The organism is Enterobacter sp. KB-280D8 (assembly GCF_041399405.1).
Classification (GTDB): domain Bacteria; phylum Pseudomonadota; class Gammaproteobacteria; order Enterobacterales; family Enterobacteriaceae; genus Enterobacter; species Enterobacter cloacae_N.
Map to the genome: position 1 here is coordinate 394,497 of NZ_JBGKEC010000001.1, position 57,671 is coordinate 452,167.

A 57,671-nucleotide genomic window follows, 5' to 3' on the forward strand; every position below is an offset into this window, starting at 1 on the left:
AGGCGCAGATGGCGGGGCTGGTGTACCGCGGCTTTGTCACCGGGAATGGCTTCGCACGCCTGGGTGACACCCTGCGTTATCTCCAGGCGATTGAAAAACGTCTGGAGAAAATGGCCATCGATCCGCACCGCGATCGCGCGCAGATGCTAAAGGTCGAAAGCGTGCAGCAGGCGTGGCAGCAGTGGCTAAACAAGCTGCCGCCGACGCGCCGCGACGATGAAGATGTGCAGGCGATCCGCTGGATGATCGAGGAGCTGCGCGTCAGCTTCTTTGCCCAGCAGCTCGGTACGCCGTATCCGATTTCGGATAAGCGTATTCTGCAGGCGATGGAGCAGATTTCCGCTTAAGCCCCGGTTTTCTCCCTCTCCCTGTGGGAGAGGGGCGGGGTGAGGGCATCAGGCCGCACAATTTTCACCCGTTCACAATTGCCAGCGTAAACCCATCCCATCCTTTAACCCCCACCGTCTGCAGCGCGGTGGCGGTTACGCGCGGGTTATCCCCAATCATCTCGATAAAACGCCGCACGCCCTGCACGCGCGCGTCGTCGCTTTCCCCGTTAATGACTTCGCCGTCGCGCACCACGTTATCGCCAATGATTATCGTGCCGGGACGGGAATAGTGCAGCGCCCACTCCAGATAGCCGGGATTGTTGGGCTTATCGGCATCGATAAAAATTAAATCGAACGGGGAAACGTCACCGAAATTCTCCAGCGAGTTCAGCGCCGGGCCTTCAATCAGTTCAATGCGATCGTTTAGCCCCGCGAGGTGAATATTCTGGCGGGCAACATTGGCATGCGTCGGGTCAGCCTCAAGCGTAATCAGCTTTCCATCCGGCGGCAGGGCGCGCGCCATCCAGATTGAGCTATAGGCACCCAGCGTACCGATCTCAAGTATCCGCCGCGCCTGCGTCATGCGTACGAACAGCGCCAGCAGCTGCCCCTGATTGGCCGCTACGTCGTGTTCGGGTAGCCCGGCGCGTTTGTTGTTTTCCAGTACCTGATGAAGTACGTCATCGTCAGGGATAAGCGAAGAAATCATGTAATTATCTACTGCAGACCATTGTTGTTGCATAGATTGACTCCTTGGATTTTTCTCCCTCTCCCTGTGGGAGAGGGTCGGGGTGAGGGCATCAGCGCGCAAGGCGGTTCATGCGTTCTGCCAGCCGCCGCCCAGCGCCCTGTACAAATCAATCTGCGCCAGCAGCAGGTTATTTTTCACCTGCACCACGCTGGTCTGGACCGAGTACAGCGTGCGCTGCGCGTCCAGCACGTCCAGATAAGAGGAGTAGCCGTTGCGATAGCGATTCTGGGCAATGCGCAGCGTCTCCTGGGCCACGTCCTGCTGGGCAAGCAGCTCCGTCAGCTGTTCCTGATAGCGCGTAATGGCATCAAGGCTGTTGTTCAACTCGGCAAACGCGTTACGCACGGTTTTTTCATAGGCGTACAGCGCCTGGTTACGCTGGGACTGGGAAATATCCACCTGCGCATTCAGCGCCTGGCGGTTAAGGAGCGGGGCGAGAATGCTGCCGCCTGCGCTCCAGAGCTGAAGCGGATTGTCCAGCAGGCCGGAAAGCGTACGATCCTGAATCGATCCGCTGGCGGTCAGGTTGATCGACGGCAGCAGGCTGGCGCGTGACGCGGCAAGCGAGGCGTCAGCCGCAACCAGCTGTCGCTCGGCCTGAACGATATCCGGCCTGCGATTCAGCAGCGTAGAAGGCAGCTGCGACGGCAGCGTGAGCGGCGTCAGCGCCGCAAAGCTTTCGCTGCGAGCCACCGCGCCGGGATTGCTTCCCAGCAGCAGGCTCAGGGCATTCTCCTGTTGCGCTATCTGATGCCGCAGCACGGGCACCTGCGCCCGCGTTGAGCGAAGCTCGGAATCCGACTGCATCAGCTCCAGGCGAGAGCTGTAGCCCGTCTCAAGCTGGCGTTTGGCGAGCTTAAACGCCTCTTCGCGTGATTTCAGCGTGGATTCGGTCACCCGCAGCTGTTCGTCAAGCGTGAGCAGGGTGACATACCCGGACGCAACGGAAGACGCGACGGTCAAATCCGCGGCGGCGGCGGCCGCTTTTTGCGCCTCCAGCGAGGCTTCGGCGGCATTGGACGTGCTGCGGTTGACGCCCCAGATATCAACATCATAGCTCGCCGTCAGGCTGCCTCTGTACAGCGTGCCGTAGACCGGCAGCCCGGTCGCGGCGGATTGCGACCGGGCGCGCGTCCCCGTTACGCCCGCGTCAAGGGACGGAAACAGGCTGCCGTCGGCAGCAAAGACCCGCGCCTGATACTCGTTAATTCGTTCGCGGGCAATCAGCACGTCGCTGTTGTTCTTAAGCGCCTGATCCACGTAGCGGTTGAGGTTGTTGTCATGAAAATTACGCCACCAGAGCTGCTCCGTCGGGCTGGCAGGACCGGCGTCAGCACGCCACTGGGCAGGAATTTGCAGCGTCGGTTGCGCCGGTTTGACATCGACGGACTGGCATCCGGCCAGCATGACCGCCAGCACCAGACCGGCTATCGGGCGAAGAGTCATTGCTTCGCCTCCCGCGTATCAATCGTCACCTGTACCGACATACCCGGACGCAGCAGTTTGTACGCGTCTTCTTCACCCAGCACCTCAATACGCACCGGAATACGCTGGGCGATTTTGACAAAGTTGCCGGTAGCGTTGTCCGGCGTGATGGCGCTGAATTCAACCCCGGTCGCCGGGGAGATGCTCTCCACGCGGCCCTGATACGCCTTGTTGTTTAAGGCATCGACGGTGAATTTCACTGGCTGGCCGACGCGCAGCTCCGCCAGCTGGGTCTCTTTGATGTTGGCGATCACCCAGTGCTGAGGCGGCACAAGGGTAGTGAGGTGCGTTCCGGCGGTCACATACGCCCCGAGACGCACGGCAATCTGGCCGAGCTGGCCATCGCGCGGGGCGATAATGCGGGTGTTTTGCAGGTCAATCTGCGCCAGCTCCAGCGCCGCTTTGGCGTTTTCAACATCCGCCTCCAGCGCACCGCGGTTCACAATCACCGTCTGCAGATCCTGACGTGACATCTCAAGCGTGGCTTTCGCCTGGTCGATGTCGGCGCTGCCCTGGGCGGCGCTGGCCAGCGCGGCATCACGTTCTCGAATGGAAAGCGACCCGTCTGCCGTCAGATCCTTCACGCGCTTTAGATCCGCCTGGGTTTTCAGGCTCTGGGCGCGGGCATTTTTCAGCGCGGCGTCATTTTTGGCGATGGTCGCTTCGGCGCTTTTACGCTGCTGCAGGTTGTTATTCAGGGCGGCAATTTTCATCGCCAGTTGTGCCTCGGCCTGATGGACGCGCTGACGATAGATCCGGTCGTCGATCTGCAACAGCAGGTCACCTTTTTTGACCTGCACAAAGTCCTGAACCTTCACCTCGGTGATATAGCCGTTAACCTGGGGGCTGATGAACGTCGTCTGACCGCGCACGTAGGCGTTGTCGGTAAACTGCGCGTGGCGGGTAAACGGCGGCAGCTGCCATGCATAAAGGATCACCAGTACGCCGACAATACCGATGGCGGCAGCGGTAAAAACGGACACAATGCGCACATTTTTGCGGGTGTTGGCCTGCTCTTTGGCGGCATCCTGCTGACTCATAAATTCTCCAGAAATAATTCAATTATTTGTTGCCGGTGGCGTTCTTCAGCGCCATACGGGCAGTGATGCGCAGGCGCAGCAAGCGCCATAAGATCCAGACCAGCGTGGCGGCGGCAATGCTCGCCGTCAGAAGATAAGTATCGTTGTAAGCCAGAATGTTTGCCTCAAGGGTGGTCACCGCCTGTAGCTGAGTAATGGCCTGCGTTCCCAGCAGCGAGCTGTCGCCAATCAGGCTTTTATACATCTGGATATATAGCTGTATCCGCTCGTTGACCAGCGGGTTGAGCGTGGTGAGCTGATCCGCCAGCAGGCTGGAGTGGTACTTCTCGCGCCAGGTCTGGAAGGTGCCGAGAATCGCCGACCCCAGCAGGCCGCCGAGGTTCTGGCTCATACCGAACATGACCGAGAAGCTGACCAGGTTACGCGGGTCGGCGATCACCCCGCCAATGGCGGCCAGCATGGCGGGTGCCAGGAAGAAGGCGCTGCCGAAGCCAAGCAGGAACTGGCTGACCATCAGCTGATCCGGGCGGGTCAGGTTGTTGGACTGGCTGTCCAGCAGCGAGGCAACAATCATCAGCGCCAGAGAGGTGATGATCGGCCACGCAAGTTTCGTCGGCTTGATGGTGAGACAGCTGGTGACGATCCCGCAGACGATCCCGGCGAAAATGGACCACGCCAGGTGGGTCATCTGCTCGTTCTGCAACCCCACGTACTGCAGCCAGCCGATGACGCCGGTGTTTTGCTCCGCCAGCACGATGCGGATCAGCAGCATGATCAGCCCCAGACGGACGATGCTGCCGCTCGACAGCCAGCGGGTGTTCAGCAGCGGGTTGCTGCGGTTATGTTCAAACACGATGGCGGAAACAATGAGCACCAGCGATAGCGCCAGCGACCAGCCGATCCACGGCGCCTCGAACCACCATTCAAGGCGGCCTAACGAGAGCACGGCGCAGAGCAGGGCCATACCAGGAGCCAGTAAAAAGAAGGTGATGAAGTCTTTCTTCTCAAAGACCTTGCGCCGATCCCCCGGCGGCAGCTTTAAGGCTATCACGCAGGCAAGGGAGATCAGCGCCAGCCCGAGCTCGAAGAAATAGAGCCCACGCCATTCGTCCAGCTGTAGCAGTTCGGTGGAAAAGAGACGCGCCAGCGGAATAGCGAGCGACGATCCGGTGATGCCGATGGTGAGCGCCTTCAGGCGGTGCTTCGCAGGCCAGGCCTGTATTTGATAATAAATCCCCAGCGAGCTGAGCGCCGCGGCCACCATCCCGTGCGCGGCGCGCACCATCAGCGCCGAGCTGAGATCGTTAACGAACAGGTGGAAAAAGGTGACCAGTACGTACAGCACCAAAAAACCTTCCGTAAAGGCGCGCAGGCCGTACTGCTGGCGGAATTTGACCAGCAGCAGGTTGATGGAGATGTTGGTCATCACATAGACCGCGGGTAGCCAGGCGATTTCGGTCGACCAGGCCCCGAAGGTTCCCTGCAGGTTTTGCAGGTTGGCGGTCACCACCGCATTTCCCAGCGCCCCCGTCAGACATACCAGCAGGCCAACGACGCCGTAGGCGATGCGTTTTGGCGTACTGTGCTCCGGGGTGGAAGGTGAACCCAGCAGGGCGGGTTTCTCATGTGGCTGCCACTCGCGAGGAGCATAAGGGTCGCGTTCGGGCAGGCGCATAACGTCATTACCTTAGAAATAATTGAATAATTAGCGGGCTGGCGATTCTACGTCTGCCGCAAATGATAATTCAAGTGAATATGATTTACGCATGTTAATCAAATGTAGAAGAAAAATTTAAGTAAAAAGAGCGGCCCGGGGGACGGGCCGGGAAAGGTCAGAGACGTTCGGGCTGCGCCTGGATGAGTGTTGCACGCTTGACGCGGCTGGCGCAGAAGATCGCGATTAAGGAGATGACCACCGTGACGGCAAGATACCAGGCCACCGGAACCCAGTCGCCGTCATATTTTGCCAGCAGGCCGGTGGCAATCAGCGGGGCAGTACCGCCAGCCAGCGCGGCACCGAGCTGATAACCGAGCGTAATGCCGGTGTAGCGTACGTTTGCGCTAAAGATTTCAGAGCACAGCGTGCCGAGTACCGCCGTTACCGGTGCCCACAGCACGCCAAAGGCGATGACCGTTGCGAGCACGATGCCCCAGGTTGTACCGGTATTGAGCAACATAAACCACGGCACGATAAACAAACCGAGGATAAAGACGCTTGTGGCATACATACGCTGACGGCCAATTTTATCCGAGAGCAGCCCCATTAACGGAATCATTATCGTAGCCACCAGGGCTCCCAGCGTCACGGCCTCCAGCGCCTGCGATTTTTGATAGGTCAGCGTGCTGGTGGCGTAACTCACCACAAACGTAGAGAAAATATAGAACGGCGCGGTTTCCACGACTTTGAGACCGGCGGCAATCAGCACTTCACGCCAGTGGTGCTTCAGCGTATCGCGCAGGGGAGCCTTAGCCACCTGACCGGACGCTTTGACTTTCTTAAAATCAGGCGTTTCATCGATATCTTTGCGGATCCACAGGCCAAGCAACACCAGAACCGAACTCAGCAGGAACGGGATGCGCCAGCCCCAGGAGAGGAAATCTTCCTCACTGAAAAGCGTCATCAGCGAAACGATAAAGGTCGCCATCAGCATGCCGATGGTCACGCCCGCCTGTGGAATGCTGCCGAAGAAGCCTTTACGTTTTTCGGGCGCGTATTCGTAGGCCAGCAACAGCGCGCCGCCCCATTCACCGCCTATGCCCATCCCCTGAATAATACGCATCAGGATCAGCAGAGCGGGCGCCCACAGGCCAATCATGTCATACGTTGGGAGCAGGCCGATCATGACGGTTGCACCTCCCATCAAAGAGAGGGTAAGTACAAGGGTTTTTTTACGGCCAATGCGGTCGCCGATATGGGCGAAAAGTACCCCGCCAATCGGACGGATAAAAAAGGTTAATGAGAAAGAGAGATACGAGAGAATGAGCCCGATCACCGGATCGACCATCGGGAAAAAGATCTTATTAAAGACCAGCGCGGCCGCCGTACCGTAGAGAAAATAGTCAAACCATTCAATGGCGCTCCCGGTAAGGCTGGCGATTAACACCTTCTTATTTTTTCGTAATACCGTCGTCGTACTTTCATGTTCTGTCATGACCTGAAACCCCGCCACGTTGATGATGTATGAGGTGTCACCTGGCGCGCTTCAGGTGCAACCCGTGATGATGAAAAAGGTTGTCAAATTGTTAAGCAACTTAGGGTCGGATGTTGTATTTGGCAAGCACAGGGGGGTGGAAACTGGTCAGATCACGGTGAAATAAGCAGCGTTGGGTGCTTTTCCATGACGCCTGTACAATACAATGTTTTGTAAGGCTGGAAATCAAAAGCATAATAGGCAGGTGCAACCTGATGATTTTTGGATGTTTCTGGTTATTTCAGAAAAACGATAAATTCGGCGATTCAACAACATGAGGAGTTGACCATGGTTCAGCCCCATTTTCCCATTCTGGCGGATGCCACGCTGGCGGCCATCAATACTGTCGGCGCATGGCTGGCGCAGGACGACCTGAGCGAGACCCGTCAGCCCCCGGCGGTCGATGTGGTGATTCTGGCTGGCAACGCGGTGATCCCGACCATTGACGCGGCCTGCCGTGTTGCCTTTCAGAAAAACGTGCCGCTTCTGATCAGCGGCGGCATCGGCCATTCGACCACGTTTTTATATGAAGCGATCCGCAACCACCCGCGTTATCACACTCTGTCGGTCGCGGGGCGGGCGGAAGCAAGCATTCTTGCCGACGTTGCGCGGGAGTTCTGGCAGATCCCCGATGAGCGCGTGTGGATTGAAGATCGCTCCACCAACTGCGGTGAAAATGCACGTTTTAGCTGGAACATGCTGAAAGAGCGTCAGCGGACAAGCGGGCACATGCTGGTGGTGCAGGACCCGACGATGCAGCGCCGCACGATGGCAACCTTTGCCCGCGTGTGCCGCGATGAGCCCGCGCCACCGCAGTGGATAAGCCATCCCGGATTTACGCCGATGCTGCAAAACGGAAAAGAGGGCGTGGAATTTAGCGAGGACACCGCCGGGCTGTGGCCCGTTGACCGCTATCTTTCACTGGTTATGGGTGAGCTGCCGCGGCTGTATGATGACGTTAACGGCTATGGCCCGGCCGGGCGTGATTATATCGCTCACGTTGAGTTCCCAGAGGTCGTCACCGCCGCATGGAGACGGTTACAACAGGACCCGATCCTGAAGGGCGCACGTAAAATAATCTGAGCACGGAACAATCCCCTCGCCCCTTTGGGGAGAGGGTTAGGATGAGGGGTAGGGTTGGAAATTCACAGCGCCGCAAACTTATCCAGCGTGCGCACCAGCTGGGTCACAAAACCATATTCGTTGTCATACCAGGCCACGGCTTTCACCAGCTGCAGATCTCCCGCTTCTGACACTTCCGTCTGCGTGGCGTCGAAGACCGAACCATAGTGCGAGCCAACCACATCGGACGAGACAATCTCCTCATCCGTATACCCAAACGATTTATTCCCCTGGGTCGCCTTTTTCAGCGCGGCGTTGATCTCCTCGACCGTCACCTTTTTACCCAGGATCGCTACCAGCTCGGTAACGGAGCCGGTTTTCACCGGCACGCGCTGGGCGTGGCCTTTCAGTTTGCCGCTGAGCGCGGGGATCACCAGACCGATGGCTTTCGCCGCACCGGTGGTATGCGGAATAATATTTTCTGCCGCCGCCCGCGAGGCGCGGAGGTCTTTCCCGCGCGGCCCATCCACCAGCGCCTGGGTGCCGGTGTAGGCATGAATGGTGGTCATAGTGCCCACTTTAATTTCAAACGCGTCGTTCAGGGCTTTTGCCAGCGGAGCGAGGCAGTTGGTGGTGCAGGACGCGACGGAAATAATGGTATCGCTGGCGTCAATGGTGTCGTCATTCACGCTGTAGACGATGGTTTTCATCTCACCCGCAGGTGCCGAGATCAGCACTTTCTTCGCTCCGGCGTCCAGGTGCGCCCGCGATTTCTCTTCTGAGGTATAAAAGCCGGTGCACTCCACGACGATATCCACGCCCGCGGCTTTCCACGGAATGTGCTTTGCCTCTTTTTCGGCGTACACCGCGATGGTTTTACCGTCGACGATCAGCGCATCCTCGGTGAAGTCCACGCTCCACGGGAAGCCACCGTAGTTGGAATCATGCCTGAGCAGGTAGGCCAGGACTTTCGGGGAGGTAAGGTCGTTGATGGCGACGACGGTATTGCTGTCCTGGGTTTCAAGAAGGCGGCGCAGCACAAGGCGTCCAATGCGTCCAAATCCGTTAATGCCAATTTTACTCATGATGTTCTCCTGTGAACGTGTCGATACGACAGTTTGAACTCATCCAGGCTTAGACCATCACGGGCAGGGCGGCAATTGAAGATACTTCATACGACGGGATGTATTTGAAAAACCATACAGAAAAGTTAATGAATTTTTAAGGAAAGGAGATTATGTTGGCGCGGTGACTGTTTTTTTTCAGGAAATCCCATGCGCACTAAATATACAAGCCTGCAAATCACGATTCACTGGCTGGTGTTTTTGTTAATCGTCATCGCATACAGCGCGATGGAATTCAGAGGCTTTTTCCCGCGTACTGACCGTCCGCTTATAAACATGATCCACGTTTCCTGCGGGATCTCGGTTCTGGTGCTGATGGTGGCGCGATTGCTGCTCCGCCTCAAGTTTCCCGCACCGCCCATTCAGCCGAAACCCAAAGCGATGATCACCGGTATGTCTCACCTTGGGCATCTGATTGTCTATCTGCTGTTTATTGCGCTGCCGCTGATTGGCATTGTGATGATGTATAACCGCGGAAACGACTGGTTCGCCTTCGGTCTGGCGATGCCGCACGCGGCGGAGGGGAATTTTGACCTGGTGGATGTGCTGAAGGAGTGGCATGAGACGCTGGCAAACCTGGGCTATTTCGTGATTGGTCTGCACGCGGCGGCGGCGCTGATGCATCACTATTTCTGGAAAGATAATACTCTTCTGCGCATGATGCCGAAAAAGCGTCAGTAGTGCTGAAACATTGTCGCCGCCTTTCTTGCCCGGCGGCGCTTCGCTTGCACGGGCCTACAAACGGCTCTGAATCGTAGGCCGGGATCGCTACGCGTCACCCGGCTTGTTTTTTAACCCAGCAGCGCGCGCTCTTCATCAGTTAATGCCAGCGTCTGCGTTGACCCCGTGTCTGACGATATCACCGCCGCTTCCAGAACAGCCATGACCGCTAACGCCTCGACAGGATGGACAGGATTGGTGATTTTCCCGAGTAGTGCATCACGTACGTTGACGTAATACTGGCGCTGATCGCCTTTCGGGGTCGGGATCGCCTGCGGTTCGCCGTCAGCCCCAAAGAACACCAGACTGTCGTCGTCTTCGCCCCAGGCGTCGCTGCCGGGGATCACGCCAGCAAGCAGCTGCGCTTCCTGCTGGTCGATTCTGGCTTTCACCACGCTGCCTTTGTCGCCATGGACGGTAAAGCGCGCCGTACCGCCAGCCACCAGCATGCTGGCGTGCAGAACCACCTTATGTTCCGGGTAATTTAAGACCACGTGCGCCCAGTCGTTAATCTCTGCACCGTCGCGCAGCGTTGCGATATTTCCCTGCACAGACTCTGGCAGGCTAAACAGCTGAAGCGTCTGGTCGATCAGGTGCGGCCCCAGGTCAAACCACAGGCCGCTGCCGGGCACGTTCTGCTCGCGCCAGCGCACGCGCACTTCCGGGCGGAAGCGGTCAATATGCGACTCCAGATGCTTAACCTTGCCGAGCGTACCCTGCTCGATAATTTGCTTAATGCCGAGGAAATCGCTGTCCCAGCGACGGTTGTGGAAAACGGAGAGCAGAAGCTGCTTTTCATCCGCCAGGGCAATCAGGTCCCGGGCTTCCTGCATATCGAGGGTGAAAGGCTTATCCACGACCACGTGTTTACCCGAGTTCAGGGCCAGCGTCGCCAGCGGCGCGTGGGTGGCGTTAGGGGAGGCAATCACCACCAGGTCGATATCGGGATGCTGAATGGCCTCTTCCGGGGTTGCCACCACCTGTACGTCCGGCAGATCGCGTTTAACCTTCTCTTCATCACGGGAAGAGACCACCGCCAGCTTAAGCCCGTCCACGGACTGAATCAGCGGGGCATGGAACGTTTTCCCCACAAATCCATACCCGATCAGCGCAATGTTGATTGTTTGAACTTTACTCATGACCTTCTCCACGTTAATTCACGCACACCGTGACCTGCAATGCGCCTGGGTCCCCAAGTTCAGGCCAGGGACGATCTAAAAAGAGTTGATGAATGTCGGTTAACCCGGAGACCAGATACGGTTCGCAGCGGTTAACCTTCAGGTGATCGGCGACAATCCAGCCTGCCTGGCTGGCGGCGAGCATCGCGCGTTTTACCTCGGCATCCGCTTCTTTACCGGCGCTCAAACCGAGTTCGGCATGAAGGGCGCACGCCCCAAGAATGGCGATATCTGCCCGATAGCGGGACAGCAGGGACAAGGTGGCGCTTCCGGCAAACAGGCGCTGCTTCCGGTCCCAGTTTCCGCCGAGCAGAACAAGCTCTATGTCCTCCCGGTCACTAAAATGCTGGGCGATATCCAGCGAGGTAGTTATCACGGTGTGAGGCCCCTGTAGAAAAGTGGCCACGGCCATCACCGTGCTGCCGGCATCCAGAAACAGGGTGGAACCCGGCGGAACCGCCTGCGCAACCCGTTTCCCGAGGTGCTGCTTGGTTTCCGGCAGCAGGGTATTGCGGCCCTGACGATTCATGGCCGAAAGATTTAGCGCAATTGCCCCGCCGTGATTCTTCTGGGCAAGGCCCTGATTTTCCAGATCGGTTAGATCCCGACGAATAGTATCCGCTGAAACCTGCAGCTTTTCTGCCAGTTCGGTGATGCTGGCCTGACCTTGTTCACTCAGAATATCAAGGACATAGCGTTGACGTGCGGTTTTGTGCATGGCAGTAATCCTGCAAAATGTCGCAATAGTTTGCATAATACAGCATTTTAAAGCAGAGGGAAGGGTGAGAATGGAATCGCAATGACGACGAGAGAAATCGTTCAGATAGGTGATTATTGAAATTATATTAAACAGATATCATTAAGCCGTTCTGAATGTTAACCAGAGTGTTACTGTTTTGTTTTTATTAATGATTTGGATTATGTAACCAGTGTGCAACCCTTAATGGGATTAATGTTCTGATAAAAACAACATTGATAGAATTTAATCTCTTACATTAGTTTTTTAATGGAATTTAATGTCAGCATAAGTGTGTTGGTTACTTAAATTGACACTTCTTTGAAAATCTTTGTGTCTGACCCGCCAAGAAATTAACGCAAAAATGTACGCAGAGGAGATTAAGAATTTTCCTTAAATAACAGAGGGTTTTGATGTTTCATCTGAAAGGCCATTTTCGGAGTTTTGTCCAGAAACCCCATGTTTTTTCTTATTTGTAACACCGCATTAACATTACGGGTGTAGTGGCCTATACCACATTTTGTTATGCTGCAAATCAACTTAAGAAATAAGTAAATTCTTAATTTTAATAAGACGAAGGCGCTTCTCATCTCCAATGGAAATGGGTATGGGACGTTTTACCTGAAATTCAGTGAGGGAGCGAAAAAGATATTTGTCTAATTATCTATACCTCTTTTTGGGTAATTGTTTTGAGTATCACTCAGAGTCAGGGAGATAAAAATGACGATATTTCACAAGCCTGTGTCACGCCAATTTATAGCTGCGCTGGCATTAATTTCACTAGCCATTAATACGGCTTACGCCAATAGTCGCCAGGTGGGTATTGCCCCGGTGGCAACGACAACCTTAAAAGAAAGTATCCTTTTTGCTATCGATCGCGACCCCTCAGTTAGCCAGCAGGCCGCGCAATTAGGTATTGGTCAGGCACAAATAGATGAGGCGCGCAGCGGCTGGATGCCGCAAATAGCCTTAAACGGGAGCACGGGGCACAGCCAGACCACCGATTCCAGCGGTTCGCTGAAGAATTCTGCGGCCTGGGGGCTGAGCCTTACCCAGCTGATATACGATTTTGGCAAGACCAACAACAGCATCAGCCAGTCTTCCGCCCGGCGCGATAGCTACCGCTATCAGCTCATGAGCACACTTTCTGATGTGGCGGAAAAAACGGCGCTCGGCTACGTGGAGGTTAAACGCTATTCCGACCTGTTACAGGCGGCAAAAGATAACGTTCAGGCGCTGAAAAACGTGGAGCAGCTGGCCAAACTGCGCGCCGATGCGGGCGTGAGTTCTACCTCCGATGAGCTCCAGACCCGCACGCGGATTGCCGGCATGCAGGCGACGGTGGCGCAGTATAACGCCGCGTTGAACAGCGCCCGCGCGCGGCTCGCGGTATTAACCGGGATGCAGGCGGATAACTATTCGCCGGTACCCGCAAACCTTGCGGTTGAGCCGGATTCGCTCAACCGCATTGATTATTCGTTGATACCGGCGGTAATGGCTGCGCAAAACATGGAACGTTCTGCCCAGTATGGCGTTGAAACGGCGAAGTCCCAGCACTGGCCAACCCTGAGCCTGAAAGGGGGACGCACGCGTTACGAATCGGACAACCGTTCCTACTGGGACGACCAGATCCAGCTCAATATCGATGCACCGCTTTATCAGGGCGGCGCGGTATCCGCACGCGTGCGGCAGGCTGAAGGCGCACGGGCGATGGCGTCCTCTCAGGTCGATCAGGCGCGTTTCGACGTGCTGCAAAAGGCCTCCGTCGCACAGGCTGACTGGACCGGCGCACGGGGAAGAATGGAGGCCGGGAAGCGGCAGCTGGAAAACGCGCTGCGGGCCCGCGAGGTTTATAAAAATGAATACACCCTGAGCAAGCGGAGCATTAATGATTTGCTCAGCGTTGAGCAGGATGTCTGGCAGGCCACGTCGGCGAAAATAATTGCCGAGTATGATGGCTGGAGTTCGGCAATTAATTATGCTTCCGCGGTTGATAATTTAATGCCGCTTATTGGAATAGAGAAAAACGCTGCCGCAAAATTACCCGATTTGAGTTAACAAAAGCCACGCATAGCTGCGCGAAATAAGTCTGAAAATAATCGGTGTTTTTTCCCAGGGATAGCTACATCCGTCTGGTGGACATATCCACAGGAATCCGTACACCTGCAAGGAGAAGAATATGAGTAACGTAAAGGTTGTTGATGTCATCATTCGTAAAACGGCGGAGAAAACGAAATTAACCGGCGAAGGAAATCTGTCGGTGTCAATTTCATCGCCGAGCGTGATTGAAATTCAGGGCTCTGCTCAGGACGTGGTGCGTTATGTCCGCCAGGGTAAAGACCTTCTCATTTATATGAAGGACGGCAGCGTTATTCGCTGCAATAACTATTTTGTCGAAGATCCTGACACCCAACATCAGTCAGAGCTGGTGTTCAACGACGGGCAGGAGCTGTCTCATATCTCTTTTGCCGATGCCGGTGAAGCGTCAGGCGTTGCCGTCACTGAATTATCCGCGCAGGCCACACCCATTAGCAGCATTGAACCCTTCCTGGAGCAGGGAAGCGTCCTGAGCGATGCGCCGTGGGGCTGGATTGCAGGGGCGGCATTAGGCGGTGGTGCTATTGGCGCCCTGCTGGCCCACGGCGGAGATGGCGAAACAAAAACCAAAGTTATTGATAATACGAAGGAAGTAGAAAGCGCCACGCCGACCTTTTTGCTGTCGGACAAGGTGGGCGACAAGCAGGGAGTACTGAGCGCAAACGCGATCACGGACGACAACGCGCCGACCTTTAGCGGTACCGGTCAGCCGGGCGCGACCATCCAGATTAAAGACGGCAGCGGTAGCACCATCGCCAGCGCGATGGTCAGTAAAGACGGTACCTGGACGGTAAAACTTCCGACCCAGGCCGACGGAGAGCACACCTGGTCGGTGGTGCAGATCGACGGCAGTAAAACCACCTCTGCGGGCAGCATCACCGTCACCGTCTCTACGGCCGAGGCCACGCTTACGCTGGCAACAACGGCGGGGGACAACGTGATTAACGCCAGCGAGCAGTCCGCAGGCTTTACGCTCTCCGGTAGCAGCCAGCATCTGGCTGAGGGAACCGACGTCTCCGTGACGCTGAACGGTAAAACCTACACCGCTCAGGTGGGGGCAGACGGCGCTTGGCGCGTTAACGTCCCTGCGGCAGACGCGCAGGCGCTCGGCGACGGCACCTGGACGGTCAACGTCAGCGGCAAAGACGCGGCGGGGAATACCGTGAGCGGAAGCCAGACGATTGGCGTGGATACTGCCGCGCCAACCCTCTCCGTCGATACACTCGCGCAGGACAACATCATTAATGCCGCCGAGCACAACCAGCCGCTGACGCTGAGTGGCAAAACCAACGCGGAAGCCGGGCAGATTGTGACGGTGACGCTGAACGGCAAAAATTATAACGCCACGGTGGGCAGCGACGGCACCTGGTCCGTCACGCTGGCGGCCAGCGAGGTGCAGGCCCTTAATGAGGGAAACCATACCCTGACGGTGAACGTCAGTGACAAAGCGGGCAACGGCTCGTCCGTGACCGCAGATTTCACGGTGGATACCACCGCGCCGGTTGTCACCATCAATACTGTCGCGGGTGACGACATTCTGAACACCGGCGAGCAGGGCCAGGCGCAGATTATTTCCGGGCAGGCGAGCGGCGCGGCGGCAGGGGATGTCGTCACCGTGACCGTTGGCGGCCAGATCTTCACCGGCGTAGTACAGGCAGACGGCAGCTGGAGCGTGGGCGTTCCTGCCTCCGTCATCGGCGCGCTGGGTGAGGGCAACCACACCATTGCCGTCTCCGTCACTGATGCGGCGGGGAATACCGGTAGCGCCACGCACGGCATTTCGCTGAGCGGCAACCCGCCGGAATTCACGATTGACGCCATCAGCCAGGACAACGTGCTGAATGCCCGGGAGGCGATGCAGCCGCTGAGCCTGACCGGAACCAGCAACCTGCCGGACGGCAGCGCCGTCACCGTGACGCTGAACAACGTCAGCTATCACGCTACCGTCGAAAACGGTATCTGGGCGGTCCAGGTGCCGGTGTCCGACGTCCTCAATCTGGCGAACACCCTTTACACCGTCAGCGTCAGCGGCACCGACAGCGTGGGCAACAGCGGCTCTGCCGGGGCGACGCTGCTGGTGGATACCGTGCTTCCGCAGGTTATTATCAACACCTTTGCGGGCGACAACCTGGTCAATAACGCCGAAGCGGGCGTGGACCAAACCCTCAGCGGTCGCGTTACCGGCGCGGCGGCGGGCGATACGGTGTCTGTTACCGTGGGCGGCAAGAGCTACAGCGCCACGGTGGGCAGCGATCTGACCTGGAGCGTGAAAATCCCGTCAGCGGATCTTCAGGCGTTTGGCGACGGTGATTTAACCTTCACCGCATCGGTGACCAATTCGCACGGTAATACCGGCACCGGCGAGCGCGATATCAATATCAATGCGGAACTGCCGGGGCTGCGCGTAAACACCATTTCCGGCGATGACGTTATCAACGCCATCGAGCAGCAGCAGGACCTGACCGTCACCGGCGCCAGCACCCACCTGGCCGCGGGCACGACGATCGTCGTCACCATTAACAACGTCGAATATAACGCCGTGGTTACTGCCAGCGGCGGCTGGAGCATTGGTGTTCCTGCTGCGGACCTGCAGGCCTGGACGGCGGGAGAGGTGACGGTTAGCGTCAGCGCAAAAGATGCCTGGGGCAATACCGTTGCGGCTGAACACCCGATTGAACTCGATCTCAACGCCGTGGCGGTCACCATTGATACCGTCTCCGGCGATGACCTGCTGAATGCGGCTGAAAAAGGCAGTGATTTAACCCTTTCCGGCCAGACGCAGGGCGTGGAGGCGGGGCAAACCGTGGTGGTGAAATTTGCCGACCAGACCTTTACCGCGCAGGTGCAGCAGGATGGCTCCTGGAGCCTGACCGTGCCCGCCAGCGCCATGGAAACGCTGATTGACGGGCGCGCGCAGGTGAGCGTCAGCGTCACTAACATCAGCGGCAACAGCGCGGACGCCGCGCGCGTGGTCACGGTGGATACGCAGCCTCCGGCGATTACGCTCGATAACCTGACCGACGACAACATTATCAACGCGGCGGAAGCGCAGCAGGATTTAGCGTTAAGCGGCAGCAGCACGGCGGAACCTGGCCAGACGGTCACCGTGACGCTGAACGGCAAAAACTATCAGACCACCGTCCAGGCGGACGGAACCTGGCAACTGAGCGTGCCCGCGGCCGACGTGGGCGCGCTGGCAGACGGCATTGTTACCGTGACGGCAACCGTCAGCGACGTGGCGGGCAACACCAGCAGCGCCGATCGCGTGGGTCTGGTGGACGCAACCGTACCGCAGGTAACCATTAACGACTTTGTCACCGCCACCAACACCGTTAACCAGCTCGCCCATTCACAGGCGCAGATCCTGAGCGGCTCCGTCACCGGCGCGGCAGCGGGCGATCTTGTGACTGTCACCATTAACAGCGTGGATTACACCACCGTGGTGGACGCGGCGGGCAACTGGAGCCTCGGCCTGCCCGCGTCCGTCGTGCAGGGGCTGGCGGACGGCACCTGGACCATTAACGTCTCCGTGACCGACCAGTCCGGAAATACCGGCAGCAGCTCACTGGACGTGGTGGTGAATACCGTGACGCCAGCTATCGGCATTAACACGCTGGCGGCGGACGATGTGATCAATGCGACGGAGAAAGGCGAAGATCTGCAGATCTCCGGCTCCAGCAACCAGCCGGAAGGCACGACCATTACCGTGACCCTGAACGGTATCCACTATACGGCCACCGCTGACGCCAGCGGCAACTGGAGCGTGACCGTGCCTGCGGCCGCGGTCAGCGCGCTGGGCGAAGCGAATTACACCGTGACGGCGAGCGTCACCGATAGCGTGGGCAACAGCGCCTCAACCTCACACGAAGTGCTGGTGGACAGCTCGCTGCCGGTTGTAACGATCGACGCGCTGGCGGGTGACAATGTCGTTAACGCGGCGGAAGTGGCTGCAGGGCAAACCCTGACCGGCAAGGTGACGAATGCGGCGCCAGGTGACACTGTCACGATTACTCTTGGCGGCCAGACATACACTGCAACCGTGCAGGACGATCTCTCCTGGAGCCTGCCGTTAACCCAGAGCCAGCTAACCGCGCTTGGCAACGGCGATTTGACCGTATCCGCCAGCGTTAGCAACGCGCACGGCAATACCGGTTCGTCTTCGCTGGACTTCACCATCGACGCCCAGCTGCCGGGACTGCGTATTGATACCGTCGCAGGTGACGACGTGATCAACGTGATTGAACACGCTCAGAACCTGATTGTGTCCGGCACCAGCACCGATCTGGCGGCGGGCAGCACAGTGACCGTGACCATCAACGGCAATGCCTATTCCGCCACCGTGCTGGCGGACGGCACCTGGAAGGCCGCGGTACCAGCAGCGGACGTGTCCCAGTGGGCGGACGGTTCGCTCACCATCAGCGCCAGCGCAAAGGATGCCTCCGGCAACCCGGTGACCATCGGCACCGTCGTGGACGTCGATCTCGCGCCTGTCGCCATCACCATCAGCAGCGTGACCGACGATAACGTGCTCAACGCGGCGGAAAAAGGCCAGGACCTGGTGCTTTCCGGCTCCACGTCCAACGTTGAAGCGGGTCAGACCGTAACCATCACCTTCGCGGGTAAAACCTATACCACGATGGTGGATGCCAACGGCGACTGGACGTACACCGTTCCGGCAGCCGATCTGAGCGGACTGAAAGACGGCGACGCCAGCGTGCAGGTGAGCGTCACTAACGTCAACGGCAACGCGGCGTCTTCGGCGCAGGAATTCAGCGTCGATACCGCCGCGCCGACGGTCACGATTAACACCATCAGCGGCGATAACATGCTGAACGCGGCAGAGGCGGCGCAGGATCTGACCCTGAGCGGGACCTCTACTGCTGAGGTGGGCCAGACGGTCACCGTGAACTTCAACGGCAAGCAGTACAGCGCGCAGGTTCAGGCGGACGGCAGCTGGACGCTGGACGTTCCGGCAGCCGATCTGGTGGGTATTTCCGACGGCAGCGCCACGGTCACCGCTTCCGTTTCCGATAAAGCCGGCAACCCGGCCAGCGCGGATGCTTCCGTGTTGGTGGATACCACCGTACCGCAGATTAGCTTTAACATCGTTGCGGGCGACGACATCGTGAATATTGCCGAGCACGGCCAGGCGCTGATCGTCTCCGGTAAGGTGACGGGCGCGCAGGCGGGCGACGTGATTACCGTCACCCTGAACGGCAAAGACTACACCGCCATGCTGGACGCGTCCGGAAGCTGGAGCGTGGGCGTTCCGGCGACGGACGTGGGCGCGCTGACAAACGGCGACCAGACGATTTCCGCGACCCTCACCGATAAAGCCGGTAACAGCACCAACGCGACGCACGAGTTTGACGTCTCCCTGACCGCGCCGGTCATTGCCATCAATACCCTGGCGGCTGACGACGTGATTAACGCCGTCGAGAAGGGCCAGGATCTGCAGGTGTCCGGTACCAGCAACCAGCCTGAGGGTACCACCATTACGGTGACCCTGAACGGCATCAATTACACCGCTACTACCGACGCCAGCGGCAGCTGGAGCGTCACCGTTCCGGCGGCAAACGTTGCTGCGCTGGGCGAAGCGAACTATGCCGTGACGGCAGCAGTGACCGACGCGGCGGGCAACAGCGCAAGCGCCAGCCATGACGTGCTGGTCGACAGCGCGCTGCCGCAGGTGTCCATCAACCCTGTTGCCACGGACGATGTCATTAACGCAGCGGAAGTGGCTGCCGGGCAGACTCTTAGCGGCAAAGTGAGCGGTGCGGTGAGCGGTGACACTGTCACTATTTCAATCGGCGGCAATACGTATACTGCCACCGTTCAGGACGATCTGAGCTGGTCGGTCAACGTGCCGTCCACGGTCTTAACCGCCATCGGTAACGGCGATCTGACGGTGTCAGCCAGCGTCACCAACGGCCACGGCAACACCGGCTCCGGCGAGCGCGACATCACCATTGACGCCAACCTGCCGGGCCTGCGCGTAGATACCGTGGCGGGCGACGATGTCATCAACAGCATTGAGCACGCTCAGAACCTGATTATCACCGGCTCCAGCGACGGCCTGGCAGCGGGCGCGGCGTTAACAGTCACCGTCAACGGCAAAACCTACGCCGCAACGGTGCTGGCGGACGGCACCTGGACGGCGGCCATTCCGGCGGCAGACGTCAGCGCGCTCGGCGCAGGCACGGTCACCGTGAAGGTCGAGGGGAATAGCGCGGCGGGCAACCCGGTCTCCATCAACCATGACGTGACGGTGGATCTGGCGGCGGTCGCCATCAGCATTGATGCGATTGCCACCGACGACGTGATTAACGCGGCGGAGAAAGGCGCGGACCTGGTGCTGTCCGGCTCGACCACCAACGTGGAAGAAAACCAGACCGTCACCATCACCTTCGGCGGCAAGTCGTACACCGCGACCGTGGATGCCAGCGGCAACTGGACGGCGACCGTACCGTCTGCCGATTTGGGCAGCCTGAAGGACGGCGATGCCAGCGTGCAGGTGAGCGTCACCAACGTGAACGGCAACAGCGCGTCGGCAGGCCGCGAGTACAGCGTGGACGCCACCGCGCCGACGGTGTCTATCGAGATCGTCAGCGACAACAACATCATCAATGCGGCCGAAGCGCAGCAGGATCTGGTTGTTAACGGCGTGAGCAACGCCGAAGCGGGCCAGACGGTCACCGTGACGCTGAACGGCGTGGACTACACCACCACCGTGCAGGCAAACGGCAGCTGGAGCGTGACCGTGCCGTCCGCGGATCTGAGCGGTATTACCGACGGCAACTACACCATGAGCGCCGCCGTGTCTGATAAGGCGGGCAACCCGGCCTCTGCGGATCGCGACGTGCTGGTCGATACCACCGTCCCGCAACTGACCATTAACACCGTTTCCGACGACGACGTGATCAACAGCGTCGAGCACGCGCAGGCCCTGATTGTCACCGGTTCCGTGACCGGCGCGGCTGCGGGCGACGTGGTCACTGTTACCCTCAATAACAAATCGTACACCGCCACCCTGGACGCCTCCGGCAACTGGAGCGTGGGCGTACCTGCGGCAGACGTTACCGCTCTCACCGCCGGGGATTACACCATCACCGCGGCGCTGACCGATAAGGCGGGCAACAGCAACAGCGCCACGCACGGCGTGGAGGTGAACCTGACCGCGCCGGTGCTGACCATCGACACCGTTTCCGGTGACGATGTGATCAACAATACCGAGAAAACCCAGGAACTGACGATCTCCGGTACGGCCTCCGGCCTGGCGACGGGCGCGGTGGTGACCGTGATGCTGAACGGCAAAGCGTACAGCGCGCAGGTAGACAGCAACGGAAAATGGACCACCACCGTTCCGGCTAGCGAGGTAGGTCAACTGGGCGAGGCGCTTTACACCGTCACCGCATCGGCGACGGACAGCGTTGGCAACAGCACCAGCGCGTCGCACGCCGTGAACGTCGAGTCCGTTCTGCCGGGGGTTATCATCAACACCGTCGCGGGTGATGACGTTATTAACGCGGCGGAGCTGGCAGCCGGCCAGACCATCAGCGGTAAGGTGGTGAACGCTGAGGCGGGCAACACCGTGACTGTGGCGATTGGCGGCAACAGCTACACCGCAACGGTGCAGAGCGATCTCACCTGGTCCGTGAACGTGCCGTCCGACGTGCTGACCGCGCTGGGTAACGGCGATCTGACCGTGTCAGCCAGCGTTACCAACGACGTGGGCAATAGCGGAACGGGCGAGCGCGAAATCGTGATAGACGCTAACCTGCCGGGCCTGCGCGTGGATACCGTGGCGGGTGACGACGTGATCAACAGCATCGAACGTACTCAAAACCTGATTATCACCGGCTCCAGCGACGGCCTTGCAGCGGGCGCGACGCTGACCGTGACTGTAAACAACAAAACCTATCCGGCGACCGTGCTGGCCGACGGCACCTGGAGCGCGGCTATTCCGGCGGCAGACGTCAGCGCGCTGAACGCAGGCACGGTCACCGTGACCGTCACGGGCCAGAGCAGCGCGGGTAACCCGGTTTCCATCAGCCACGATGTGACGGTGGATCTGGCAAGCGTCGCCATCAGCATTGACGCCATCGCCACGGATGATGTGATTAACGCGGCCGAGAAGGGCGCGGATCTGCTGCTCTCCGGCACCACAAGCAATGTGGAAGAAAACCAGACCGTCACCATCATCTTCGGCGGCAAGAGCTATACCGCGACCGTAGGCCCCGATGGCAAGTGGACGACCACGGTGCCATCAGCCGATCTGGCGGGCCAGAAAGACGGCGACGCCAGCGTGCAGGTGAGCGTCACCAACGTCAACGGCAACAGCGCCTCGGCGGGCCGCGAGTACAGCGTGGATGCGACCGCGCCGTCCGTGACCATAAACACCCTGGCGACGGACGACATTCTGAACGCGACGGAGGCGAAAGCCGATCTGACCGTATCCGGTACCAGCACCGCCGAAGCGGGCCAGACGGTCACCGTCTCGCTGAACGGTAAAGACTACACCACAACCGTCAGCGCAGACGGCAACTGGACGCTGAACGTTCCGGCGGCAGATCTGGCTGGGTTAACCGACGGCAGCGTGACCGTCACCGCATCGGTAAGCGATAAAGCGGGTAACCCGGCGTCCGTGGATCACAACCTGGCGGTAGATATCACCGCGCCTGCGGTGACCATCAACACCGTTGCGGGTGATGATGTCATTAACATTACAGAGCACGGCCAGGCGCAAATCATCAGCGGCACCGCCACAGGCGCGGCAGCGGGCGATAAGGTCACCGTCACGATTGGCGGCCAGACCTACACCACCGTGCTGGACGCGGCGGGTAACTGGAGCGTGGGCGTACCGGCGAACGTGATTTCCGGCCTCAGCGACGGCACCGTGACCATCACGGCGTCAGTCACCGACGCGGCGGGCAATACCGGCACCGGCACGCATAACGTGACCGTGGATACCGGGCTGCCATCGGTGGCCTTCAACGCCATCAGCGGCGATAACGTTCTGAACGCGGCAGAAAAAGGTCAGGATCTGAACGTCAGCGGCACCAGCGCCAACCTTGCGGAAGGCACCGTGATGACCGTAACCCTGAACGGTAAAAACTACACGGCGACAACGGCGGCAGACGGCACCTGGAGCCTGACGGTTCCGGCCGCCGATCTGGCCGGCCTCGGCCAGGCTAACTACACCCTGAACGCGACCGCCACCAACGGCGTGGGCAACAGCGTGAGCAACACCGCGAACCTGCTGGTGGACACCGCGCTGCCGACCGTCACCATCAACACCGTGGCGGGCGATAACGTCATTAACGCGGCGGAAGTGGCAGCGGGCCAGACCCTGAGCGGCACCGTGGCGAATGCCGAAGCGGGTAACACCGTGACTGTCACCCTCGGCGGAAACACGTACACCGCAACGGTGCAGGACGATCTGACCTGGTCCGTGAACGTGCCGTCTGACGTGCTGGCCGCCCTGGGCAACGGCAACCTGAGCGTGACGGCGACCGTCACCAACGGCCACGGCAACACCGGTTCCGGCGAGCGCGACATTGCCATTGACGCTAACCTGCCGGGCCTGCGCGTCAATACCGTGGCGGGCGACAATGTCGTCAACAGCATTGAGCACGCGCAGAACCTGATTGTCACCGGTTCCAGCGACGGGCTGGCGGCGGGCACGGCGCTGACGGTGACCGTCAACGGTAAAGACTATGCGGCGACGGTGCTGGCGGACGGCACCTGGAGTGCGGCGATCCCGTCCACCGACGTGAACGCGTGGCCGGAAGGCACCGTCAAAATCAGCGTTACCGGCGACAGCGCGGCGGGCAACCCGATTACCATCAGCCACGACGTGACGGTGGATCTGGCGACCGTTGCCATCAGCATCAATTCCATCGCTACCGACGACGTGATTAACGCGGCGGAGAAGGGCGCGGATCTGGTGCTGTCCGGTGCGACCACCAACGTGGAAGCCGGGCAGACCGTGACTATCAGCCTGAACGGCAAAATCTATACCGCGACAGTAGACGACAGCGGTAACTGGACCTGGACCGTGCCGTCTGCGGATCTGGTACACCTCAAGGATGGCGACGCCAGTGTGCAGGTGAGCGTCACTAACGTGAACGGCAACAGCGCGTCGGCGGGCCGTGAGTACAGCGTGGATGCCACCGCGCCGTCCGTGACCATCAATACCCTGGCATCCGACGATATTCTGAATGCCGCAGAAGCGCAGTCCGATCTGACCATTTCCGGCACCACCACCGCCGAAGCGGGCCAGACCGTGACCGTGACGCTGAACGGCAAAGACTACACCACAACCGCAGGCGCGGACGGCAGCTGGACGCTGAACGTTCCGGCGGCGGATCTGGCATCGCTCGGCGACGGCAGCGTCACCGTGACGGCGAGCGTCAGCGACAAGGCGGGCAATCCGGCGTCGGTTGATCACACTCTGACGGTCGACGTGACCGTGCCTGCGGTGACCATCAACACCGTGGCGGGAGACGATGTGATTAACATCGCTGAGCACGCTCAGGCGCAGATCGTCAGCGGCACCGCCACCGGCGCGGCGGCGGGCGATAAGGTCACCGTCACGATTGGCGGCCAGACGTACACCACCGTGCTGGACGCGGCGGGCAACTGGAGCGTCGGCGTACCGGCCAGCGTCATTTCCGGCCTCAGCGACGGCACCGTAACCGTTACTGCGTCAGTCACCGACGCGGCGGGCAACACCGGCACCGGCACGCATAACGTGACCGTCGATACCGGCCTGCCGTCCGTGGCGTTCAACGCCATCAGCGGCGACAACGTGCTGAACGCGGTGGAGAAAGGCCAGGACCTGAGCGTCAGCGGCACCAGCGCCAACCTGGCGGAAGGCACTGTGGTGACCGTGACCCTGAACGGTAAAAACTACGCGGCCACGACGGCGGCAGACGGCACCTGGAGCCTGACCGTTCCGGCAGCGGATCTGGCGGGGCTGGGCGAAGCGAACTACACCCTGAGCGTCGCCGCCACCAACGGCGTGGGCAACAGCATCAGCAATACGGCGACCCTTCTGGTGGACACCGCGCTGCCAACCGTCACCATCAACACCGTGGCGGGCGATAACGTCATCAACGCGGCGGAAGTGGCGGCAGGCCAGACCATCAGCGGTAAGGTAGCGAACGCGGAAGCGGGCAACACGGTAACCGTGAATATCGGCGGCAACAGCTACACCGCAACGGTGCAGAGCGATCTGACCTGGTCCGTTAACGTGCCGGAATCCGTCCTGACAGCCCTGGGCAACGGCAATTTGACCGTATCGGCGACCGTCACCAACGGCCACGGCAACACTGGCGCGGGCGAGCGCGAAATCGTTATAGACGCCAGCCTGCCGGGTCTGCGCATTGATACCGTGGCGGGCGACGATGTGATCAACAGCATCGAGCACGGACAGAACCTGATTATCACCGGCTCCAGCGACGGGCTCGCGGCGGGCACCACGCTCACCGTGACCGTCAATGGCAAAACCTATGCGGCCTCCGTGCTGGCAGATGGCAGCTGGAGCGCGGCGATCCCGGCGGCAGACGTTGGTGCCCTTGCTGCGGGCACGGTCACCGTGACCGTTGCTGGCCAGAGCGCGGCGGGCAACCCGGTGACCATCAGCCACGATGTCACCGTCGATCTGTCTGTCGTTGCCGTCAGTATCGATGTGATTGCCACCGACGACGTTATTAACGCGGCGGAGAAAGGCGCGGATCTGGTGCTCTCGGGCAGCACCTCGAACGTGGAGGAAAACCAGACCGTTACCGTTACCTTCGGCGGCAAGACGTACACCACGAAAGTGGACGCCGACGGTAACTGGACGGCAACCGTACCGTCTGCGGATCTCGCGGGCCTGAAAGAGGGCGATGCCAGCGTGCAGGTGAACGTCACCAACGCGCACGGCAACAGCGCCTCGGCGGGCCGCGAGTACAGCGTGGATACGACCGTGCCTGCCGTGACCATTGATACGGTGGCCGGTGATAACGTGATTAACGCCAGCGAAGCGGCTGCGGGCGTGACCGTCTCCGGTACCACCACGGCGGAAGCCGGGCAGACGGTCACCGTGACGTTGGGCGGTAAGAGCTATACCGCGCAGGTGCAGCAGGGCGGCATCTGGAGCGTGAACGTGCCGGGTACAGACCTGTCCGCACTGGCGGATAACGGCTACACCGTGCAGGCCAGCGTGAGCGACGCCGCGGGTAACCCGGGCAGCGCGGGCAAGACGATTACGCTTGATACCACGCCGCCGACCGTCAGCTTTAACGCTGTCGCGGGCGATAACGTCATCAACAGCGTGGAGCACGGGCAGGCGCAGATTGTCAGCGGTACGGCAACCGGCGCGAGCGTCGGCGATAAGCTGGTCATCACCATCGGTTCGAACCAGTACACCACCACCGTTGACGCCAGCGGTAACTGGAGCGTGGGCGTTCCGGCCAGCGTGATTTCCGCGCTGACCGACGGCACCGTGACCCTCAGCGCGACGATTACCGACAGCGCGGGCAACAGCAGCACCCGCACCCACGATGTGGAGGTCAATACTGCATCGGTCGGGCTGACGGTTAACACCATCAGCGGCGATGACGTCATTAACGCGGCAGAAGCGGGCAGTTCACTGGTGATTAACGGCTCCAGCGCCCAGTTCGCCAGCGGGACGCAGGTCACCGTGACGCTGAACGGCAAGACCTATACGGCCACCATCCAGAACGACGGCAGCTGGACGACCACCGTTCCGGCCGCCGACGTGGGTGCCCTGGCGGATGGCGCGAGCTATCAGGTGTCTGTGTCGGCGCAGGACAGCGCGGGCAACAGCGCGTCGGCGACGCACGGCATCAGCGTGGATACCACCGCGCCGGTCGTGAGCATTGCGACGCTGTCCGGCGACGACATGCTGAACGCGCTTGAAACGCAGCAGCCGCTGACCGTGCACGGCTCCTCCAGCGCGGAGGCGGGCCAGAGCGTCACCGTTTCCCTGGGCGGTAAGACCTACACCGCAACCGTGGCAAACGACGGCACCTGGACGCTCGACGTGCCGGCGTCAGATCTGGCCGCCCTGAGCCAGGGCGCGCTGACGGTCACCGCATCGGTCAACGACAAAGCCGGCAACGGCGGCCAGACCACGCATACCTTAACGGTAGACACCGTCGCGCCAATCGTAACCATCAGCACCGTGGCCGATGACGATATCGTCAACAACGCGGAGCAGCTGGCGGGCCAGACGATCCGTGGTACCACCACGGCGGAACAGGGCCAGACGGTGACCGTCTCCTTCAACGGGCACAGCTATCAGGCAACCGTCGGGGCGGACGGATCGTGGTCGGTCTTCGTGCCGGGCCGCGATTTCCTCGGCCTGAGCGACGGGGATTACACCATCACCGCTTCAGTAAGCGACAGGGCGGGCAACCCGGGCAGCGCAACGCACGCCGTGACGCTGAACGGCGATGTCCCAACCATCACCATTAACACCTTTGCGCAGGACGATATCGTCAACGCCGCCGAGCACGGAACGCCGCTGATTATCAGCGGCACCACCGACGCCCCGGCGGGCCAGACGGTGACCATCACCCTGAACGGTAAAACCTATACGGCGACCGTGCAGAATGACGGCTCCTGGAGCTACACGCTGGGCAGCGCAGACGTGGCCGCGCTGGCGGACGGCGGTTCGTACGTGATTAACGCGCAGGTCAGCAACGCCATCGGCAACAGCGCCAGCGATAACCACACCGTCACGGTGGATCTCACCGCGCCGTCGATGGGCATCAGCATTGATTCGCTGCAAAACGACACCGGCCTGAGCGCGAGTGATTTCATCACCAACGACGCTCAGGTGGTGGTCAACGGCTCGCTGACCTCGCAGCTCGGCAATAACGAAAAGGCGCAGATCAGCCTTGACGGCGGCACCACCTGGATTGACCTGACCGTGACCGGCACCAGCTGGCGCTACACCGATGGTCGCACCCTGACGGACGGTACGTACCAGTACCAGGTGCGCGTTATCGATAACGCGGGCAACGTCGGGGCGACGGACAGCCAGGACGTGGTGATTGACCTGACGAAGCCAGCGGCTACGACGATTACGGTCGATTCCATCACCCAGGATACCGGCCTGTCCGGCAGCGACTTTATCACCAGCGACAACCAGATCAGCCTGAAAGGGACGCTCGGCGCGGCGCTGGGCAGCGGCGACCACGCGCAGATCAGTCTGGACGGCGGCGTTACCTGGATCGACGTCAGCGTCAGCGGCCTGAGCTGGACGTACGTTGATGGCCGCACGCTGGCCGACGGGGATTACAACTACCAGCTGCGCGTGATTGACGACGCGGGCAATATCAGCGCCACCGCCAGCCAGGTGGTGACCATTGATACGGTTGCACCGGACGCCAGTAAAACTATCGCCATCGATAGCATCAGCGACGATACCGGTCTGAGCGGCAGCGACTTTATCACTAACGATACGTCCCTGACCCTGCACGGCTCGCTCGGCGCGACGCTGGCGGACGGTGAGTATGCCCAGATCAGCATCGACGGTGGCGTTACCTGGCAAAACGTGATTGTCACCGGCAACAGCTGGTACTACGTGGACGGTCGCACGCTGGGTAATCAGACCTATGACTACTACGTTCGCGTTGTGGATGCGGCGGGCAACGTGGGCGCCAGCGCCCATCAGCAGGTGACCGTCGATACGGTCGCGCCGGATGCAGCGATTACAGTGACCGTGGATAACATCACCGTGGATACCGGCTTCGACAATAACGACTTCCTGACCAGTTCGACCTCGTACACGCTGCACGGAACGCTCGGCGCAGAACTCGGCGCGGGTGAATTCGTGCAGGTGAGCGTGGATGGCGGCAGCACCTGGGTGTACGCCACCGTAAGCGGTACGCAGTGGAGCTACAGCGACACCCGTACCCTGACCGACGGTAGCCATAACTATCAGGTGCGGGTCGTTGACCAGGCAGGCAACGTTGGGGCAACCACTTCGCAGGCGGTGACGGTGGATACCCAGGCGCCGCAGTACGGCATCACCATCGACAGCATCAGCGAAGATACCGGACAGTCCGGCAGTGATTTCATCACCATGGACACCACGCTGACCATCAACGGTTCGCTGGGCAGCGCGCTGGCAAACGACGAGCGCGTACAGATCAGCCTGGACGGCGGGAATACCTGGTCAGATGCCACGGTCACCAACCAGCGCTGGAGCTACACCGATACCCGCGATCTGCCTGACGGGGACTACACCTACCAGGTGCGGATTATCGACCAGGCGGGCAACGTCGGCTCCACCGCGTCGCAGGTGGTGACGGTGGACACCACGCCGCCTACCACGGTCGGCAGCGTAGTGAGCTATACCGACGGCGAAGGCGAGCGTCAGGGTACCTTTGGCAGTACGGTGGCAACGGACGATAACGCGCCGCTGATCAACGGGACGCTTAACCGCGCTCCGGATGACGGTGAAATTGTTCAGCTCTACCGTGACGGCGTCCTGCTCGGCCAGGTGACGATGAACGGCAGCGCAAGCTGGTCCTTCCAGGACAACGGCCTGAGCGACGGCAATCACATCTACATTGTGCGCGTCACCGACAGGGCCGGTAACTACACGGAATCCGATGGCTTCGTGCTGAACGTGGATACCAGCATCCCGACTACCACGGTGGCGATTACCGCGCAGACCACGTCGGATACCACGCCGATCGTCAGCGGTACCGTCTCCGCTGACCTGGTGAACGGTGAATACCTGGTGGTAACGGTGAACGGAAAAACCTACACCTCCCAGACCGGCGGCGCGGTGGTGGTCGACCCGGATCATAACACCTGGTATCTGCAGATCCCGGACGGCGACGCCCTGAGCGTGGCGAGCTACAGCGTGACGGCGCAGGTGAAGAGCAGCGCGGGTAACGGCAATACCACCGGTACGGCGACGGGCAGCCTGGTGATTGATACCACCTCGGTGAATACCGACTGGGCGACCACGGCGGGGAACAGCAACAACTCGACCATGACCTTCGGCATCAACAGCAGCGGTCTGTGGAATATCATTGCTAACGGTCAGTCTTACTCCAGCAGCGATAGCTCGACCTATGCCGGCAATACGCTGACCAATACCCGTAACTACTACGTGGTGAGCCAGACCGCCGCCGACTTTGACCGTAACGGCACGCAGGATATCTTCGCGACGGAGACCACCTATTCGGGCTCTACGCAGGTGATGTGGACCTATGATGGCAGCACCTATAACGCCAGCCAGTTGGCAATGGGCACCACCATCTGGTACGGCGGCGTGATTGCGTACGATAAAACCGGCGATGGCTATCTGGATCTGGCGTACGGTGACTCAGGCGCGGACTCCATTACCTATTTGATCAACAACAACGGGGTACTCTCGCCTGACGGCACCTACGGCGGCGCGGGTTTCTGGGGACAGTTCACCACCATGCGTGAAATCTCCGGCGTCGATATTAACAATGACGGCACCGTGGATGTGGTTCAGCACACCAACCGCAGCGGCGCGAACTCGTTAACCGTGATCAACAACAACGGCAACGGCACGCTCTCCATCGGCCAGAACCTGACCAACGTGTTTGTAGGGAACGCCTCGAATACCACCACGGCGGCGTCGATGACGTGGGCGGACTTCAACGGCGATGGCTACATGGATCTGTACCTGGGCAGCAGCTACAACAACAACGGAGGGGTGATCTACTACAACGACGGTACCGGGAAGCTCTCTGCCACCAAGAGCGCGGTGGAAGCCTCTAACGCCACGGCGGGGTATTTGTCGGTGGCGGTGGACTGGAACGGGGACGGGCAGATGGACATCATCAAGCTCAGCACCTACGGCGGTTCACAGACGGCGACGCTGTTCACTAACAACGGTTACGGTTCTACCTGGACCTCAAGCCAGCTGGCGTCCGGTATTGCCTACGCCACCGGTGTGGCGGCAGTGGACTACAACTGGGACGGCGCGAAGGATCTGCTGGTGTCGCAGCAGAACGGCAAGGTGGTGCTGGTGCAAAACAGCGCCAAAATTGCTGACGGTACCGCGATGCACCTGCACATTGTCGACAGCGAGGGCATCAACGCCTACTACGGCAACACGGTCAATCTGTACAACGCCGCGGGCGTGCTGGTGGCCTCGCAGATCATCAACGCCCAGTCCGGTATCGGTTCGAACGATACCTCTGCGCTGGTGAGCTTCTTCGGGCTGGATCCGAATGAAACCTATTCGGCGGAGATCCTGAAGATCACCAACGGCGTGTCGGATAACGTCACATGGAGCGGCCTGGAGGCGGGCAACGGCAAAGAGGGCTATGTCCTGACGGCCGAAGCCGCCACCGGGGGCCACAGCGGGACCATTACCGGAACCGGGTATAACGACACCTTTATCGCAGAAGATGGCACCTATACCTACAACGGCTCCGGCGGCTGGAATACCCATTCCGACTACGACACCTGGAGCAACACCGGTGGGATGGACGTGGTGGATTACCGCAATGCGACCTCCGGCGTGACCGTTGACCTGCGCCTTTCAACTGCGCAGGACACCGGGTTCGGTACGTCACGACTGCTCAACATTGAGGGGATCAACGGCTCGAACTTCGACGACGTCATTACCGGCAACAGCGGTGATAACCAGTTCGAAGGCCGAGGCGGGAACGACACCTTCAACATCGGCAGCGGCGGTCACGATACGTTGCTCTACAAGCTGATCAACGCCTCGGATGCGACGGGCGGTAACGGTCACGACGTGGTGAACGGCTTTACGGTCGGCACCTGGGAAGGGACCGCGGACACGGATCGCATCGACCTGCGCGATCTGCTCTCCGGCAGCGGCTATACCGGCACGGGCTCGGCGAGCTACGTGAACGGTGTGGCCACGCTGGACAGCAGCGCGGGCAATATCAGCGATTACATCCGCGTGGTGCAGAACGGCAGCAATACCGAGATCCAGGTTGACCTGGACGGTACCGGCGGTCAGTTCTCGCCAACCACCCTGGTGACCCTGAACGGCGTGCAGACGGATCTGGCAACGCTGCTGGCGAACCATCAGCTGTTAATTGCGTAAAACAACGCCGCGGGGAGCGATCCTCGCGGCCTTTTGCGTTTCTTTACATGAATAGACATAACCCTATATTTCACAAGATTATTTTGCGGGCTCGTTTAAAGAGTGTTCGAATTTTAATCACCCCGTAAAGGTATCATTTCAGGGCGAAATTATCGCCCTGGACAGGACGTAGCATTATGAAGACACATCCACAGTACGAACCCTGGCTGCAGGGCATGCTCATCATCGCGAAGCACTACCGGCTGGACTTTTCCGCGGAGCATGTTCGGGTCACGATTAACCATGAAAGCCAGTCTCCGCGCCAGCTGGTGCTGGAGGAAATGGCGCGCCAGCTTGGGCTGGGGATGCGTGTGGTGGCGGCCGAGGTGGTCTCTCTCGATCCATGGCGCCTGCCGCTTCTCGCGGAATTCACTGGCGGACAAATCGCGGTCATTAACCGCATGGACAACGATGGCAACGTCAGCCTGCAGTTCAGCGGCGACGGTGGGCTGGAGACGACGCTGACGCGTGACGAACTCGGGGCACGGTTAAAGGGGCTGATGGTGTTACGCCCCCTCGAATCCACGCCGGATGCCCGCGTGGACGACTACATCAAACCGTATGAGAAAAACTGGTTCTGGCAACTGGCGCTGAAGGACTGGCGACGCTACAGCGACATTATGCTGGTGGCGCTGGTGGCTAACGTGCTGGCGCTCTCCGGCATGGTCTTCTCCATGCAGGTCTATGACAGGGTGGTACCGTCCCAGTCGGAAGCCACGCTGTGGGTGCTGTTTGGCGGCGTGATGATTGCCATCGTGTTCGAATTCATCATGCGCATGCTGCGGGTGCATATTTCTGACGTGGTGGGGAAGCGCGCCGACCTGCGCATCTCTGAACGCGTTTTTGCCCACGCGCTGCGGATTAAAAACGGCGCGCGCTCGAAATCAACCGGATCCTTTATCGCCCAGATCCGCGAGCTGGAGTCGGTGCGCGAGCTGATCACCTCGACCACCATTGCGGCGATTTCCGATCTGCCGTTTTTCCTGCTGTTCGTCTTTATTCTGTGGATGATTGGCGGTCCGCTGGTGCTGGTGGTTCTGCTCGCCGTGCCGCTGCTGCTCATTCCGGGCCTGCTGGTGCAGCGCCCGCTGGGGAAGCTCTCCAGCGAAGGGATGCGCGAATCCGCCATCCGTAACGCCACGCTGGTGGAGGCGGTGCAGGGCATTGAAGACATCAAGCTGATGCGCGCCGAGCAGCGTTTCCAGAACCAGTGGAACAACACCAACGACGTGGCCGCCAGCGTCGGCATGAAGCAGCGCTGGCTGACGGGCCTGCTGCTCACCTGGACGCAGGAGGTGCAGTCCATCGTCTATGCGGTGGTGCTGCTGGTGGGCTGCTACCTGGTCATCAGCGGCGACATGACCACCGGCGCGCTGGTCGGGACCTCGATTCTGGCGTCGCGCACCATCGCGCCGCTGTCGCAGATTTCAGGCGTGCTCTCGCGCTGGCAGTCGGCAAAAGTGGCCCGCAAGGGGCTGGACGACCTGATGCAACGCCCGATTGACGATCCGCAGCACGGCAAGAAGGTGCACAAAGCGCACCTGCGCGGCGACTATGCGCTTGAAGACGTCGGGTTCTATTACGACGAGGAAGAGAAACTTACCGTGCTCAACATCAGCAAGCTGCAGATCCGCGCCGGGGAGCGCGTGGCGGTGCTCGGGCGTAACGGCTCCGGCAAAAGCACGCTGCTGCAGCTTCTTGCTGGCATGCAGGAGCCGCAGCAGGGGAGCATTTTGCTGGACGATGTTGCTCTCAATCACCTGGACCCGGCCGACCTGCGTCGCGACATGCAGCTGCTTAGCCAGCAGGCCCGGCTGTTCTTTGGCTCCGTGCGGGACAACATCCTGATGGGGAATCCGCTCGCCACCGACGATGAAATTCATCAGGCGCTGGTCAACAGCGGCGCGCTGGAGTTTGTGCGCAAGCAGAAAATGGGGCTGAACTATATCATCAACGAAGGCGGGGCTGGCCTGTCGGGCGGCCAGCGTCAGGCGCTGCTGCTGGCGCGCGCGCTGATCACTTCCCCTAATATCCTGCTGCTGGATGAGCCTACCGCCTGGCTGGATGAGATGAGCGAGAAGCAGTTTATTCAGCATCTTCACAAATGGCTGGGCAAGCGCCGGACGCTGGTGGTGGCAACCCATCGCCTGCCGATTCTGGACCTGGTCGACCGCATCATCGTGCTGGAAAACGGCAAAGTGGTGATGGACGGCCCGCGCGACGCGATCCTGCATCAGCACGGTATGGCGCCGCAGAAAGCAGCGCAGCGTACTGTTACCATGAAAACGGAGGGCGTGGCATGAACGATTTCTCCCGTTTTAACAGCCGTCTGAAAGAGCCTCGCATGCCGCGATCGTCACTGGTGGCATGGTCGCTGTTCGCCCTGCTGGCGGTGTTTATCGCCTGGGCGAGCTTGTTCCAGCTGGATGAAGTCACGACCGGCAGCGGCAAGGTGATACCGTCTTCCCACGAGCAGGTGATTCAGTCCCTGGAAGGGGGGATTATTCACAGCCTGATGGTGCGCGAAGGTGACATTGTGGAACGCGGTCAGCAGCTGGCACAGCTTGATCGGACCAAAACCGAGTCCAGCGTGCTGGAGAGCGAGTCTCGTCTGAACGCGGCGCTGGCAACGGCTGCGCGTCTGAAGGCCGAAGTCAACGACACGGAGCTCGCGTTTCCAGAGGAGCTGGACGATGACGTTGAGCTGGTTAAACAGGAAACGGCGCTTTATCAGTCCCGTCGCGAGAGCCTTGAAAAAGGGCTGGCCGGCTTACGTCAGGGCGCCGAGCTGGTCCAGCGCGAGCTGTCGCTGACCCGTCCGCTGGTCACCCAGGGGGCGGCCAGCAAGGTTGAGGTGTTACGTCTTGAGCGTCAAAAAAATGAGCTTGAGAACAAAATTACCGAGATGAAAAACCAGTATTACGTCCGCGCCCGCGAAGAGCTGGCGAAAGCCAACGCGGAGATTGAAGCCCAGCGTTCGGTGATGAAAGGGCGTGAGGACTCCCTGACCCGGCTGACCTTCAACGCGCCGGTGCGCGGTATCGTGAAGGATATTGACGTTACGACCGTGGGCGGCGTTATCCCTCCGAACGGCAAGCTGATGAGCCTGGTGCCGCTGGACGACCAGATGGTGGTTGAGGCGAAAATCTCGCCGCGTGATGTTGCGTTTATCCACCCCGGCCAGAAAGCGCTGGTGAAAATTACGGCCTATGACTACTCCATTTACGGCGGGCTGGAGGGCGAGGTGACCATGATTTCACCGGACACGTTGCAGGACGAGGTGAAAAGAGATGTCTACTACTACCGCGTCTACATCCGTACCGACAGTAACCATCTGACCAATAAGCAGGGCAAAGCCTTTCCGGTCTTTCCGGGCATGATTGCTACCGTTGATATCAAAACCGGCAGCAAAACTATCCTGGATTATCTGCTGAAACCGCTGAACAAGGCAAAAGAGGCGCTGCGCGAGAGATAAGGGTTGGCGTTCGGGATACCGAACGCCATCTGCATTATACCGTTGACGTTACGATGTTTGGGTGGCGTCGCTCCTTCGGCACCACGTTAATGTAATGTGTGACGTAGGCGAAATATAATCCGGCATAGTTTTCGACCAGTTCGAAAAACGCCGGATACACCGACAGGCGACCGTCACCGCGATCTTTCAGATAGCCTGCCTCTTGCGCCGATTTGATAATTCGGTTGACGTGGATCCGGGAGACAAAGAATTCTTTCGCGAGCGTGCTGGCGGAATATTCAATAACCGCGCCATGGGCAGATTTGTTTTTTATGGCCTGCAGGTAAAGATACAGCATAATCATGCGGCCTCCGTCCTTATCTATAAATAACCCTACCTCCGGTAAAACTTTTCTGAACGTTAATCCACGAAAGAGATACTCCGCCGCGCGGCGGAAGAAATTATTTCTCAACGTGTCATTATCCAGCAGGTTTACATCAATATTAAACGTCGGGTAAAGAGTGCTGACGGGCAAAAATGCACCGGACATATAGCGCTTGAGTTCATTCAATCCTTTTTCGGTTGGGGCAATTCTTGTTTTGCGCCGGTCTTCCGTACAGCGCCAGGTCCTGATGCGCCCCGTGGTCCGAAGTATTGTAATGATCGCAATTACGCTGTTGGGGCTGGCTATTTTATAGCGGGAACATAACTCTTTAATCTCTGAAACAGATTCGGCCTGATTGCCAAATATAAAACAACACATGGAGAGGATAATGTTAAACCGTGATTCCTGAAGCATTGTCTTATAGAACAAAGGTTGTTTTTTGTAGATGGCGTCATTGATTGTGTAGTGCTCTAATATTGCCTCACTAAATCGCGGGTTGCTCTTTATAACATCCCTTCGATGTAGCAAGGCCCTGGATGAGATGTGATTATCCATAGCATTTTTCTCGTATTTGATGAGCCGATAGATGAAGTATCCAGCCTTCTTTTTCGGAATTTTCATTATACCTGAGAAAAAGTGGCTTGAGGTCGTTATTTTAAAAGAAACATATATTTATATCGGTGCGTGGAAAAGGGTGATTAACGCAAAGATGTTCCGGTGCGTGGCGTTGATAACAGTATCTTAACCTGGAGGTGTATTGTAAAATTATTATACACACCGCTGTTGGTTTACATATTCATAATAATAATGGCGCTTTCGTGCCCAGGAGCAGGTTATGACCCATAAAATTTCACTCAGTAATGTCGCGAGCAATGAGCAAAGATTTGTCATTTCAACCTGCGGTTTTACGTTTCAGGGGTATCGCCTGCTGCTCAAAAAGTACGGAATAGAGGCTGCGCATATTCATTTTGATGGAGATGAGCTATCTCAACTGGACAAGGAAAATATCCTTATTCATCAGAATGCTCACATCGTAGTGTTCCTGGGAAAAGGTACGGTAACTCTGCTGGAGAGCCTGACGCGACTGGCTTCCGTACTCAATGCACTTCCTGTTATTCGTTGTGTAACCCTGTATGGTGATATACCCGATAGCTGGCTCTATCGAACTCTGGGTAGCCTTTTAAATAACAGCTATCAATTATCACTGATTCGTATAGCCAGCGTTTCTGATGTAATAACCTGCTTCCACACCCACAATAATGGGTTTAGAGACCGCTCGCGCTTATTACGCGATTACTATCTGGATTGCTCGTCGCGTGAAAACCTTAAATGGCTGACAAGAAGAGAGGTTGATGTTTTATTAAATTTCTATCGCGGCATGTCCATAAAAGATATGTGCGACAGACTGAGGCTTTCTAATAAAACGGTTTATACCCATCGTAAAGAAGGTTTGCAGAAATTACATTATATTAAACGATGGTTGAATGAACCGCACACATTCAAAGTGGAAAAGCGGATTAAAAGCCAAAGTCAAAGAGTGGACTTCACGGATAAAGAAGCGGAGGTTTTTAATGCGCTGGTAAAAAGGGAAATATTCCCCGCTTATCAAATTATTACCGATTGTGACAAAAAAGGAGTGGGGTTTGAGATACTCATTCGCTGGAATAAAAACGGAAAAATAGTCAAGCCCGCCCGTTTTTTGAATGATATCGATAATTATGAAGTATGGCTAAAAATTACGGCATTGGTGATTCATGCCGCCGTTTCCGGGATTAATAAATATAATGGTAAGTTCTATTTTTCAGTGAATATACCGCCTCGCCTGGCGTCCGGGAATGCACTGCCAGAGATGGCCAGGAAAGCCATCGGCATGCTGCTCAACCCCCAGTGGGCGGAAAAGCTGGTCTTTGAATTCGCGGAAGATATTGATGTTACGAAAGACAAAAATATCCCTGAAACCATGCGCCATCTGCGTAATACGGGGTGCAGACTGTTTCTTGACGACTGCTTCTCAAGCCATCACGCCATGTTCCCCGTCAGGCAGGTGCATTTTGATGGGCTAAAGCTGGACCGGGACATCGTCGATCATTTTGTGGCGAACGACAACGATTATAATCTGATTAAAGCGATACAGATTTACAGCGACATGACCGGAACGGCTTGCATTGCAGAGGGCGTTGACAGTGAAGAGAAATTTGAAAAATTAGTTGAGCTGGGTGTGAAAAACTTTCAGGGATATTATCTTTCGCGCGCCGTGAAAGAGGAGGAGTTAGACCGTATGGTGAGATTGTTCAGCTAAAAAATAAAGCCCCGAAGGGCCTTGATTATTTACGTCCCAGCAACAAGCCAAGCACAATACCGACGGCACCCGCTGCGATGAGACCGGTCAGCGGATTATTTCTGACCGCTTCAGTGACGTCAGAGACGGCATCGCTGGCCTGCGCCGCATATTTTTTCGCAGCGCCTTTTACCTGGTGTTTTGGTGAATCAACAAATTCACCGAACTGCTGCTGGGCTGAACCTGCAAGCTCATCAAATTTATTTTTTGCTTTGTCTTCAGCAAACTGGGTGTTTTTATCAGTACCGAAATCAGACATTTTTGCCTCCTTTTGTTGATAGTTAAAGGATAGCCTCTCTTTGAAAAGATGAGAGGCGTAACGCTAAATTTCGGAGGGGATTGACCTGTTTTCGGATATATCTACACGAGATGAGAGCGTTATTTTTCGTTCTCATCCTGGCCGTAATACAGTTTTCCAATCCGGATAAGCGGGCGGCCCTGAGACTTGCGGTGCAGGTTGCTGTCCCGAAGGGAATACACGCAGCCGCAATATTCCTGCTGGTAAAACTGTTCCCGCTTGCTGATCTCAATCATGCGTGATGAGCCGCCCTGTTTGCGCCAGTTGTAGTCCCAGTAGACCATCCCCGGATAGCGCGCTGCCGCACGTTGGCCGCAGTCGTTTATCTGCTGCATATTTTTCCAGCGGGAAATCCCCAGCGAACTGCTGATAACGCTAAAACCATTTTCTGCCGCATAAAGCGCTGTGCGCTCGAAACGCATATCGAAGCACATGGTGCAGCGAACGCCGCGCTCGGGTTCCCACTCCATGCCTTTCGCGCGTTCAAACCAGTTATCGGTGTCGTAATCGGCATCGACAAACGGCACGCCGTGTTTTTCCGCAAAACGGATATTCTCCTCCTTGCGGATGAGGTATTCCTTTTGCGGATGGATATTGGGGTTATAGAAGAAAATGGTGTAATCAATACCCGAGGCCTGAATGGCTTCCATTACTTCACCGGAGCAGGGGGCGCAGCAGGAGTGCAGCAGAAGTTTATCAGCGCCGTTGGGCAGGGTGAGTTGCGGGCGGACGAAAGGAGTCGTACTCATGTTGCTCTACAATATGTTAATGAAATTTATGGAATTGTAGCACACGTTATTAATCTATTCAGACTGTACTGATGAGCTGAGGGATCCTCATAAATAAACGCAAGCAGCGAACAATCCCCTCGCCCCTTTGGGGAGAGGGTTAGGGTGAGGGGAACATACGGTTCAGGTGGTCATTATTCGGCAAATTTGAGCAGCGCTTCGCCGTCAAGACGGTAGCGTACCCATTCGGACTGCGGCAGCGCGCCAATGCTCAGATAAAAATCGATGGCGGGCTGGTTCCAGTCCAGCACGCTCCATTCAAGGCGGCCACACTGCCGTTTTACCGCGAGCTGCGCGATATGTTTAAGCAGCGCTCTGCCCGCGCCTTTACCGCGATAGTCCGGGGAAATATAGAGGTCTTCCATATAAATACCGTTGCGTCCAAGCCAGGTCGAATAGCTGGTGAAGAACACGGCATAGCCGGCGATCCTGCCGTCAAACTCAGCGATCAACGCCTCGGTTTTACTGCCCGCACCAAAGAGGGTTTCCCGGATCTCGTCCGGCGTGGTTACGACCTCTTCGGGCGCTTTTTCATATACCGCCAGCTCATAGATCATGGTGTAAATGGCCGCGGCATCTTCGGGACGGGCCTGACGAAGGGTTATGCTCATTGTTTTTCCTGTTTTTTTGCATGGTTCGCGATTGATGGCGTTAAGCATACGGAGTATTGTCCGAAGAATTAAGTGCAATGAAATCAACAAATGATGAATATTATGCATCCGGCTCTGAGACGTCTTGATTTAAACCTGCTGCCCGTTTTTGACGCCATTTACCGCCACCGTTCCGTTCGCCTCGCAGCCGACGAGCTGGCGATGAGCACCTCGGCGCTAAGCCATGCGCTGTCGCGTCTGCGTACGACCCTTAACGATCCGCTCTTTTTTCGGGAAGGGCATCGTATGTCCCCCAGCGTGTATGCTTCTCAGCTCGCGCCTTCCATTGCTTCCGCATTGTCATTTCTTAATCAAGAGCTTACCCCGCAGCCGGAGTTTGACGCGGCCAGCAGTACCGAAAGCGTACAAATTGGGATTACGGACTTTACCGCGCTGTGCATTTTTCCCGCCCTGATGCACAAGCTGCAGACTGCTGCCCCGGGCTTGCGTTTTGAATTGCGCTATCTGCCGCACAGTCCGGCGCTGACGGAACTGCTGGCGGGTGAAGTGGATCTGGCGCTCGGTTTCAGCACGCCGGATGATATCCGCCATCCGGAACTGGAGGAGATCGGCTGGTTTGAAGATGAGTATGTGGTCATCAGCAACGCGCGCCGGACGCGGCTGACGCTGGAGGATTATCTCGCTGCCCGACACCTGGTGGTGACGCCGTGGAACGAGAAGCAGGGCGTTCTGGATTTAAGGCTTGAGCAACTGGGCTATACGCGGCACATTGCGATCAAAACGCCGTCGATGCTGAGCGCACCGTTTATCGTTGCGGAAAGCGACCTGCTGATGGCGATCCCTCGTTTTGCCGCTGAGAAGCTGGTTGCGGCAGCGGAACTCAGGATTTTTGCCTTGCCGTTCTCTATTCCCAGGTTTGAGGTGAAAATTTACTCGCATAAGCGCAGCGGCCAGCGGGGTGCGACCCGATGGCTTCAGGAGGAGCTGCAAATGCTGGTGCAAAATTCCATAAAGGCTTCGACTGCGGCGGGAGGAAGCCGACGTGAAGGCCGGGTGATATAGAGTGGATAGGTTTCGTCCGGCCATTCCGGAAAAAGTTCGACCAGCATTCCGTCAGCGATCTGCTGCGCGACGCTGAGCGAAAGCACCTGGGCAATGCCAACGCCACTTACGCAGGACTGAACCATCAGATCGACGTCGGTTGTCGTGAGGTGGCCACGGGTTTCAATCGTCAGTACTTCCCGACCACGGCGGAATTCCCATTCAAACGGCCTACCGCGGCGAGGATCGATAAACTGGATGCACTCGTGCCTGTTCAACGCTTCAGGATGCTCCGGTCGCCCGTACCGTTCCAGATAGGCCGGTGATGCGACCGTCAGCACGCGCGTCTTTAACAATAATTTTGACGTAATCGTTGAGGGGAGTTGCGGCCCGAAACGCACCGCAACATCAATTCCCTCCGCCACTAAATCCCCGACGTCCGGTTGCTGGACCACCGTCAGTTCCAGTTCCGGATGACGTTCGCGTAACAGCGGCAGGTTAGGCGCCAAAATATGTCGGGCAAATATTGGATTAACGCTGACCCTTAATGGGCCCCGAACCGCCACGGCGGCACCGGCGACGTAGCTTGCTGCAACTTCGATACCTTCCAGATGTGGAGCGGCGCGCTCATACAAAGCCCGTCCTTCATTCGTCAGGTTCATGGTACGCGTCGTCCGGTTCAGCAAGCGCACGCCGAGCCTCTCTTCAAGCCTGTCTATCGATCTGCTGACGCCAGACGCGGATAGCCCCAGCACTTCTCCAGCGCGGCTGAAGCTACCCGACTCTACCACCGCAGCCAGTACGCTTAATCCTGACAGTAACCGTCCGTCAAAACTCATCTCCGCTCACCTTTGACTTTATGCAAATATAATTTGAATAAACCTACCTTTATCAAAGATGGCGCGCAACCTATTGTGTCAGCCCATTCGTTGCGAAGAGCAATTTTCACAATCGTCGCCCTGGCGAACCGCGCAACGAACGGCACCACTTAACCCTGAGGAACACGAAATGACAAAGACGCGCACACTTTTTAAAGGCGGCATCATCCTGACCCTGGATGCTGACGTACCTAATCTCTCCGTGGGCGATGTGCTAGTGCAGGACGACCGGATAGCGGCTGTAGGTCCGGATCTGCACGCTGATGACGCCCATGCGATTGACGCCACCGATCATATTGTTATGCCCGGCCTGATTGATGCCCATCACCACATGTGGCTCGGGGTTATGCGTCGCATGATGCCGGACGTCGATAACCTTTTTGCTTACATTGATGTCGTCGCAGAGAAGTTGGGCAAACATTATCGTCCACTGGACATGTATCTGAGCACAAAGCTCACGGCACTTGCCTCGCTGGACGCTGGTATTACGACCATTATTGATGCCTGCCACAACTCGCGCAGCCCGGAACATACCGATGCCGCACTTGATGCCCTGAGCGAAAGCGGCATTCGTGCATTGCACATGGTCGGTGCGGCAATGGACAAGGGTGCTCCATCCGGGCATTTGCCGAACGATCTGGCGCGGCTGTCACAACGCTGGAATTCCACTGACAGCCTTGTTCAGGTGGGTCTGTTTGGCCAGCTCAATCTTGACTGGTGGGCGGTCGCACGCAAGCTCGATATGCGCATTCTGACTGAATTCATCGGCGATCTGGCTAATCTCGGCCATGAGTTTGCCAGACCGGGCGTACTGGGCACGGATAACATTTTCAATCACTGCTCAAGGGTTCCTCAGAATACGTGGAAGCTGCTGGCGGATGCCGGGGTCAACGTCACGGTCAATCCACGTTCGGATGCATTATTTGGCTTCGACGATGAAACCTTTGCTTACCAGCAGGCTGTTGATAACGGCTTAACCCCGGCGCTGGGCATCGACCTGGATACGGCGTTTGGCAGCGATATGTTCGGAGAAATGCACGCGCTGTTCGGTCAGCAGCGATCGGCTATGCGTTACCGTCGCTTCCGTGGCGAGGAGAACGTGCCATCTCCCATCACGGCAGAAGCGGTTCTTAAGGCAGCAACCGTGAATGGCGCGCGTGCGGCCGGGCTTGAGGGCCAGATTGGGACCCTTACGCCAGGAAAGCAGGCCGACATTATCATGATTCGTACTAACGGCGTCGCCGTTTTCCCGGTGACCAACGCGATCGGCACTGTAGTGCAGGCGATCGAACGGTCTGATGTGGATACCGTGATGGTGGCAGGCCAACTGCGCAAGCGTGCGGGCAAGTTAACGGGCATCGATCTGGCGGCGCTGAGCGCGGATATTATCCACTCTCGCGATTACCTGCTCAAAGCCAGCGGTTATCACACCGATCTTTTTACAGCATCTTGATAACAGAGCGGCCCGATACGCCGGGCGGTTCAACTCTCTTACGCCTGTATCATCAAGGAGAATTTGATGGAAGCCCACGTAATAAAGCGGCTAGCGGAGGATAACGCTCCGTCCGTACTTCTTCCCCGCCCGGCAACGGGCGTTATTGCCGTGCTATTTTTTGGCTATCTGGCCGTCGGACTGCCGTTGCCGGTGATTCCCTTGTTCATCCACGGACATCTCGGCTTTAGTAACGTCGTGGTGGGACTGGTCATCGGCATCCAGTTCCTGGCAACGGTGCTTACCCGCGGCTACGCCGGGCGGGTTACTGACCAGCAGGGCGGCAAACGTTCCGCTCTACAGGGCGCGATCCTTTCGGCGCTGGCCGGAGGGCTATATCTGGTGGCTTCGGCAATGGACCTGTCGCCCACCGCCACACTTTGCATTGTTATCGCAGGGCGTCTGATGGCCGGGCTTGGCGAAAGCCAGTTCGTGACGGGATGCGTGTCATGGGCAATTGCCTCCGTTGGCCCTCAGCGCGCCGGGATGTCAATGTCGTGGACCGGCATCGCCATGTTTGCGGCACTGTCGATTGGTGCTCCGGTTGGAATGGCGTTATATCAGCATTACAGCCTCGCGACGGCGATGATTGCCTGTATTGCTTCACCACTACTGGCCGCCCTGATTGCATTAGGTACTGCATCATATAGATCGCCGGGAGGTCCGCGGCTGCCGTTCCATCGCGTAGTAGGGCGCATCTGGCGCGAAGGGCTGGGATTGATGCTGCAGGGTGTCGGACTTTCCGGGCTTACCGCTTTTGCCTCGCTGTACTTTGCAGCGCATCATTGGCAGAACGCCGGCCTGGTGATGACTGCTTTTGGTCTGGGTTTTATTTTTGTTCGCGTCGCTTTCGGACATCTACCGGACCAAATGGGCGGCTATCGCGTTGCGGTTTGGTCCCTGGCGGTTGAGGCTCTCGGCCAGGCAATGTTGTGGCTGGGATCAAACGAATGGATGGCGCTTGCCGGTGCTCTGGTAACCGGCCTGGGCTGTGCGCTGGTTTTCCCCGCGCTGGGCGTCGAAGCCTTAAGACGTGTTCCACAAGCCAACCGCGGCAGTGCGATGGGCGCCTTCGTTGCCTTTCTGGATGTCGCTTATGGCATCGCCGGGCCTGTAGCTGGCCTGATCGCCGGTCAGTTTAGCTATGCAGCCGTATATCTGTCTGGGGCGATCTGTGCGCTGCTGGGTGCGCTGCTTGCGAGCGCGTCGCGCAGACAGCAATTCTGAACATACCTCAAAGCCGTCAGCCGCGGCTGTCGGTTTAATAATCTGGAGAAATTATATGTCACGCATTTTCATCTCAGGCTCGTCCACGGGCCTCGGCCTGATGGCAGCCGAACTGCTGGTTCAACAAGGACATCAGGTTGTGCTCCACGCGCGTAATGTCAGCCGAGCGGAAGACGCTCAACGCGCCTTACCTCAGGCTGAAGCCGTCGTTGTGGGTGACCTGGAGACAATCGCCGGTGCCAGAGAAACGGCATTACGCGTCAACGACCTGGGGCATTTCGATGCCGTCATCCACAATGCAGCCGTTGGCTACAACGAAGCGCATCGCGTGACCCGCGACGGGCTGCCGCATGTTTTCGCGATCAACACACTCTCGGCTTACATCCTCACCGCGTTGATTGAACGTCCAGAGCGCCTCGTCTACCTGAGTTCAGGTATGCATCATCATGTCCGGGCAAACCTGGACGATATTCTCTGGCGCAAACGCCGCTGGAATGGCGCTGACGCCTATGCAGAGAGCAAATTACATGACGCTATGCTGGCTTTTGCTCTGGCGCGTCGCTGGCGTAACGTACGGAGCAATAGCCTGGAGCCAGGCTGGGTGCCGACAAAAATGGGTGGGCCGCAAGCCCCGGACGATATGGACCAGGCACATCGCACTCAGGCATGGCTTGCCGCCAGCCATGATTCTGCGGCTGATGTGACGGGTAAATATTTCTACCACATGAAGCGCATGGCCGCTAATCAACAGGCTCTCGATGCGGCATTGCAGGATCGTCTCATTGATATTTGTACTGAGATTTCAGGGATAGCGCTGCCGAAGTAATAGCTAACGGTAACAAAATGCGTGTTAACCATTAAAAACAGAGTGTTTACATTATAAAAATAAAAAAGGTACCATACCCCCCTATAGTAGAGAGTGATTCTTGTAAGTTATTGTTATTATTCACTTAAATTTATAATTTTTCCTTCCGGGGGCGTATTGGGCAAACCCTAAACGCTGGTTTAGCAATTCGACCTGTTCCCCGTCGAACTCCTTGCTCCAGGCTGAGTACAGAGCCTGTATTTTCATCCGACTGGCGGCCAGAAGTAATTACTTTAATCAGGCAACGGCCCAAACTGTGAACCCGCTTCGGCGGGTTTTTTGTGAATTACTTCTTATGGCGGTAAGCACGAATTGGATTAAACCTCATAAATAGCATGGTTATACTCCGCGTTTTTATAAGGAGATAAATCATGGCTATACCAGCATACTTATGGTTGAAAGACGATGGCGGCGCGGACATTATTGGCTCTGTAGATGTACAGGGCCGAGATGGCAGTATTCAGATCCACAGCTTCGCTCATGGTCTGCATTTGCCTACAGATAATATGACTGGCAAGATAACCGGCACCCGCATGCATAGCGCGTTGACCTTCGAGAAAGAGTTTGACTCCTCCAGTCCATACCTCCACAAGGCTGTGGCCAAAGGCCAGACACTGAAAAGCGCTGAATTAAAATGGTACAAAATCAACGACGCAGGGCAAGAAGTCGAATACTTCAACATGCTTCTTGAGGGCGTTAAAGTCGTCTCTGTATGTCCGCTGATGCATAACTGCAAAAATTCCAGCACCGAAAAGCACAACCACCTCGAAGCGATTTCCCTGCGCTATGAAAAAATCACATGGAAGTACTGCGATGGCAATATCATGTTCACTGATGCGTGGAATGAACGATGATACACTGCACATTCAGGCTGAACGGTAACGCGCTGTCAAACCTGAGCTGTCCGGGTGTAGGTTTTTTCCCAGCCTATTCCGGTAACGAAGGACATCACCGCAATAACCCGGATTCAGTTGCTGTGAAGAACATAGGGCCGCTTCCGCCAGGTAAATATTACATTGTGGACAGACCAAGAAGCATCGGCACACGAGTAAAAGATTTTTTCGCTACCAAGTACACGGGTTCCGATCATTCTATTTGGTTTGCATTGTACCGGGACGATCCCAGCATTGATGACGTAACTTTCTTTGAAGAAGTCGCTAGGGGTAATTTCAGGCTGCATCCCGCAGGTTATGAAGGTATAAGCAACGGCTGCATAACGCTGCCTTCTCCGGCACACTTTCACATTCTCCGGGAGGCGCTGTTGAGAACACCTCAAACCCTCGTGACGGCTTCGTTGTCCGCTTACGGCACTGTACAGGTGTATTAACATGGCTCCAGCAAAACAGGCAGGGATGTGGCTGATTCAGTTCATTTCGTTTCTGGTCATCTTCTCCGTGATTTATATCGTATTCCCCTTTGAATACCTTTTTGACGTCTACAGCGACAAAGTGGGGTTCATAACGGAAACGGACTGGAGTGACATGGTGCTGTTCAGCATTATGGCCGTGTCAGTGCTGATGAATGCCGTGCTGATATTCCTGGTGGGCTCAGCGAGAAAGAAAGGTTAAAATTGCGCAAACCCGCTTCGGCGGGTTTTTTTATCTTCGAAAACCATCTTTACCATTGGCGTGACATTGCAGAGTTTGACGGCGCTTCTGCCGCCGCGGACGCGAGACATTATCGCCAGCCCTGAGGCTCAGGAATTGTGGTCATGTCAGTTTGGCGTAAAGCAGGCTGACGAGTGGGAAATTATCAACGCCGCCGGGCGCTCGGTTGGGCAGACCCTTTCCCGCGCTGGTGACGGCCAGATTAGCGGTGGTCGTGGTGGTTACCCGGGACCAGAATTTTCCGGCTATGTGCTGATGGACGATTTTAATAAACCGCTGGATATGTTTTCGGAGACGAAGCGTAAATCAGCGAATCAGCTGCTGGTGAACACTATCCGCTCCCGCCGGGGCGACCGTTCCAAAAACCACCCGACACCAGTTATCAGCATACAGCAGTGCCTGTATGTAGATGATGCGACCGGCTTTATGCTGGCTGGCGGAATGGGCCTCAGCTTCGATCATGTTGTTATCCCGGCGATGATTAGCGAGGACTATATCGAGCGGTTGCCGGAAAGTGGGGCGTTATGAAACTGGAAGGAGTTACGCAAAAGCGTGAATTTTGGGGGCAAAAAAGGTCTTGGGGGCAATTTGGGGGCAGTAAAAAGGATCTATATGTCCGATAGTGTCTTTTCGTCATATCTCCGAAATGCATGATAACCATGAAAAACATATTGTTTACATAAGGTTGCTAAAAAAGGTACCATACCCCCCTATAGTATCAGGAGGGCGTATGCCGCATTCACCCGAAGATAAAAAACGTATTCTTACTCGCGTTCGTCGCATTCGGGGCCAGGTTGATGCCCTTGAACGCGCGCTGGAGTCGGGCGACCCCTGTCTGGCCATCCTGCAGCAAATTGCCGCCGTGCGCGGGGCTGCCAATGGCCTGATGGGCGAAATGGTTGAAATTCATCTCAAAGACGAGCTGGTGACGGGAGACACAACGCCGGATCAGCGAGCCGTACGCATGGCGGAAGTCGGCCATTTGCTGCGCTCTTATCTAAAATAAACCCACACACCTCACAATAAGGGACGTCACTATGAAATCTCGCGCTGCTGTCGCATTTGGCCCCGGCCAGCCGCTGAAAATCGTCGAAATCGACGTAGCACCGCCGAAAAAAGGCGAAGTGCTGATCAAAATCACCCATACCGGCGTGTGCCATACCGATGCGTTTACCCTCTCCGGTGACGATCCGGAAGGCGTCTTCCCGGCGGTGCTGGGCCATGAAGGCGGCGGGATTGTGGTGGAAGTGGGCGAGGGCGTGACCAGCCTGAAGCCTGGCGATCACGTTATCCCGCTGTATACCGCGGAATGCGGCGAGTGTAAGTTTTGTAAATCCGGCAAAACTAACCTCTGCCAGGCCGTTCGCGCCACCCAGGGGAAAGGGCTGATGCCGGACGGCACCACCCGTTTCTCCTACAACGGTGAGCCAATCTATCACTACATGGGTACCAGTACCTTCAGCGAATACACCGTTTGCGCGGAGTTCTCCCTGGCGAAGGTGAACCCTCAGGCGCCGCTGGATAAAGTCTGCCTGCTGGGCTGCGGCGTAACCACTGGCATTGGCGCGGTGCATAACACGGCAAAAGTCAAAGAGGGCGACACCGTGGCGGTTTTTGGTCTCGGCGGCATTGGTCTGGCGGTGATTCAGGGCGCGGTCCAGGCGAAGGCCGGTCGTATCATCGCGGTCGATACCAACCCGGAAAAATTCAAGCTGGCGCGTGAAATGGGCGCGACCGATTTTGTGAACCCGAAAGATCACGAGAAACCGATTCAGGAGGTCATCGTAGAGATGACCGACGGCGGCGTGGACTTCAGCTTCGAGTGTATCGGCAACGTGAACGTGATGCGTTCCGCGCTGGAGTGCTGCCATAAAGGCTGGGGCGAGAGCATCATCATCGGCGTGGCCGGGGCGGGCCAGGAGATCAAAACCCGTCCATTCCAGCTGGTCACCGGACGCGTCTGGCGCGGCTCCGCCTTTGGCGGCGTGAAGGGGCGTACCCAGCTTCCTGGCATGGTGGAGGATGCGATGGTCGGTAAAATTCAGCTCGACCCGTTCATTACCCACCGTTTGCCGCTGGAGCAGATCAACGACGCGTTCGATCTGATGCACGAAGGAAAATCCATCCGCACCGTCATTCATTTCGGCGACAAGTAACTCTTCTGCCAGCGGTTTTTAGCCGCTGGCATTTCTTTAATAATCTTCTCTAAAGTGTGACCAGTGCGGCGTTTTTAGCCGTAATCTAAATCCCCACCGTGCCGATGACTATTTAACACGCATGTTTTTACGCATCTTCCCTACAAGAGAGTCGACGGTCATGGACAACACTACTTCGATGCAGGCGCAGCGCAAGCTGGGCTTCCTGCATCACATCAGGCTGGTTCCGCTGTTTTCCTCCATTCTCGGTGGCATTATTCTGCTGTTTGCCTTGAGCTCAGGGCTGGCGGGGTATTTCCTGCTGCAGGCTGATAACGATCAGCAGGACGTTACATCTGAAATTCAGGTGCGTATGGGGCTGTCAAACAGCTCAAACCATCTGCGAACCGCGCGTATCAATATGATCCACGCCGGGGCGGCAAGCCGTATCGCGGAGATGGAAGCGATGAAGCAGAACATCCGCGAGGCGGAAACGCGAATTAAGCAGTCCCAGGATAGCTTTACCGCCTATATGAATCGTTCCGTGCGTAGCCCGGCGGACGAAGCGCTGGATGCGGACCTGAAGGCACGCTACGACGCCTATATCGCGGGCCTGCAGCCGATGGTCAAATTTGCCAAAAACGGCATGTTCGAGGCGATCATCAACCACGAAAATGAAACCGCCCGCCCGCTGGATGACGCTTACAACGCCGTTTTGCTGAAGGCGATTAAGATCCGTACCGACCGCGCCAATGCGCTGACGGCACAGGCGCACAGCCGCACGCAGTTGGGCCTGATGTTTATGGTGGGGGCGTTTGCGCTGGCGCTGGTGCTGACCGCCATGACCTTCGTTGTGCTGCGCCGCACGGTCATTAATCCGCTGCAGCGTGCAGCGAAACGTATCGAGAATATCGCCAAAGGCGACCTGACGATGCCGGACGACGTGGCCGGACGCAGCGAAATTGGCCGCCTGACGCGCGATCTGCAAACCATGCAGCACTCCCTTGAAACAACGGTCGGCACCGTCCGTCAGGGGGCGGAGGAGATCTACCGGGGTACCAGCGAGATTTCAGCCGGTAACACCGATCTCTCTTCGCGCACCGAGCAGCAGGCCGCGGCCATTGAGCAGACAGCCGCGAGCATGGAGCAACTGACCGCGACGGTGAAGCAGAACGCCGATAACGCGCATCATGCCAGCAAGCTGGCGGAGGATGCCTCCGGAAAAGCCAGCCGCGGCGGCCAGATGGTCTCCGGCGTGGTGAAAACCATGGGCAATATCTCGACCAGTTCGAAGAAAATCTCTGAGATTACCGCGGTGATCAACAGTATTGCCTTCCAGACCAATATCCTGGCGCTTAACGCGGCGGTAGAAGCGGCGCGCGCGGGCGAGCAGGGGCGCGGGTTCGCCGTGGTGGCCAGCGAAGTCCGAACTCTGGCCAGCCGCAGCGCCAACGCCGCAAAAGAGATCGAAAGCCTGATCAACGAATCGGTGTCGCTGATTGACCAGGGTTCCGGCGAGGTCGTTGCCGCAGGCAACACCATGAATGAGATCGTCGAAGCGGTTAAGCGCGTGACCGACATCATGCTGGAAATTGCCGCCGCATCTGACGAGCAGAGCCGCGGTATCGTGCAGGTCAGCCAGGCCATTTCGGAGATGGATAAAGTGACCCAGCAGAACGCCTCGCTGGTGGAAGAAGCCTCCGCGGCGGCGGCGTCGCTGGAAGAACAGGGGGCGCGTCTGACCGAGGCGGTCGGGGCATTTCGTCTGAGCGGTGCGAAGCCGAACCGCGCGGTGGCGTCAGCGCCAGTGGCGACGAGCGCGCCGTTGCGCCCGGCGGCGACAGTTTCGGGGGATAACTGGGAGACGTTCTGAGCCGTGAGTTTTGTCGGGTGGCGGCTTCGCCTTACCCGACCTACTTGTATTTGTAGGCCCGTGTAAGCGTAGCGCCACCGGGAAAAAAAAGGGACCTTTCGGTCCCTTTTTCATTTGTTACTGCTTATCGGGTAACGCGTACGCGATAACGTAATCACCGCGATCCGGCGACTGGCGGGCGCCCCCGGCGTTAATCACGATGTACTGCTTGCCGGTTTTCGGCGAGACGTAGGTCATCGGGCCGGACTGGCTGCCGACCGGCAGACGGTCCTTCCAGATCTCTTTCCCGGTGGCGGTATCAAACGCGCGCAGGTAGAAATCCTGGGTGCCGGCGAAGAACAGCAGGCCGGACTGGGTTGACAGTGACGCGCCCAGCGTCGGCATACCGATCGGGATTGGCATGTGCATGCGAATGCCCAGAGGGCCGGTATCTTCCACCGTGCCGACAGGGACCTGCCACACCAGCTTGCCGGTTTTCAGGTCAACGGCCGACATAGTCCCGAACGGTGGCTTCTGGCACGGAATGCCCAGCGGCGACAGGAAGCGTTCGCGCATCGCGCCGAACGGCGTACCGTCCATCGGGACAATCCCCATCTCAATGCCGCTGGCGTTTTTCGCCACGTTCGCGCGCGGCACCATGTAGTTTGCCAGACCCAGGCGCATATCGTTGACGAACATCAGGCTGTTGTTCGGGTCAACGGAGACGCTGCCCCAGTTCATTCCGCCGAGCGAGCCGGGGAACTGCAGGGAACGGTCGAGACCCGGCGGGGTGAAGACGCCCTGATGACGCATCTCTTTAAACTGAATGCGGCACAGCAGCAGGTCAACAGGCGTCGCCCCCCACATGTCGGACTCGGTCAGCGTCTGGTTGCCAATCATCGGCATGCCCACGGAATACGGCTGGGTCGGTGAGTAGCGTTCACCTTCAACGTTACCCGCCGGAACGGGACGTTCCTCTACCTTCGCCACCGGCTTGCCGGTTTCGCGGTTAAGCATGAAGATCATGCCCTGCTTGCTGGTCTGGACGAGCACAGGTGTGGTGCCGCCTTTGCCGTCCGGCAGGTCGTACAGCAGGGGCTGGGAAGGCAGGTCAAAGTCCCACAGATCGTGGTGGGTGGTCTGGAAATGCCAGCGGACCTGTCCGGTGGCGGCGTCAACGGCGACGATGGAAGAGCTGTATTTATCGTCCAGCGCGGTGCGCTCACCCGCCCAGAAGTCCGGAGTGGCGTTGCCGGTTGGCAGATAGATCAGGTTTAGCTTAGCGTCGTAAGACATCGCTGACCAGACGTTCGGCGTGCCACGCGTGTAGGTCTGGCCTTCCGGCGGCAGGCCGGTCAGGTTCGGATTACCCGGATCCCACGCCCACGCCAGTTTACCGGTGTGAACGTCGTAGGCGCGCACCACGCCCGGCGGTTCGCCGGTGGAGAAGTTATCCGCGACGCGGCCGCCGACGACAACGACATTGCCGGCCACCAGCGGCGTGGAGGTCTGCTGATAATACCCGGGCTTGATCTCGCCCATGCCGACGCTCAGATCAACGGTGCCATGGTCGCCGAAGTCTTCGCAGACCTTGCCGGTATCCGCATTGATGGCAATCAGGCGGGCATCGGTGGTCGGCAGGAACAGACGGCGAGGGCAGGCCGCAGGCGATGTGTCTGTTTGTGACGTTGTCACGATTTCGCGATCTTCAAAATAGCCCAGGCCACGGCAGCGCTGCCAGTTAGGGGCGGTGGCTTTGGAATCATAACGCCATTTCTCTTTACCGGAATCCACGTCCAGCGCCAGTACTTTACTGTACGGGGTACAGACATACAGCGTGTCGCCAACCTGCAGCGGCGTGTTCTGATCTTCCGCGCCGGAGCCGTTGCTTTGCGGAATATCGCCGGTGTGCGCAACCCAGGCAACTTTTAGATCGCTGACGTTTTGCTTGTTGATCTGATCCAGCGCGGCGAAACGGTCGCCGTGGGTGGTATTGCCCCAGTGCTCCCAGTTCTTTTGCTGCTCGCCGGGTGCGACGGGTTTAACCGGAACGGGCTCGTTCGCGGCCACGAGGGTTTGTGGTTTAAACATCCAGCCGAGGCTGACCAGCATCGCCAGCGCGAGCACGGCCGCGACGCCAAAAGCGGGCGCCTTGTTCGCGGCGCTGTGGTTCGCAGCACGCAGGAAAGGCCAGACGATGGCGCAGAGGAAGGCCAGTACGGCAAAGGTGAACAGGCGAGAGAAGAGCGGCCAGAAATCCCAGCCCGCATCGCTTACTGCCCAGAACAGCGAGGCAATAAACGCGATGCCGTAAAGCAGGATCCCGCTGCTGCGATTGAGGAAAATCAGGAGCGCGGCAACGACCATCACCACGCCCATTATCAGGAAGTAAAAACTTCCGCCTACGGTGGCGAGCTTAAAGCCCAACCCGCCGACCGCCAGACCGATGAGCATCATCAGTCCGACAAGAAGCCACTGCAGAATACGAGGTACCCCGCGCGGCGCGCTGCCAAATGCCATTTCTGTCTCCTTTAAATCCCCCGCCGTGCCGGATGTGTACCATTTGGATAAAAAATGCGGGGAACACAATGATTAACACGAGTGAATTCGTATTTATAAAATGATATGCGAACCATTTGGTGAATTCGTGGCTATGATAAAACTGTTAAATTGTTTTGCGCAATTGTTAATGAATCATTCCGCATTATTTGATTAACACACAGGCCAGTTCCCTCTCCCCTAAGGGGAGAGGGTTAGGGTGAGGGGTAAGAGGTCAAACAGGCATGGATTTGCGAATGGCGCTCAGCAGCGTTTGTGCGCCCGTGGAAAGTGGGGTATCCACCCGGGTCAGAATGCCGATGGGTTCGCCCGCACCGGGGGAGGTGATCGGCAGGGCGGTCAGCGTCCCCTGGCGCAAATCGTCTTTTACCGCACCGGAAGGCACGAACCAGACGTAGTCATAATCCAGGGTGAGCTGACGCGAAAGGGAGGCCGAAAGCGTTTCGATACATCCTGAAGGCAGCGTACACCCCTGCATCTGCAGCAAAGTTTCAGCGGCCTGGCGCGGAACGGTCCCTTTCGGGCAAACCACTACCGGCCACTCCATCACCCGGCTTAACGTCACGGTGTCCTGAAGCAGGGGATGATCGGGACGAACCACCAGCTTCAGGGATTCCAGAAACAGCAGTTCATAATTGAGGCCGCCCATCAGTTCAGGGTCGGACATTCGACCGATACCAAGATCCAGTTCACCGGATTTAAGCCCCGCGAGCAGCATGGTGTTATTCATGGTAGCAACCTGAATAGTGGTATTGCGCTGCTGCTTGTGGAACTGACCAATAACGGGCGGCAGAATCCCCAGCGCCGCGGTTGGCAGGGCGCCGACGCGAACCACCTCGCTGGAGAGCTCTTCTTTTCGGTGCAGGGACTGGCCGGCGGTATTGAGCGCATCCAGCACCTTCACGGCGTGCGTCAGGAACTGTTCGCCTACCAGAGTCAGCTGTGCCCCCAGCCGACCGCGATCAAATAGCCGGGCGCCGGTCAGCTGTTCCAGCTCGTTGAGGGTTTTCGAGAGCGCAGGCTGGCTCAGGTTAAGAGTTTCAGCCGCACGCCCCAGCGTTCCCTGTTGAGCGACGGCCACAAATGTATGCAAATGGCGCAAGCGTATGCGCTGACTGAACAGACCATTTTTTTCCATAGGCGATGTTAAAAACAGAGCGATGCGGGTGACAAGTTAAGTTGTTTAATTTTGATAACCTGATAGCAAAATATTTTTAACATTTGATCTGTTTGAGTTACAACATGTTTTTCAGGCAAGGCGGGTGATGAACGTCCTTGTTCATTTATTGCTCACTGCGAGGAAGGGAGAAAAGGGTAACGCATTTTTAAATCACGCCGTCCCCGCCGTCAGAACACCACACCTGACCGGAGGTAAAGGAACATTCATCGGAGGCCAGCGTGACGTACAGCGGAGCAATCTCGACGGGCTGCCCCGGACGACCCAGCGGGGTATCACCGCCGAACTCCTTCACTTTTTCCATCGGCTGCCCGCCGCTGGACTGCAATACCGTCCAGTACGGGCCGGGGGCGACCGCGTTGACGCGAATTCCTTTCGGACCCAGCTGTTTGGCTAAGGATTTGGTAAACACCGCCAGACAGGCTTTCGTCTGGGCATAGTCAAGCAAAACAGGGCTGGGCTTCACCGCCTGAACGGAGGAGGTGTTAATGATCACGGACGACGCTTTCAGGTGGCGCAGAGCCGCCTTGGTGATCCAGAAGGGGGCGTAAACGTTGGTTTTAAACGTCGCGTCAAAATCTTCGGTGGTCAGCTCTTCAAGGGATTCCCGGTATTGCTGACGGCCTGCGTTGTTGATCAGAATATCCAGCCCGCCCAGTTTCGACACGGCTTCTTCGACCAGATTCTGACAGAAGGTTTCGTCCCGGACGTCTCCGGGCAGCGCGATGGCCTTGCGACCTTCAGCTTTGATCAGATCGATGACCTCGGCGGCATCTTTCTCTTCTTCAGGCAGATAGTTGATCGCAACGTCAGCGCCTTCACGCGCATAGGCGATAGCCACCGCGCGACCAATACCGGAGTCACCACCGGTAATCAGCGCTTTTTTGCCGGCAAGGCGGCCATGTCCTTTGTAGCTTGTTTCCCCGTGGTCGGGTACCGGCTGCATTTCGGATGCCAGTCCCGGCGGCGTTTGCGGCTGTTCCGGGAACGGGGGTTGCGGGTAAGCGTTCGTACGTTGTGTAGTATCACTCATAGCTGACTCCTTAAGCCAAGGGGTGAGATTTGATGGATAGTTGCAGCGTTAACGCTTCGCTGAATTATTTCTGCAAACGATCAACACGAACGACGGCAGGAGATGATTTTTTATCAAGCGAACCGTTGATACTGATCATCTGATCGGGTTTTACCGTTCTGCCGTCGAAGACTGCCTGGGGAATAATAACGTCGATTTTTCCGGTTTTATCCTGGAATACAAACTTATCGCCGCTACCGTCAATAAGATTACCGCGCAATGAAATTGTCGCACCATCGTGCATTTGTTTTGCCTGTTCGATGGTCATAATACGCGCGTCGTCGGTTCCACGATATCCGCTGTCCAGCGCGTGGGGTGGCGGCGGTGCTTCACCTTTTTGTAACCCACCGTTATTATCAGCCCATGCGGCTGGAACCAGAAATATCAAAAAAGCGGAAATAAGTGATAATTTCATCTGATATCCTTCATTTTTGAGTGTCTTGACATATTAAGTATTGTTGCTATTCCTTTATGTGGCAAATGTGATAAGTCTTAAAAACATTCTCTTTTGAAATCAAAACTATCATTAAATAAGCGAAACGGTGAAGACGGCCATGAAGCGTGAAAATGAAAAGTTACCCGGGATAGATGAGAGTTATCGCTTGCTGAGGTTCGAATATACATTTCGGCAGGTGGGTTTTGTGGTCCTCCTGGTTATTATCATCGCAGCGGTTGCCGGTCTTTTTTCCAGCGGAATGGTGAGCGAGACGGCCAAAACCAATTCCGCTAACTCATTGAGCATAAACTATGAACGTTTTGGCAGGCGGGAGACGGAGTCAAGAATGCAGTTCACGTTCCCGGTGAAAACGGAGGGCAGCTATACCCTCAGCCTGACCAGCGACAGCAGCGACGTGTACGAGCCCGGCAGCGTCTGGCCGCAGCCGGACAAAATGTATAGCCATGGTAAAACCCTCTATTTGGTCTATGACGACCTGCAAAAATCAGACAATTTCTCAGTTTTATACTTCACGACACCTTCCAGAGCCGGTAAATGGAACACCGTCATCCGCGTCAACAACGAGCCAGAAATAAATATCTGGCAATTTATTTATCCGTAGGAGGCTGATATGGATATGGTCTTTCGCGCGCTGGCGATTTATCTGTTTCTCGTGGTGGTATTTAAAGTGGCGGGGCGTCGCGCGCTGCTGCAGATGACCAGCTTTGATCTCATCCTCCTCTTGATTATTAGTGAGGCGACGCAACAGGCGCTTCTGGGTCAGGACTTCTCCGTCACCGGCGCGATGATTACCATTACCACACTGGTGGTAGTTGACATTATATTTGGGCTTATGAAGAAGTATTTTTCACCGGTGGAGAATATTCTGGATGGTACGCCGGTAATTCTGGTTGAAAACGGCGTGCCGCTCGCGGATAAGCTAAAAAAAGTCGACGTGTCCTGTGATGATATTCTGGTGTCAGCGCGACAGAATAATGGCATTACAGAAATGAGTGGAATTAAATATGCCATACTTGAGCGCAATGGTCATATTTCAATCATTCCTTTTGAGAAATAAGAGGCGGAAAGATGAGCAATCTTTTACACGACAGTCATTTTACCGTGAGTGAACTCACCAAAAAGCTGGCGAGTAAATTAACCGATGCCGGGCTGCGCTTAACCACGGCGGAATCCTGCACGGGAGGAAAGCTCTCGGTGGCGCTGTGTGCAGAGGAAAACACGGCCGATTTTTATGATGTCGGACTGGTTGTGTTCAGCGATGAAGCCAAATCGTGGATCCTCGGCGTGCGTCCTGAGACGCTGGCGCGCTACACCGCCGTCAGTGAACAGACGGTGATCGAGATGGCCGCCAGCATCCGCGACATTGCCCGGGCGGATATCAGCATCGCTATCAGCGGCTATGCGGGCCCGGAAGGGGGCGATGACGGCACCGCGGCGGGTACGGTCTGCTTTGCCTGGAATGTGCGCGGTGAGACGGAAACCCGCACCGTCCTTTTCTCAGGCGACTGTGAGGATGTGGTGGAGAAAGCGGTGCACTACTCGCTCGCGGAACTGGTAACAAAACTGTCGGACGGCAATAACGGCTAAATTCACGC

General features: G+C 57.5%; 38 protein-coding genes and 1 pseudogene (1 of these 39 only partly in view). 22 read left to right on the top strand and 17 right to left on the bottom strand.

Annotation, left to right across the window (positions count from 1 at the left end; all coding sequences use genetic code 11):
- Nucleotides 1-347, top strand: partial view of an ATP-dependent RNA helicase HrpA gene (gene hrpA / locus AB8818_RS02000; protein ID WP_163329263.1) — the end only. Its footprint begins 3,556 nt before the window's first position; the window shows 347 of its 3,903 coding nt (coding positions 3,557-3,903); its start codon lies off the left edge, out of view; the stop codon is at nucleotides 345-347.
- Nucleotides 348-411: 64 nt separating this feature from the next.
- Here hrpA and AB8818_RS02005 read toward each other — a convergent pair whose 3' ends face one another.
- The 5 genes from AB8818_RS02005 to AB8818_RS02025 form a co-directional block, all read right to left on the bottom strand.
- Nucleotides 412-1,071 carry an O-methyltransferase gene (locus AB8818_RS02005; protein ID WP_116340059.1) on the bottom strand — a complete coding sequence of 220 codons (660 nt, stop codon included), beginning with the start codon at nucleotides 1,069-1,071 and terminating at the stop codon, nucleotides 412-414.
- Between the two features lie 75 nt (nucleotides 1,072-1,146).
- On the bottom strand, nucleotides 1,147-2,526 hold the full coding sequence (locus AB8818_RS02010; protein ID WP_192982436.1) for an efflux transporter outer membrane subunit: 1,380 nt from the start codon (nucleotides 2,524-2,526) through the stop codon (nucleotides 1,147-1,149).
- Nucleotides 2,523-3,605 carry an HlyD family secretion protein gene (locus tag AB8818_RS02015; protein ID WP_116340055.1) on the bottom strand — a complete coding sequence of 361 codons (1,083 nt, stop codon included), beginning with the start codon at nucleotides 3,603-3,605 and terminating at the stop codon, nucleotides 2,523-2,525. The genes AB8818_RS02010 and AB8818_RS02015 overlap by 4 nt, the downstream gene beginning before the upstream one ends.
- Nucleotides 3,606-3,627: 22 nt before the next feature.
- Entirely contained in the window at nucleotides 3,628-5,280 is a 1,653-nt protein-coding gene (locus tag AB8818_RS02020; protein WP_371199735.1) for an MFS transporter, read from the bottom strand.
- Nucleotides 5,281-5,437: 157 nt separating this feature from the next.
- Complete coding sequence (locus AB8818_RS02025) at nucleotides 5,438-6,757, bottom strand: MFS transporter (RefSeq protein WP_116341129.1); 1,320 nt, start codon at nucleotides 6,755-6,757, stop codon at nucleotides 5,438-5,440.
- A gap of 327 nt (nucleotides 6,758-7,084) precedes the next feature.
- Here AB8818_RS02025 and AB8818_RS02030 point away from each other — a divergent pair, with 327 nt between their 5' ends.
- Complete coding sequence (locus AB8818_RS02030; protein WP_192982432.1) at nucleotides 7,085-7,879, top strand: YdcF family protein; 795 nt, start codon at nucleotides 7,085-7,087, stop codon at nucleotides 7,877-7,879.
- Between the two features lie 62 nt (nucleotides 7,880-7,941).
- Here AB8818_RS02030 and gap read toward each other — a convergent pair whose 3' ends face one another.
- A complete protein-coding gene (gene gap, locus AB8818_RS02035; RefSeq protein WP_166711064.1) occupies nucleotides 7,942-8,943 on the bottom strand; it encodes a type I glyceraldehyde-3-phosphate dehydrogenase in 1,002 nt (333 codons plus the stop codon).
- 189 nt (nucleotides 8,944-9,132) lie between these two features.
- Between gap and cybB the strand changes: the two genes are divergently transcribed.
- Entirely contained in the window at nucleotides 9,133-9,663 is a 531-nt protein-coding gene (gene cybB, locus AB8818_RS02040; protein ID WP_192982431.1) for a cytochrome b561, read from the top strand.
- Between the two features lie 110 nt (nucleotides 9,664-9,773).
- On the opposite strand, the gene AB8818_RS02045 is transcribed toward cybB, so the two are convergent.
- Nucleotides 9,774-10,841 (bottom strand): oxidoreductase, encoded by a 1,068-nt coding sequence (locus AB8818_RS02045; protein WP_192982428.1) that lies wholly within the window; start codon nucleotides 10,839-10,841, stop codon nucleotides 9,774-9,776.
- A gap of 13 nt (nucleotides 10,842-10,854) precedes the next feature.
- Nucleotides 10,855-11,598, bottom strand: coding sequence for a DeoR/GlpR family DNA-binding transcription regulator (locus tag AB8818_RS02050; RefSeq protein WP_192982426.1), 744 nt, complete (start codon nucleotides 11,596-11,598; stop codon nucleotides 10,855-10,857).
- Between the two features lie 738 nt (nucleotides 11,599-12,336).
- Here AB8818_RS02050 and AB8818_RS02055 point away from each other — a divergent pair.
- From AB8818_RS02055 to AB8818_RS02070, 4 genes are all read left to right on the top strand, one after another.
- Nucleotides 12,337-13,674 carry a TolC family outer membrane protein gene (locus tag AB8818_RS02055; RefSeq protein ID WP_116340041.1) on the top strand — a complete coding sequence of 446 codons (1,338 nt, stop codon included), beginning with the start codon at nucleotides 12,337-12,339 and terminating at the stop codon, nucleotides 13,672-13,674.
- Nucleotides 13,675-13,795: 121 nt separating this feature from the next.
- Nucleotides 13,796-31,801, top strand: coding sequence for an Ig-like domain-containing protein (locus tag AB8818_RS02060; RefSeq protein ID WP_192982423.1), 18,006 nt, complete (start codon nucleotides 13,796-13,798; stop codon nucleotides 31,799-31,801).
- 176 nt (nucleotides 31,802-31,977) lie between these two features.
- Nucleotides 31,978-34,143, top strand: coding sequence for a type I secretion system permease/ATPase (locus AB8818_RS02065; protein WP_192982421.1), 2,166 nt, complete (start codon nucleotides 31,978-31,980; stop codon nucleotides 34,141-34,143).
- Nucleotides 34,140-35,315 carry an HlyD family type I secretion periplasmic adaptor subunit gene (locus tag AB8818_RS02070; protein WP_116340035.1) on the top strand — a complete coding sequence of 392 codons (1,176 nt, stop codon included), beginning with the start codon at nucleotides 34,140-34,142 and terminating at the stop codon, nucleotides 35,313-35,315. The genes AB8818_RS02065 and AB8818_RS02070 overlap by 4 nt, the downstream gene beginning before the upstream one ends.
- Nucleotides 35,316-35,349: 34 nt before the next feature.
- Here AB8818_RS02070 and AB8818_RS02075 read toward each other — a convergent pair whose 3' ends face one another.
- On the bottom strand, nucleotides 35,350-36,234 hold the full coding sequence (locus tag AB8818_RS02075; RefSeq protein ID WP_192982521.1) for a MarR family transcriptional regulator: 885 nt from the start codon (nucleotides 36,232-36,234) through the stop codon (nucleotides 35,350-35,352).
- Between the two features lie 280 nt (nucleotides 36,235-36,514).
- On the opposite strand from AB8818_RS02075, the gene AB8818_RS02080 reads away from it, so the two are divergent.
- Entirely contained in the window at nucleotides 36,515-37,978 is a 1,464-nt protein-coding gene (locus AB8818_RS02080) for an EAL domain-containing protein (RefSeq protein ID WP_192982419.1), read from the top strand.
- A gap of 25 nt (nucleotides 37,979-38,003) precedes the next feature.
- On the opposite strand, the gene AB8818_RS02085 is transcribed toward AB8818_RS02080, so the two are convergent.
- From AB8818_RS02085 to AB8818_RS02095, 3 genes are all read right to left on the bottom strand, one after another.
- Nucleotides 38,004-38,276 (bottom strand): YqjD family protein, encoded by a 273-nt coding sequence (locus AB8818_RS02085; RefSeq protein WP_047651242.1) that lies wholly within the window; start codon nucleotides 38,274-38,276, stop codon nucleotides 38,004-38,006.
- A gap of 119 nt (nucleotides 38,277-38,395) precedes the next feature.
- Nucleotides 38,396-39,064 carry an epoxyqueuosine reductase QueH gene (locus AB8818_RS02090; protein ID WP_163329285.1) on the bottom strand — a complete coding sequence of 223 codons (669 nt, stop codon included), beginning with the start codon at nucleotides 39,062-39,064 and terminating at the stop codon, nucleotides 38,396-38,398.
- Nucleotides 39,065-39,237: 173 nt separating this feature from the next.
- Nucleotides 39,238-39,714, bottom strand: a complete 477-nt coding sequence (locus AB8818_RS02095; RefSeq protein WP_192982417.1) for a GNAT family N-acetyltransferase — start codon at nucleotides 39,712-39,714, stop codon at nucleotides 39,238-39,240.
- A 90-nt stretch (nucleotides 39,715-39,804) separates the two neighbouring features.
- On the opposite strand from AB8818_RS02095, the gene AB8818_RS02100 reads away from it, so the two are divergent.
- Nucleotides 39,805-40,776, top strand: coding sequence for a LysR family transcriptional regulator (locus AB8818_RS02100; protein WP_192982415.1), 972 nt, complete (start codon nucleotides 39,805-39,807; stop codon nucleotides 40,774-40,776).
- Here the strand turns inward: AB8818_RS02100 and AB8818_RS02105 are convergent.
- Nucleotides 40,689-41,594 (bottom strand): LysR family transcriptional regulator, encoded by a 906-nt coding sequence (locus tag AB8818_RS02105; protein ID WP_192982413.1) that lies wholly within the window; start codon nucleotides 41,592-41,594, stop codon nucleotides 40,689-40,691. The two genes, AB8818_RS02100 and AB8818_RS02105, sit on opposite strands and share 88 nt — an antisense overlap.
- A gap of 169 nt (nucleotides 41,595-41,763) precedes the next feature.
- On the opposite strand from AB8818_RS02105, the gene AB8818_RS02110 reads away from it, so the two are divergent.
- The 10 genes and pseudogenes from AB8818_RS02110 (at nucleotide 41,764) to AB8818_RS02155 (ending at nucleotide 50,832) form a co-directional block, all read left to right on the top strand.
- Nucleotides 41,764-43,086: an amidohydrolase family protein gene (locus tag AB8818_RS02110; RefSeq protein WP_192982410.1), complete on the top strand. Its 1,323-nt coding sequence runs from the start codon at nucleotides 41,764-41,766 to the stop codon at nucleotides 43,084-43,086.
- A gap of 66 nt (nucleotides 43,087-43,152) precedes the next feature.
- Entirely contained in the window at nucleotides 43,153-44,352 is a 1,200-nt protein-coding gene (locus AB8818_RS02115) for an arabinose transporter (protein WP_163329295.1), read from the top strand.
- 55 nt (nucleotides 44,353-44,407) lie between these two features.
- On the top strand, nucleotides 44,408-45,178 hold the full coding sequence (locus tag AB8818_RS02120) for an SDR family oxidoreductase (RefSeq protein ID WP_163329297.1): 771 nt from the start codon (nucleotides 44,408-44,410) through the stop codon (nucleotides 45,176-45,178).
- Nucleotides 45,179-45,588: 410 nt separating this feature from the next.
- On the top strand, nucleotides 45,589-46,071 hold the full coding sequence (locus AB8818_RS02125; protein WP_192982408.1) for an Hcp family type VI secretion system effector: 483 nt from the start codon (nucleotides 45,589-45,591) through the stop codon (nucleotides 46,069-46,071).
- The gene (locus AB8818_RS02130) at nucleotides 46,068-46,544 is read left to right on the top strand and encodes a DUF2778 domain-containing protein (RefSeq protein ID WP_163329299.1); all 477 of its coding nucleotides are present in this window, start codon (nucleotides 46,068-46,070) and stop codon (nucleotides 46,542-46,544) included. Before AB8818_RS02125 ends, AB8818_RS02130 begins: the two co-directional genes overlap by 4 nt.
- Before the next feature lies 1 nt (nucleotide 46,545).
- A complete protein-coding gene (locus tag AB8818_RS02135) occupies nucleotides 46,546-46,785 on the top strand; it encodes a hypothetical protein (protein ID WP_151413798.1) in 240 nt (79 codons plus the stop codon).
- 93 nt (nucleotides 46,786-46,878) lie between these two features.
- A pseudogene (locus AB8818_RS02140) lies at nucleotides 46,879-47,337 on the top strand (terminase); the annotation flags it as partial.
- Nucleotides 47,338-47,554: 217 nt separating this feature from the next.
- Nucleotides 47,555-47,830 (top strand): metal/formaldehyde-sensitive transcriptional repressor, encoded by a 276-nt coding sequence (locus AB8818_RS02145; protein ID WP_028013093.1) that lies wholly within the window; start codon nucleotides 47,555-47,557, stop codon nucleotides 47,828-47,830.
- Between the two features lie 31 nt (nucleotides 47,831-47,861).
- A complete protein-coding gene (locus tag AB8818_RS02150; RefSeq protein ID WP_371199736.1) occupies nucleotides 47,862-48,980 on the top strand; it encodes an S-(hydroxymethyl)glutathione dehydrogenase/class III alcohol dehydrogenase in 1,119 nt (372 codons plus the stop codon).
- A 160-nt stretch (nucleotides 48,981-49,140) separates the two neighbouring features.
- Entirely contained in the window at nucleotides 49,141-50,832 is a 1,692-nt protein-coding gene (locus AB8818_RS02155; RefSeq protein ID WP_116340016.1) for a methyl-accepting chemotaxis protein, read from the top strand.
- Nucleotides 50,833-50,949: 117 nt separating this feature from the next.
- Here the strand turns inward: AB8818_RS02155 and AB8818_RS02160 are convergent, their stop codons facing one another.
- From AB8818_RS02160 to AB8818_RS02175, 4 genes are all read right to left on the bottom strand, one after another.
- Nucleotides 50,950-53,331 (bottom strand): glucose/quinate/shikimate family membrane-bound PQQ-dependent dehydrogenase, encoded by a 2,382-nt coding sequence (locus AB8818_RS02160; protein ID WP_192982405.1) that lies wholly within the window; start codon nucleotides 53,329-53,331, stop codon nucleotides 50,950-50,952.
- 253 nt (nucleotides 53,332-53,584) lie between these two features.
- Nucleotides 53,585-54,508: a LysR substrate-binding domain-containing protein gene (locus AB8818_RS02165; protein ID WP_116340012.1), complete on the bottom strand. Its 924-nt coding sequence runs from the start codon at nucleotides 54,506-54,508 to the stop codon at nucleotides 53,585-53,587.
- Between the two features lie 187 nt (nucleotides 54,509-54,695).
- Nucleotides 54,696-55,580, bottom strand: coding sequence for an SDR family oxidoreductase (locus AB8818_RS02170; RefSeq protein WP_061098262.1), 885 nt, complete (start codon nucleotides 55,578-55,580; stop codon nucleotides 54,696-54,698).
- Between the two features lie 64 nt (nucleotides 55,581-55,644).
- Complete coding sequence (locus tag AB8818_RS02175; RefSeq protein WP_163329309.1) at nucleotides 55,645-56,034, bottom strand: YdeI family stress tolerance OB fold protein; 390 nt, start codon at nucleotides 56,032-56,034, stop codon at nucleotides 55,645-55,647.
- A gap of 139 nt (nucleotides 56,035-56,173) precedes the next feature.
- On the opposite strand from AB8818_RS02175, the gene AB8818_RS02180 reads away from it, so the two are divergent.
- From AB8818_RS02180 to AB8818_RS02190, 3 genes are read left to right on the top strand one after another with little or no spacing between them, the layout of a single operon-like run.
- Nucleotides 56,174-56,677, top strand: a complete 504-nt coding sequence (locus tag AB8818_RS02180; RefSeq protein ID WP_192982403.1) for a hypothetical protein — start codon at nucleotides 56,174-56,176, stop codon at nucleotides 56,675-56,677.
- A 9-nt stretch (nucleotides 56,678-56,686) separates the two neighbouring features.
- Nucleotides 56,687-57,133: a DUF421 domain-containing protein gene (locus AB8818_RS02185; protein ID WP_116340006.1), complete on the top strand. Its 447-nt coding sequence runs from the start codon at nucleotides 56,687-56,689 to the stop codon at nucleotides 57,131-57,133.
- A gap of 11 nt (nucleotides 57,134-57,144) precedes the next feature.
- The gene (locus AB8818_RS02190) at nucleotides 57,145-57,663 is read left to right on the top strand and encodes a 2-oxo-tetronate isomerase (protein WP_192982400.1); all 519 of its coding nucleotides are present in this window, start codon (nucleotides 57,145-57,147) and stop codon (nucleotides 57,661-57,663) included.
- Nucleotides 57,664-57,671 lie beyond the last annotated feature (8 nt).

Bases quoted from the DNA above. Each gene is read 5' to 3' on its own strand.
- AB8818_RS02060 (WP_192982423.1), top strand. From the start codon at position 13,796: ATGAGTAACGTAAAGGTTGTTGATGTCATCATTCGTAAAACGGCGGAG.
- gap (WP_166711064.1), bottom strand. From the start codon at position 8,943: ATGAGTAAAATTGGCATTAACGGATTTGGACGCATTGGACGCCTTGTG.
- AB8818_RS02120 (WP_163329297.1), top strand. From the start codon at position 44,408: ATGTCACGCATTTTCATCTCAGGCTCGTCCACGGGCCTCGGCCTGATG.
- AB8818_RS02075 (WP_192982521.1), bottom strand. From the start codon at position 36,234: ATGGATAATCACATCTCATCCAGGGCCTTGCTACATCGAAGGGATGTT.
- AB8818_RS02180 (WP_192982403.1), top strand. From the start codon at position 56,174: ATGAAGCGTGAAAATGAAAAGTTACCCGGGATAGATGAGAGTTATCGC.
- AB8818_RS02185 (WP_116340006.1), top strand. From the start codon at position 56,687: ATGGATATGGTCTTTCGCGCGCTGGCGATTTATCTGTTTCTCGTGGTG.
- AB8818_RS02085 (WP_047651242.1), bottom strand. From the start codon at position 38,276: ATGTCTGATTTCGGTACTGATAAAAACACCCAGTTTGCTGAAGACAAA.
- AB8818_RS02080 (WP_192982419.1), top strand. From the start codon at position 36,515: ATGACCCATAAAATTTCACTCAGTAATGTCGCGAGCAATGAGCAAAGA.
- AB8818_RS02050 (WP_192982426.1), bottom strand. From the start codon at position 11,598: ATGCACAAAACCGCACGTCAACGCTATGTCCTTGATATTCTGAGTGAA.
- AB8818_RS02150 (WP_371199736.1), top strand. From the start codon at position 47,862: ATGAAATCTCGCGCTGCTGTCGCATTTGGCCCCGGCCAGCCGCTGAAA.
- AB8818_RS02130 (WP_163329299.1), top strand. From the start codon at position 46,068: ATGATACACTGCACATTCAGGCTGAACGGTAACGCGCTGTCAAACCTG.
- AB8818_RS02170 (WP_061098262.1), bottom strand. From the start codon at position 55,580: ATGAGTGATACTACACAACGTACGAACGCTTACCCGCAACCCCCGTTC.
- AB8818_RS02055 (WP_116340041.1), top strand. From the start codon at position 12,337: ATGACGATATTTCACAAGCCTGTGTCACGCCAATTTATAGCTGCGCTG.
- AB8818_RS02155 (WP_116340016.1), top strand. From the start codon at position 49,141: ATGGACAACACTACTTCGATGCAGGCGCAGCGCAAGCTGGGCTTCCTG.
- AB8818_RS02070 (WP_116340035.1), top strand. From the start codon at position 34,140: ATGAACGATTTCTCCCGTTTTAACAGCCGTCTGAAAGAGCCTCGCATG.
- AB8818_RS02105 (WP_192982413.1), bottom strand. From the start codon at position 41,594: ATGAGTTTTGACGGACGGTTACTGTCAGGATTAAGCGTACTGGCTGCG.
- AB8818_RS02165 (WP_116340012.1), bottom strand. From the start codon at position 54,508: ATGGAAAAAAATGGTCTGTTCAGTCAGCGCATACGCTTGCGCCATTTG.
- AB8818_RS02065 (WP_192982421.1), top strand. From the start codon at position 31,978: ATGAAGACACATCCACAGTACGAACCCTGGCTGCAGGGCATGCTCATC.
- AB8818_RS02020 (WP_371199735.1), bottom strand. From the start codon at position 5,280: ATGCGCCTGCCCGAACGCGACCCTTATGCTCCTCGCGAGTGGCAGCCA.
- AB8818_RS02110 (WP_192982410.1), top strand. From the start codon at position 41,764: ATGACAAAGACGCGCACACTTTTTAAAGGCGGCATCATCCTGACCCTG.
- AB8818_RS02015 (WP_116340055.1), bottom strand. From the start codon at position 3,605: ATGAGTCAGCAGGATGCCGCCAAAGAGCAGGCCAACACCCGCAAAAAT.
- AB8818_RS02045 (WP_192982428.1), bottom strand. From the start codon at position 10,841: ATGAGTAAAGTTCAAACAATCAACATTGCGCTGATCGGGTATGGATTT.
- AB8818_RS02175 (WP_163329309.1), bottom strand. From the start codon at position 56,034: ATGAAATTATCACTTATTTCCGCTTTTTTGATATTTCTGGTTCCAGCC.
- AB8818_RS02090 (WP_163329285.1), bottom strand. From the start codon at position 39,064: ATGAGTACGACTCCTTTCGTCCGCCCGCAACTCACCCTGCCCAACGGC.
- AB8818_RS02145 (WP_028013093.1), top strand. From the start codon at position 47,555: ATGCCGCATTCACCCGAAGATAAAAAACGTATTCTTACTCGCGTTCGT.
- AB8818_RS02010 (WP_192982436.1), bottom strand. From the start codon at position 2,526: ATGACTCTTCGCCCGATAGCCGGTCTGGTGCTGGCGGTCATGCTGGCC.
- AB8818_RS02190 (WP_192982400.1), top strand. From the start codon at position 57,145: ATGAGCAATCTTTTACACGACAGTCATTTTACCGTGAGTGAACTCACC.
- AB8818_RS02160 (WP_192982405.1), bottom strand. From the start codon at position 53,331: ATGGCATTTGGCAGCGCGCCGCGCGGGGTACCTCGTATTCTGCAGTGG.
- AB8818_RS02115 (WP_163329295.1), top strand. From the start codon at position 43,153: ATGGAAGCCCACGTAATAAAGCGGCTAGCGGAGGATAACGCTCCGTCC.
- cybB (WP_192982431.1), top strand. From the start codon at position 9,133: ATGCGCACTAAATATACAAGCCTGCAAATCACGATTCACTGGCTGGTG.
- AB8818_RS02095 (WP_192982417.1), bottom strand. From the start codon at position 39,714: ATGAGCATAACCCTTCGTCAGGCCCGTCCCGAAGATGCCGCGGCCATT.
- AB8818_RS02030 (WP_192982432.1), top strand. From the start codon at position 7,085: ATGGTTCAGCCCCATTTTCCCATTCTGGCGGATGCCACGCTGGCGGCC.
- AB8818_RS02100 (WP_192982415.1), top strand. From the start codon at position 39,805: ATGATGAATATTATGCATCCGGCTCTGAGACGTCTTGATTTAAACCTG.
- AB8818_RS02005 (WP_116340059.1), bottom strand. From the start codon at position 1,071: ATGCAACAACAATGGTCTGCAGTAGATAATTACATGATTTCTTCGCTT.
- AB8818_RS02125 (WP_192982408.1), top strand. From the start codon at position 45,589: ATGGCTATACCAGCATACTTATGGTTGAAAGACGATGGCGGCGCGGAC.
- AB8818_RS02025 (WP_116341129.1), bottom strand. From the start codon at position 6,757: ATGACAGAACATGAAAGTACGACGACGGTATTACGAAAAAATAAGAAG.
- AB8818_RS02135 (WP_151413798.1), top strand. From the start codon at position 46,546: ATGGCTCCAGCAAAACAGGCAGGGATGTGGCTGATTCAGTTCATTTCG.